At 41.5% G+C, this 57,671-nt stretch carries 34 protein-coding genes (1 of these 34 running past the window's edge); 19 read left to right on the top strand and 15 right to left on the bottom strand.

What is annotated here, in order from left to right; all coding sequences use genetic code 11:
• The 3 genes from QZT69_RS09115 to QZT69_RS09105 all read left to right on the top strand — a co-directional run.
• A protein-coding gene (locus QZT69_RS09115) for a TonB-dependent receptor (RefSeq protein WP_294673306.1) crosses the window boundary here: on the top strand, positions 1-2,209 show its 3' portion. The gene continues 134 nt to the left of window position 1, outside the view; only the last 2,209 of its 2,343 coding nucleotides appear in the window; the start codon falls outside the window, past its left edge; the stop codon is at positions 2,207-2,209.
• A 108-nt stretch (positions 2,210-2,317) separates the two neighbouring features.
• Complete coding sequence (locus QZT69_RS09110) at positions 2,318-2,752, top strand: hypothetical protein (protein WP_294673304.1); 435 nt, start codon at positions 2,318-2,320, stop codon at positions 2,750-2,752.
• Positions 2,739-5,855 (top strand): PKD domain-containing protein, encoded by a 3,117-nt coding sequence (locus QZT69_RS09105; RefSeq protein ID WP_294673302.1) that lies wholly within the window; start codon positions 2,739-2,741, stop codon positions 5,853-5,855. Before QZT69_RS09110 ends, QZT69_RS09105 begins: the two co-directional genes overlap by 14 nt.
• Before the next feature lie 69 nt (positions 5,856-5,924).
• On the opposite strand, the gene QZT69_RS09100 is transcribed toward QZT69_RS09105, so the two are convergent.
• The gene (locus QZT69_RS09100; RefSeq protein WP_294673301.1) at positions 5,925-6,884 is read right to left on the bottom strand and encodes a hypothetical protein; all 960 of its coding nucleotides are present in this window, start codon (positions 6,882-6,884) and stop codon (positions 5,925-5,927) included.
• Positions 6,885-7,068: 184 nt separating this feature from the next.
• Positions 7,069-8,778 (bottom strand): M61 family metallopeptidase, encoded by a 1,710-nt coding sequence (locus tag QZT69_RS09095; RefSeq protein WP_294673299.1) that lies wholly within the window; start codon positions 8,776-8,778, stop codon positions 7,069-7,071.
• Positions 8,779-9,041: 263 nt separating this feature from the next.
• On the opposite strand from QZT69_RS09095, the gene lpdA reads away from it, so the two are divergent.
• From lpdA to QZT69_RS09070, 5 genes are all read left to right on the top strand, one after another.
• A complete protein-coding gene (lpdA, locus tag QZT69_RS09090; RefSeq protein ID WP_294673297.1) occupies positions 9,042-10,433 on the top strand; it encodes a dihydrolipoyl dehydrogenase in 1,392 nt (463 codons plus the stop codon).
• A 375-nt stretch (positions 10,434-10,808) separates the two neighbouring features.
• Entirely contained in the window at positions 10,809-12,446 is a 1,638-nt protein-coding gene (locus QZT69_RS09085; RefSeq protein ID WP_294673295.1) for a DUF1800 family protein, read from the top strand.
• Between the two features lie 12 nt (positions 12,447-12,458).
• The gene (locus QZT69_RS09080; RefSeq protein WP_294673294.1) at positions 12,459-14,105 is read left to right on the top strand and encodes a DUF1501 domain-containing protein; all 1,647 of its coding nucleotides are present in this window, start codon (positions 12,459-12,461) and stop codon (positions 14,103-14,105) included.
• Between the two features lie 56 nt (positions 14,106-14,161).
• On the top strand, positions 14,162-14,971 hold the full coding sequence (locus tag QZT69_RS09075; protein ID WP_294673292.1) for a hypothetical protein: 810 nt from the start codon (positions 14,162-14,164) through the stop codon (positions 14,969-14,971).
• 11 nt (positions 14,972-14,982) lie between these two features.
• Entirely contained in the window at positions 14,983-16,164 is a 1,182-nt protein-coding gene (locus tag QZT69_RS09070; protein ID WP_294673290.1) for a hypothetical protein, read from the top strand.
• A 54-nt stretch (positions 16,165-16,218) separates the two neighbouring features.
• Here QZT69_RS09070 and QZT69_RS09065 read toward each other — a convergent pair whose 3' ends face one another.
• From QZT69_RS09065 to QZT69_RS09045, 5 genes are read right to left on the bottom strand one after another with little or no spacing between them, the layout of a single operon-like run.
• A complete protein-coding gene (locus QZT69_RS09065; RefSeq protein WP_294673288.1) occupies positions 16,219-17,136 on the bottom strand; it encodes a bifunctional UDP-sugar hydrolase/5'-nucleotidase in 918 nt (305 codons plus the stop codon).
• 1 nt (position 17,137) lies between these two features.
• The gene (locus QZT69_RS09060; protein ID WP_294673287.1) at positions 17,138-17,848 is read right to left on the bottom strand and encodes a 5'-nucleotidase C-terminal domain-containing protein; all 711 of its coding nucleotides are present in this window, start codon (positions 17,846-17,848) and stop codon (positions 17,138-17,140) included.
• Position 17,849: 1 nt separating this feature from the next.
• The gene (locus tag QZT69_RS09055; protein ID WP_294673284.1) at positions 17,850-20,135 is read right to left on the bottom strand and encodes an endonuclease; all 2,286 of its coding nucleotides are present in this window, start codon (positions 20,133-20,135) and stop codon (positions 17,850-17,852) included.
• A gap of 18 nt (positions 20,136-20,153) precedes the next feature.
• On the bottom strand, positions 20,154-22,871 hold the full coding sequence (locus tag QZT69_RS09050) for a TonB-dependent receptor plug domain-containing protein (RefSeq protein WP_294673282.1): 2,718 nt from the start codon (positions 22,869-22,871) through the stop codon (positions 20,154-20,156).
• 51 nt (positions 22,872-22,922) lie between these two features.
• Positions 22,923-23,969 (bottom strand): T9SS type A sorting domain-containing protein, encoded by a 1,047-nt coding sequence (locus QZT69_RS09045; protein ID WP_294673280.1) that lies wholly within the window; start codon positions 23,967-23,969, stop codon positions 22,923-22,925.
• A 403-nt stretch (positions 23,970-24,372) separates the two neighbouring features.
• On the opposite strand from QZT69_RS09045, the gene QZT69_RS09040 reads away from it, so the two are divergent.
• From QZT69_RS09040 to QZT69_RS09025, 4 genes are all read left to right on the top strand, one after another.
• Positions 24,373-26,535 carry a S9 family peptidase gene (locus QZT69_RS09040; protein ID WP_294673278.1) on the top strand — a complete coding sequence of 721 codons (2,163 nt, stop codon included), beginning with the start codon at positions 24,373-24,375 and terminating at the stop codon, positions 26,533-26,535.
• A 3-nt stretch (positions 26,536-26,538) separates the two neighbouring features.
• Positions 26,539-26,823 (top strand): hypothetical protein, encoded by a 285-nt coding sequence (locus QZT69_RS09035; protein ID WP_294673276.1) that lies wholly within the window; start codon positions 26,539-26,541, stop codon positions 26,821-26,823.
• A gap of 173 nt (positions 26,824-26,996) precedes the next feature.
• Entirely contained in the window at positions 26,997-28,286 is a 1,290-nt protein-coding gene (locus tag QZT69_RS09030; RefSeq protein WP_294673274.1) for a citrate synthase, read from the top strand.
• Between the two features lie 285 nt (positions 28,287-28,571).
• Complete coding sequence (locus QZT69_RS09025) at positions 28,572-29,624, top strand: T9SS type A sorting domain-containing protein (protein WP_294673272.1); 1,053 nt, start codon at positions 28,572-28,574, stop codon at positions 29,622-29,624.
• Here the strand turns inward: QZT69_RS09025 and QZT69_RS09020 are convergent.
• Entirely contained in the window at positions 29,621-30,766 is a 1,146-nt protein-coding gene (locus QZT69_RS09020; RefSeq protein WP_294673270.1) for a THUMP domain-containing protein, read from the bottom strand. The genes QZT69_RS09025 and QZT69_RS09020 overlap by 4 nt on opposite strands.
• 123 nt (positions 30,767-30,889) lie before the next feature.
• On the opposite strand from QZT69_RS09020, the gene QZT69_RS09015 reads away from it, so the two are divergent.
• The 4 genes from QZT69_RS09015 to priA all read left to right on the top strand — a co-directional run bounded on the left by QZT69_RS09015 (position 30,890) and on the right by priA (position 38,290).
• Complete coding sequence (locus QZT69_RS09015) at positions 30,890-33,178, top strand: patatin-like phospholipase family protein (protein ID WP_294673269.1); 2,289 nt, start codon at positions 30,890-30,892, stop codon at positions 33,176-33,178.
• Positions 33,179-33,362: 184 nt separating this feature from the next.
• Positions 33,363-34,430, top strand: coding sequence for a VOC family protein (locus QZT69_RS09010; protein ID WP_294673267.1), 1,068 nt, complete (start codon positions 33,363-33,365; stop codon positions 34,428-34,430).
• Positions 34,431-34,509: 79 nt separating this feature from the next.
• The gene (locus QZT69_RS09005; protein ID WP_294673265.1) at positions 34,510-35,643 is read left to right on the top strand and encodes a hypothetical protein; all 1,134 of its coding nucleotides are present in this window, start codon (positions 34,510-34,512) and stop codon (positions 35,641-35,643) included.
• 163 nt (positions 35,644-35,806) lie between these two features.
• A complete protein-coding gene (gene priA, locus QZT69_RS09000; protein ID WP_294673263.1) occupies positions 35,807-38,290 on the top strand; it encodes a primosomal protein N' in 2,484 nt (827 codons plus the stop codon).
• Here the strand turns inward: priA and QZT69_RS08995 are convergent.
• Positions 38,287-39,156 carry a sigma-70 family RNA polymerase sigma factor gene (locus QZT69_RS08995; RefSeq protein WP_294673261.1) on the bottom strand — a complete coding sequence of 290 codons (870 nt, stop codon included), beginning with the start codon at positions 39,154-39,156 and terminating at the stop codon, positions 38,287-38,289. The two genes, priA and QZT69_RS08995, sit on opposite strands and share 4 nt — an antisense overlap.
• Positions 39,157-39,369: 213 nt before the next feature.
• Between QZT69_RS08995 and QZT69_RS08990 the strand changes: the two genes are divergently transcribed.
• Both QZT69_RS08990 and QZT69_RS08985 read left to right on the top strand, forming a co-directional pair.
• Positions 39,370-39,837, top strand: a complete 468-nt coding sequence (locus QZT69_RS08990) for a low molecular weight protein-tyrosine-phosphatase (RefSeq protein ID WP_294673258.1) — start codon at positions 39,370-39,372, stop codon at positions 39,835-39,837.
• Complete coding sequence (locus QZT69_RS08985) at positions 39,837-40,547, top strand: SAM-dependent methyltransferase (protein ID WP_294673256.1); 711 nt, start codon at positions 39,837-39,839, stop codon at positions 40,545-40,547. Before QZT69_RS08990 ends, QZT69_RS08985 begins: the two co-directional genes overlap by 1 nt.
• Positions 40,548-40,639: 92 nt before the next feature.
• On the opposite strand, the gene QZT69_RS08980 is transcribed toward QZT69_RS08985, so the two are convergent.
• The 3 genes from QZT69_RS08980 to htpG all read right to left on the bottom strand — a co-directional run bounded on the left by QZT69_RS08980 (position 40,640) and on the right by htpG (position 48,168).
• A complete protein-coding gene (locus QZT69_RS08980) occupies positions 40,640-45,307 on the bottom strand; it encodes a PKD domain-containing protein (protein ID WP_294673254.1) in 4,668 nt (1,555 codons plus the stop codon).
• Between the two features lie 140 nt (positions 45,308-45,447).
• Positions 45,448-46,224, bottom strand: a complete 777-nt coding sequence (locus QZT69_RS08975; protein ID WP_294673252.1) for a TerB family tellurite resistance protein — start codon at positions 46,222-46,224, stop codon at positions 45,448-45,450.
• Positions 46,225-46,278: 54 nt separating this feature from the next.
• Entirely contained in the window at positions 46,279-48,168 is a 1,890-nt protein-coding gene (gene htpG / locus QZT69_RS08970) for a molecular chaperone HtpG (protein WP_294673250.1), read from the bottom strand.
• A 121-nt stretch (positions 48,169-48,289) separates the two neighbouring features.
• Here htpG and QZT69_RS08965 point away from each other — a divergent pair, with 121 nt between their 5' ends.
• Entirely contained in the window at positions 48,290-52,126 is a 3,837-nt protein-coding gene (locus QZT69_RS08965) for an FG-GAP-like repeat-containing protein (protein ID WP_294673248.1), read from the top strand.
• 239 nt (positions 52,127-52,365) lie between these two features.
• On the opposite strand, the gene QZT69_RS08960 is transcribed toward QZT69_RS08965, so the two are convergent.
• The 3 genes from QZT69_RS08960 to QZT69_RS08950 all read right to left on the bottom strand — a co-directional run bounded on the left by QZT69_RS08960 (position 52,366) and on the right by QZT69_RS08950 (position 57,378).
• Entirely contained in the window at positions 52,366-53,259 is an 894-nt protein-coding gene (locus QZT69_RS08960) for an FkbM family methyltransferase (RefSeq protein WP_294673247.1), read from the bottom strand.
• Positions 53,260-53,421: 162 nt separating this feature from the next.
• Positions 53,422-55,044 carry an ABC-F family ATP-binding cassette domain-containing protein gene (locus QZT69_RS08955; protein ID WP_294673245.1) on the bottom strand — a complete coding sequence of 541 codons (1,623 nt, stop codon included), beginning with the start codon at positions 55,042-55,044 and terminating at the stop codon, positions 53,422-53,424.
• A gap of 141 nt (positions 55,045-55,185) precedes the next feature.
• Complete coding sequence (locus QZT69_RS08950) at positions 55,186-57,378, bottom strand: M43 family zinc metalloprotease (protein ID WP_294673244.1); 2,193 nt, start codon at positions 57,376-57,378, stop codon at positions 55,186-55,188.
• Positions 57,379-57,671: the final 293 nt, after the last annotated feature.

Here is a 57,671-nt window from a genome sequence, read left to right as displayed (position 1 = left end):
CCCTACTGAAAAGACACAGTCTATCCTGGGGGCGGCCGCTGATGTAAATGGTTTCTTCAGTATTCCTAAAGTTCCGATCGGTACTTATCTTTTAAAAGTACAATCGGCAGACTTTAAAGAATACAATAAAGAGATTGTCGTAAGCACCAAAGGAGGTATTACCGAGTTAAGAATTGAATTATTGGAAGAAGATGCGACAGATATCGGTGAGGTTGAAATCTCTGCCGAAACAAAAGCAAAAACCACAGAAGTCCTGATGTCTGTAATCAAATTAGACAAGAAAGGATTGGAAAGAATCCCGTCTGTAGGGGCTGAAAATGATATTACGGCTGCTTTCTCTGTAACTCCCGGAGTTGTTACAACAGGTGACCAGGGAGGACAATTATACGTTCGGGGTGGAACGCCTATCCAAAACAAAATATTACTGGATGGTATGACTATTTACAATCCTTTCCACTCCATTGGTTTCTTCTCTATTTTTGAGACAGAACTCGTTAAGAACGTAGACATTTATACCGGAGGATTCGATTCAAAATACGGTGGAAGAATTTCATCTGTTATGGATATTACTTACCGTGACGGAAATAAAAAGAATTTCGGTGGAAAAGTTTCCGTATCTCCATTCCTTGCAAAACTGGTTGTAGAAGGGCCAATGTACCGCGCCAAAGAAGGAAGACCGGGAGCCGGATCTTTTATTTTCTCTGCAAAACATTCCTTGCTGGATTATACTTCCAAAGATTTATACCGTGGAGTAAATAGCGGAAACGGATTGCCATACAACTTTACAGACTTATACGGAAAACTGACTTTCGCAACAGGCCAGGGATCTAAAGTTTCTGTGTTCGGATTCAGCAATACAGACAAAGTAAATTACAACGAATCTGCTGCTTTGGATTTCCAGCAGGCCGGAGGAGGATTATCATGGATTCTATTACCGGGAGGTGGTAAAACTTTTATCAAAGGACATTTAACAGCATCAAGCTACAAAACCAACTTTAATGAAGTAGGTACACAACCTCGTACCAGCTCCATTTTCGGAACAGATCTTGGGTTTGATTTCTCTTACTTCCTGAAAAACGAAGGCCAGATCGATTATGGTATCGGGATCAATATCTTCAAAACGGATTACTTAACTTATAATGAAATCGCTTCTAAAATCCAGGATGAAAACAACACTGTGGAGATCGGAGCTTATGCAAACTATAAGTTTGTTACCAAACGCTTTGTTGTTCAACCGGGATTACGAGTTCAGGCTTATGCGAGTCTGAGCACCATTTCCTTAGAACCGCGTTTGGGTATTAAATACAACGCAACTGATTTCTTCCGCGTGAAATTATCCGGAGGACGTTACTCACAAAACTTTACAACAGCTTCTTCAGACAGGGATATCGTGAACTTGTTTAACGGTCTCTTAAGTGCTCCGTCTAACGTTCAGCAAAACTTCATTACAGAAAGCGGAAAAGAGAAAAATCCTAAAAACGGAATCCAATATTCCTGGCATGCTATTGCAGGAACGGAATTTGACCTGGCTAAAAACCTGATGCTGAACATCGAAGGGTATTTTAAATATTTCCCTCAGTTAAGTAACATCAATGTGAATAAACTGTACGAAGACATTTCTGATTTCTCGAAAGAAGACGATGTTTACAAAAAGGACTTCCTGATTGAAAGCGGAAAATCATACGGTGTTGATGTATTACTGAAATACACATTGAACAGATTGTTCTTGTGGGGAGTTTATTCCTACGGTAAATCAACCAGATGGGATGGATTCGTTACTTATGCACCGGTATTTGACAGAAGACACAACGTAAACCTTGTTGCATCTTATGCTTTCGGCAAGAAAAAAGACCTGGAATTGAATGTACGCTGGAATTTTGGTTCCGGACTTCCATTCACTCCAACTTCAGGGTATTACCAAACAGAATCTTTCACAGATGGAGTAACAACGGATTTCACAACAAGCAACTCAAACAGTGTTGGAGTATTATTAGGAGAATTCAACTCCAAAAGGCTTCCAACTTATCACCGATTAGATATCACCGTGAAAAAGCAGTTTAAGTTCAAAAACAAAACAGAGCTTGAAATCATTGCCGCAGTAACCAATGCATACAACAGAAAGAATATTTTCTATGTAAACCGTGTTACCAATTCAAAGATCTATCAATTCCCTTTCCTTCCGAGTTTAGGGGTCAGTTATAAATTCTAACCTTATTTTCGAAAAGCGTGTTAACAATAACACGCTTTTTTAATTAACAATTTAGGCAACCACTAATCAATTGTTTCGTTCTATATTCGAACACGAAACTAATTTATAATGTATTACTACACTAAAGCAGAGCTGCTGCGCTATGTTCTTTCCGTTTCGCTTATGGTTTTTTCAACTATAACATTCGGTCAAACTCAATCCGTCGTTGATTCTTTGAACTCGGTTCGTTCCCAATTGATCTCCAATGGTCAGTCTACTTCTGAAGTTGACATGCTGCTTCATCAATCGGGAAATAACCCTTCATGTATCATACATCAACCGGACAATTTTACTTTCACTTTTGTTTCTTACCGTCCGTTAGGTGATTCTCAAAGAGAAGAAAAGGTAAATCTTCGTTTAAAATCGCACTACTCCTATGTAAATGTCATTGATTTCAGTGATGACTTCACTTCCGTGCGCATCAACTGCAATGAGCAGCTTACACCTGTAATCATCAACGAATTAGTTTCACATTTTGGATACAACGGCTATGAAATACATTAAATCACTACTCGTTACTCTCCTCTTCCCTTTTTCCTTTTTTATTTTTTTCCTTCTAACAACCGGAACTCAATCCGCAAATGCACAGTGTAACACCAATACATCTATTTGTGCTTCGGGAACCGCAGGTCCATTTACCTTTGTTAATCCGGGACCGGTTGTGAGTTCCTGTCTCGATTTCTTCGGACCGAATATGGGATACATCATTCTGCACATTACAACATCCGGTCCTTTAAACATGCTTATTGACGGAAACTCCAATTCAGGTTTCCTGGATGTGGCTGTTTTCAATATTCCAAACGGACAATCTCCTTGTACAGCCATTCAAAACCCAATCAATGAGATAGGCTGTAATTATGCCAGTTCATCAAGCGGCTGTAACCAATTCGGAACTTCTTTTCCGTGCAGTGCATCTGTACCGGCACCGATGGTTACTGCCGGTCAGGAAATCATGATCCTTGTTGAGAACTGGAGCGGAAGTTCCAGCAATTTCACACTATCACTGAGTCCAACCGGTGCTCAATCAGGCCCGCCAAACCCTGCAATTACACCTGCAGGACCGTTTTGTGTGACTTCCGGAACAACCCAGTTAATTGCCGCAGATATGGGAGGAACCTGGTCAGGACCGGGAGTTTCTTCCAGCGGAGTATTTAACCCTGCTTCAGCCGGAATCGGAACACATACCATTAACTATTCCGTAGGAGTTGCTCCTTGTAATGCATCATCCTCTACAACTATTACCGTAAATAGCGCTACAGTTACTCCACCTGCCGCCCAAACCATTTGTACCGGAGGAAGTGCAACCCTTACTGCAAGCGGTGCAGGAACTTACACCTGGTCACCGTCAACAGGTTTGTCTTCAACTACCGGTGCCACAGTAACGGCAAGTCCGGCAACAACTACAACTTATACTGTAACAGGAACAACTGCTGGCTGTACGAGTAATGCTACAGTTACAGTTACGGTTGCTCCGTTAACTGTGGGCGTAACCCCAAGTACTACGATTTGTTCGGGAGCTTCCACGACTTTAACGGCCAGCGGCGCAACGAATTATACCTGGTCGCCCACAACCGGTTTGTCTGCTGCAACAGGTGCAACGGTTACGGCAAATCCGACAACAACGACCACTTATACCGTAACCGGAACTAACGGTTCCTGTTCAGCAACTGCAACAACAACTGTTACCGTTACTCCTTTGAACCTTACTGTTTCTCCCAACGCAAGTATTTGCAACGGTGCGTCCACCACACTCACTGCGAGTGGTGCAACAAATTATTCCTGGTCACCTGCAACCGGGTTATCGGCTTCAACAGGAGCAAGTGTAACTGCGAGCCCGGCTACGACAACAACTTATACCGTTACAGGAACGAATGGAAGTTGTTCTTCGACACAAACCGTTACCGTTACTGTGACCCCGCTTGCATTAACCGTATCTCCGAATGCAAGTATCTGTAATGGTGGTTCAACCATTTTGACGGCAGGTGGGGCAACGAATTATTCCTGGTCACCGTCCACAGGTTTATCCTCAACAACCGGTGCATCTGTTACTGCAAACCCCACAACGACTACCACTTACACGGTTTCCGGAACCAGTGGAAGCTGTACGGCATCTTTACCTGTAACCGTTACAGTTACTCCCGTTGTCGTTTCAGTATCTCCTAACACTAGTATCTGCAACGGTGCGTCCACAACCTTAACTGCTTCCGGAGCGACGAATTACAGTTGGAGTCCGTCTGCAGGGTTATCATCAACCACAGGAACAACTGTCACCGCAAATCCAACGGTTACAACAACCTATACCGTTACAGGAACCACAGGATCTTGTTCTGCAAACGCAAGTATGACTTTAACCGTCAACCCGGTACCAACAGTTACGGCTACGAATAACGGTCCTTTATGTGAAGGAAGTACGATGCAGTTGCAGGCAACAAGCCTTCCGGGAACAAGCTACAGCTGGTCAGGTCCGAACGGATTCAGTGCCAACACACAAAATGTTTCTAATACAGCCACCATTAGTGCGGGCGGAACCTATACCGTTACAACAACATTAAACGGTTGTACCTCATCCGCAACAACCAACGTGATTGTGAATTCCGGTCAAGTACCTGTTATAACAGCTGCCGGCCCTTTCTGTGAAGCTGGAACAAATGAGATTCTTTACGCAAGTATTGCCGGAGGAACATGGGCTGGTAATGGAATTGTGAATGCAGGCACGGGTGAATTCTCACCTTCGCAAGCGGGAGCTGGTTCTCACACGATCAGTTATACTGTTAGCGGAGGATGTGCCACCCCCGGAACAACAACCATTGTAGTAAATCCAATGCCTGTAGTCCAGATTTCTACGCAGCAATCCACCGGCTGTGCACCTTTTACTGCTTCTATTATTGATGAAAGCATACCATCAGGTTCAGTGACATGGAATTTTGGTGACGGTTCTTCGAATTCAAATCAGCCGGATAGTGTCACTCACACATTCAATGGTGCAGGATGCTATGATATCACTGTTACTTCTACCAGCCAGTCAGGATGCTCGACTACAACATCTTTTCCAGGTTTCATTTGTGCCTTACCGAATGCTGATGCCCAGTTTTCAGTCAATAATCCGGTTCATGGTTTGATGAATCCTGAATTCCACACATTCAACACTTCCTCTAACGCTTCGGCTTATTCATGGGATTTTGGCGACGGAGCTACCAGCAATTTGTTCAACCCAAGCCACACTTATACCGAAGAAGCCGGAAATTATGTGATTACACTTGTTGCAAACAATGCCGGAAACTGTCCGGATACAGCCAGACTTTCCGTAACAATCCAGGAAGAGCTGGTTTACTATGTTCCGAACACATTTACACCTGACGGAGATGAATTCAACAACGTATTCGCACCGGTATTTACTTCAGGGTTTGATCCGTATAATTACACCCTGACTATTTACAACCGCTGGGGAGAAACTTTATTTGAATCCAACGATACACAGTATGGCTGGGACGGAACCTATAACGGTGAACTATGCACTGCCGGAATTTATACCTGGACTGTTCGCTTCAAATCATCCGGAAATGACAAGAAAAACACGAAAACCGGACATATTCATTTATTGAGATAGAGTATCTATTATAAAAAACAGGAAGGGACGCGAAGCTTCGCGTCCCTGCACATTTTTTGATATCATTAACTATTTATTCGTCTGGAGATAATCCCACTTTTCCTGGGTTGTTTTCTTCGTCTTAATTTCTTTATTCAAAGTCTTTAGGATATTTTTATCCTTGGAAGCGATTGTCTGCAGCAATTCATAGTCTTTATCTAATTCTGCAACCGCGGCAATGTATTTATCTGCATTCTCAGGAGATTTAATAGCTTCGGTTGCTTTTACCTTCCAATCCCAAACTTCTGTCAAACCATCTGCCAATGCCCCGTAAATCGGAGTTGCGACAACCGGAGCTAAGTATTGATTCACATTTTCCAATACATTTCTTTTGAAATTGTATTGCAAATTTTGAACGTGCCTTTCTGCATCTGCATACTCCTGACCCTTTTTCTTAGCGTTGTAATCGTCAATTTGTTTCTTGTTGTAAATAGTATTCAACTCAATAAAACCGAGAAGTTCTCCTTCGGAATACTTATTTCTGAACTGGTACATGTCATTTGCATCAAAATATCCTTCTTCACCCGTGATAAAACTACCATATACAGCAATTTTTCGTGAAACAGGTGTTGGACCTTCGTATTCGATCAAATCCTTTGCAAGTGTTCTGTAATCTGTTTCTTTGAATTTTTTATTGTCGTACGCATAAACAGGTACTATCCCCTTTCCCGCATATTTTTTCGTGTTAAGTACCGACTCCAGTTCATGGATGTATGAAAAGTTAGCCTTGTCATTACGCAAATAAGAAACGATTATCACATCATACTTATATGCTTTCTTAAATGCTGCAAGATCCAAATCAACTACGAAGTTTTGCTCAACATTACCTGCCGGACTGATACGCAGATCAACTTTATCGCCCGATTTTACTACCGTTTTAACACCGTCAGCTACATTGACTCTTGAAAATTTGAATTGTGCGCTTACTGAATTCGAAAAAATAAGAACAGCACCTATTAGTGCTATTTTAAAGCCATTTTGATTGATCATTTTGTAAAATTTTTGACAAAACTAATCAATAGAAATCCCTTAATCGGGCGGAATTTATATTCGCCGGCAACTAATTGGTAAGCGTTTTAATCGCGGAAAAATTCAGAAAACACGAAGCTCAGCAACTTTGCGAGATTACCTTTCAGACAGAAAATTTATTCACCTGATTTTGAAAACTTCGCTCTTAAGCTTTCCAATGTTCAAATGCTTTTTTCTGAGCATTATTCGGATTTTCAATAACACTCACACCATATTCCAAATAGAAGCTTCGCTGAACTTCCGGTAACGGCAATTCGAGTATTTTTCCCTGACGTATCACTGTTAACCGTTTGTTCTGATCATCCAGGTACTGCAGCCAATTGTCGATATCACCATTTACTTTGAATTCATTCACACCGATGATCTCATCATTGATCATGAGTCCCGCCAAGTCAGCAGGCGATCCCGGATATATTGCCGCTACCAGGAAATGTGCTCCGTGAGACACTGCTTTAAACCCAACTCTTCCGGCGGAGTATTTCTGGTTTGGTTGATGAGTCAGTTCCAACCCGATAGATTCAAGCGCTTCAGTCAAAATGGCTTCAAACGGTCTTGTCCCATAGAAATAATCTTTAATCAGTTCTTCCGTTCCGTCACCAGCCAGTTCTTTCAATAAGCCTAAATAATCTTCTTCACTGACTCCTTTTCCATTTAGCGCGAAATTGAAATACAAGCGCTTCATCAATTCGTCCAAACCATGTTTGTTTGCAGAGTATTCGCGGATTTTTACATCACATACAAATGCCAGCAAACAACCCTCCGTATAAATGGAAACTTTACGGCCCGGTGCACCCGGTACATAACCATCCAGCCAGGTATCATAAGATGAATCTGCAACGGAATAATGGAAACGGCCGAAATTATCGAAATGCTTTTGAAGCTGTCCGGTGAATTCATGCAAATATTGATTCAAAGTGAATACACCTGATTTGTAAAGCATCAAATCTCCCATGTATGTTGTTACACCTTCACACAGATACCCCAATTTGGATAAATTCTCTTTTTGATAATCGTAAGGGAACATTTCAATCGGGCGGATGGCTTTCACATTCCAGGTATGGTACAATTCATGGGAAGAAACTCCCAATAGCTCCGTATAAAGTGCTCCAAAGACGTCATATGTTGGTCCGAGAGCAATCACCGTTGATTTCTGGTGTTCCACTCCATGATACGCTTTGTATGGCAGGATGTGGAACAGGAAATGGTAATGCGGAACCGGGAATTCTATGAATTTCTCGATCTGCTTATCCGTAAATGCTTTGAAATCTTTGATCAAACGTGACCAATCTACTGCGCAGTCACCCTGGAACCACAAATGGAAGATCGTTCCATGTGATTCGTATTGATTGTATTGCAAAGTTGCCGAACAAATGAACGGTGAATCGGCAAGCTCGTCAAAATCCGCTGCTCTCAAAACAGTTCCTTCTCTTTCCATCGAGCCCGCAACATTCCAATCTGAAGGAATGTTGAGTATCACTTCACAAGCTTCGTCTTTTTTTCCTTCCTGGTAAATAAAACAGTTCACCGGGTTGACATACAACATCTGCTTATTGAGGTATGTTGATCCTGCATTTAATTCGGAGGCATAATAACTGTACTCTACTCGAATGGTTGTTGGCTCAGAAACACCAATTTCCCAGGAAGAAAGATCAATTTTTCGAAAATCAACCGCTTTTCCTTCCGCGTTGAAAACTTTAAAACCTCTGACATTCTTAGCAAAATTGCCTAGTTCATACCTTCCGGGTCTCCATTTCGGCAAATGAATAACCGTATTCGGTGCTACATTTTCAAAAATTACTTTGAATTGAATGTATTGCTGGTTTGCTTGTTCGATAGCGATATGATACTGAGCCATTGGATGAATTTTCGTCAAAATTAGAAAATCCACAAAGAAAACCGTGTATTTGATAGAATAAAGAAATCTCCCACAGATCTAGCTGATTAAGCCGACAGACTGCTGGAACAACTACATAAAATCAGCGTAATCGGCGCTATCTGCGGGAGAAACAGGTTCATATCTTAGCGATAAGTATTATCTGTGTGAATTCGCAGGTAGATTCGTTCACAATTCCTGAGAATTGATTAATTTCGTCCCATTACATTTTATTGAAAAAAGAAATGAATTACGATATCATAGTTATTGGGAGTGGTCCCGGCGGATATGTTGCCGCTATTCGCGCATCGCAATTAGGTTTGAAAACTGCAGTTGTAGAGCGTGATTCATTGGGTGGAATCTGTTTGAACTGGGGATGTATTCCAACAAAAGCATTATTAAAAAGTGCGAATGTGTTCGAATACATTCAACATGCGTCTGATTACGGAATTACCGTGAAGGATTCAAAAGCAGATTTCGGAGGAATGGTTGATCGTTCCAGAGGTGTTGCCAACGGAATGAGCCAGGGAATCCAATTCCTGATGAAGAAGAACAAGATTGATGTGATTAAGGGAACCGGCGTTCTGAAAGCAGGAAAAAAAGTAGCTGTTACCGGAGAAGACGGGAAAGTAACTGAATATACTGCGGATAAAGGAATCATCATTGCAACCGGAGCCCGTTCCCGCCAATTACCGAACTTACCGCAAGACGGATCTAAGATCATCGGTTACCGCGAAGCAATGAGCATGAAAACGCAACCTAAGAAAATGGTTGTTGTTGGTTCGGGAGCTATCGGTGTGGAATTTGCTTATTTCTACAATGCAATCGGAACAGAAGTTACTATCGTAGAATATTTACCGAATGTAGTTCCTATCGAAGACGAAGAAGTATCCAAGCAATTGGAGAAATCCTTCAAAAAAGCAGGAATCAACATTATGACAAATGCATCTGTTGAATCAGTAGACACTTCCGGAAAAGGATGTGTGGTTACTGTGAAAACAGCTAAAGGAGAAGAAAAGATCGAATGTGATGTAGTTCTTTCTGCAGTTGGTATCCAGGCAAATATTGAAAACATCGGATTGGAAGAATTGGGAATCGTTGTTGACAAAGGAAGAATCCTTGTAAACGATTTCTACCAGACAAATATCCCTGGTTACTTCGCAATCGGAGATGTTATTCCTACAGCTGCGTTGGCACATGTTGCTTCTGCGGAAGGAATTATCTGTGTGGAGAAAATTGCAGGCCACCATCCGGAGCCATTGGATTACGGAAATATCCCGGGATGTACCTACTGCTCTCCTGAAGTTGCATCTGTTGGTATAACAGAAAAAGCAGCAAAAGAAGCTGGAATGGAAATCAAAGTGGGTAAATTCCCGTTCTCTGCATCCGGTAAAGCATCTGCTGCAGGCGCGAAAGACGGTTTCGTAAAATTGATCTTCGATGCGAAATACGGTGAATTATTAGGAGCTCACATGATCGGAGCTAACGTGACCGAAATGATCGCTGAGATCGTTGCTATCCGTAAACTGGAAGTAACCGGTGAAGAATTGATCAAAACGGTTCACCCGCATCCAACCATGTCTGAAGCAGTGATGGAAGCTGCTGCTGCGGCATACGGTGAAGTGATCCATTTGTAAAAAATAAACCAAAAACAGGTAGGGCCGCGATTAACCGCGGCCCTACCTGTTTTATACCTCTATCAAATTCCGTCAAAAAATATTCAGCCGAACCCTTTATTTATTCATTCCATGAAAAAATAATACCAACTAGCGAATTCGTTCAACAGCTTCTTTTCCCTTACTACAAAAAACAACCAAGCCGGAAAGAACTAAGTTCGTTGGTGATAAAATTGAACCTGATCTTTGAATTTTATTGAAAATGTAAAACAAAAATTCTACCTTGGTTTCTCTAAAACACACAGAACTGATTCTCTCTTCTCTCCTGATAAGTCTAACTGAAGTTATTGACTTAGTACTTTTGATTTTATAAATAACGAACACAACTAGTTACTTATGGCTTCACTCAATCCGATTGCAGGAGCTTTAGGCACTCAAAGAGCCGCGCATTTACTGCGTCGTGCTACTATGGGACCAAAACTGCAGGATATTACCAGTTTTGCAGGGATGACGGCACAAGCTGCTGTCAACGCGCTTATCCAAACTCAGCCTGTCCCTCCCTTTCCCGTTGATCCTTCAAGCGGAACCGACTGGATTTTCCCCAATACGGTAAGTCCAACCAGTACAAACCTGGCGGATTATACCCGCAGCTGGTGGATGGAAAACATGCGGGCCGGCGGGGCAAATCTCACCGAAAGGATGATTTGGTTCTACCATACACATTTCCCGATGATCATGACCCGGATTGAGAATAATCCGCAGTTTGCGATTGATTACCTGCGTTTACTACGCTACTATGCTTTGGGGAATTACAAAGACCTTACGAAAGCACTTGTAATCGATAACGCCATGCTCCTTCACCTGGATGGGAACCTGAATATCAAAGGTGTTCCGCAGGAAAATTTCGCACGTGAGTTCCTGGAGCTATATACCGTAGGCAAAGGTGAAGAATTAAGCCTGGGGAATTATACCAACTTCACCGAGCAGGATGTTCAGGCATTGACCAAAGCATTGACAGGATGGGGAATTGATCCTTCTTTTCAAACCATCGACCCGGTGACGAATATTCCAACCGGAAAAGTAAAGGGTTCGGCAACGACTTCCTCCCAGCACGATGTTACATCCAAGCAGTTCTCAAGTGCATTCAATAATCAGGTCATCCAAACAGGAAGTGTTACCGGAACGAATGCGGCCGTAGCTGCAGTTTATACCGAATTAGACGATATCGTTAATATGGTTTTCGATTCTCCGCATACCGCAAAACACATTTGCAGAAGGATTTACCGGGAATTCGTTTACTACGATATAACAGCAGAAATCGAAACGGATATTATTGAACCACTGGCAGCAACTTTGGTCAGCAACAACTATACTATTACCTCCGTACTTGAAGTTTTGTTCCAAAGCGAACATTTTTACGACCTGGATACGCCGATCACGGAAGACAACAATATCGGTGCGATCATTAAATCACCGATGGATCTGATTATCGGAACGATGCGTTTGTTCAATTTAACGGTCCCGGACAAAACAACCCAATTGACAGCACATTATGAAATGTATGGTCAGCTTATCGGACAATTGGACCTCCAGGGACTTCAGTTTTTTGAACCTTACGACGTAGCAGGCTACGAACCATATTACCAATTCCCGGGATATCACCGGTTTTGGATCTCATCCAATTACCTGGCAAACCGCTACAAATTCTCCGAGTTATTAATCACCGGATTTACCGGTATGGGTGGAAATCTATTGAAACTCGATGTGGTGGAATTTGTTGAAACAAATTGTTCCAATCCGGGGGATGCAACTATTCTTGTCCAGGAATTGGTTGACTGGCTTTTCCCCATCACCATTGATACAACCCGCTTTAATTATTTCAGAGATACTGTTTTACTCGATCAGCTTCCGGCCGCAAACTGGACAGCCGAATGGAATAATTATGTGAATACGAGCAGCGATGTCAACGTGCGTTTGCAGTTGGAATCCCTTTTCATGGCAATGATGCAGACACCGGAATACCAATTATTTTAAAAACTACGCCCTATGGATAGAAGAGACTTCGTACGCATTTCATCTCTGCTGGGAACAGGAATGCTCTTAAAATTTAATGGTATTGCATTGAATTTAGTCCAGCCGGACGGTATTTTGGAGAACATGGCTAAATCCAGTCTGAACGACAAAATCCTGGTGCTGATCCAAATGCACGGTGGAAATGACGGGTTGAACATGGTCATTCCGATCAACCAATACGGCAATTATTACAATTTGAGACCGAATATTGCCATTCCTCAAAGCGGAACACGTCATTACATCACTCTGGACCCCAATTTACCTGCCAATAAACAGGTGGGGCTTCACCCGGATATGGTTGGTTCGAAAGCCATGTATGATGCCGGGAATATGGCAATCGTTCAAAATGTTTCTTATGAAAACATGAATGGTTCACATTTCCGAAGCAGAGATGTCTGGTATATGGGTGGAAATTACGACGACTACTTCAACTCCGGCTGGATGGGTCGTTATTTTGAGCATTATTATCCGGATTATCCGACAGGTTATCCGAATACCACTGTTCCGGATCCGCTGGCACTTGAAATGGGAACCGGGGTTTCTCTGGCATTCCACAGGAACCAGGGAATTCCGGCCGGGCTTTCCATTCAAAACCCGGATGCGTTCTACAACCTGATAAACAGCGTTGGGGCCGAAGAACCTACCAACTTCCCTCCTACGCATGCGGGTGATGAGATTGAATACATCATGCAGATCGAAAGACAGTCTAACAACTATGCAGAGCGTTTGAGAGATGTTTACGATGCCGGAACGAACTCCGGAACAGTTTACCCGGATTTATATCCGTATATCGCTCCGAGCGGTTCGTTAAACAACCCTTTGGCTCCACAATTGAAAATTATTTCCCGTTTGATCAGCGGAGGAATCGGAACGAAGATATTCCTTTGCAGGATCGGTGGATTCGACACACATGCCAACCAGGTTGTCACTAATAACACGACCATGGGCTCACACGCGGCTTTGATGTACCATATTTCATCGGCTGTAAAAGCATTTTACGATGATTTGACAAACTTAGGACTTGCTGACCGGGTTCTGACCATGACTTTCTCCGAATTCGGGCGCCGCGTAGCTTCCAATGCAAGTTATGGAACCGACCACGGAAATGCAGCTCCGATGCTTATTTACGGTACTTGCCTGAATCCGGGTGTCTATGGAGACAATCCCGATTTATCAAACCTGCAAAACGGAAACATTCCTTTGCAGCATGATTACAGGCAGGTTTTCACCTCTGTGGTCAAAGATTGGTTCGGTGCTCCTGATGCGGCTATCGAGCACATTAAATTCGAGAATTTCGTTTCCAGTCGTGTGGATTATGTTCGCTGTAAGGAACTCAGTGTTACTGAGCTTTTCAAAGAAAATTTGTGGCTCAAATGCTATCCGAACCCCTCCAATTCAAGTATCAGTATCTCATATGTTCTGAAAAAGGAAACCAAGGTCCACATTGAGGTCAAGGATATTTCCGGCAGATCCATCGGACACATTACTGATGCACCTACCGTTCCCGGAGAACACGCGGTTGATTTTAACTTATCCCGCTATGCCGACGGAACTTACTTTGTGACTTTAATTGCAAATGACAGTGTTGTCCTAACTGAAAAAGTAATCCTTTCCAAATAATGATGTTAAACAGAATTTTATTTCTTTCACTAACCATCCTGCTTACTTTTCAGGGGATGGCACAAACAAAATACACTGTTCACCGAAACAACCGGATTTATCTCGGCATTACCGGTGGAATGAATTTCAGCGCTGCTAAAGTAGTAAAGGATTACAGCCTCCTGGTAACAACTCCGCAATCTTCCCAGGAAAACGCGAATTCGGAAAAAGACTACCAGGGATTATTTAAGAACAAAGGTTCCCAATTCGGTCTGTATTTCTCCTATTCCTTCAAAAAGAAGCTGGCAATTGTTTTTCAGCCGGCTTACCAAAACAGCAGCTACAATTACCGCACGGCCTATTCCTGGTCGGATACGGTAAACGGAGCGGATTTCGCACTGGAAATGATGCATCAGCAAAAAGTTTCGGCTGTGAACCTCCCCTTACTGGTACGCTGGGATTTTACCGTTTCACAATTCTCGCCTTACATCCAGGGAGGAATCTATGCCAATTTCAGGCACCAGGCAAAAAAAACAATCTTCTACGATTATACCATCAATGAAGAAGTAGATAAAAAAACAGCTGACAGAACCGGTGAAACGGATTTTACAGAACATTTACTTAAAGCTAATTTCGGACTGACAGCTGGAGTCGGGTTCACCTATTTCGCCAATTACTTCGCCATCAGCCTGGAAAGCAACTTCCGCTACGGCTTCCGTTCCATGGTCAGCGACCAAAACCGGTACGCTGATTTTACCGGTTTAAGCATGCAGTACCTGGACGTTCCGGACCAGCTGAAGTTTATGAACCTCGACATTCAATTAAGCGTAATGTTCCCGATAGACAACTCCATTTCACTGGGAATTCTTAGAAAAAGCAGACATTAATCCGAATTCGTATGAAACTAATTATTTATTCAATGATCTTTTTAGGGCTGGGAATCGGATTTTCAAGCTGTAAAAAGAAAGTGAAAGAAGAAGAAGTCCCTTTTATCAAGATCTACGATGATCAGAACGGGAATAAACATTTCCATCCTTTGAGCATGACCACTTCTGCTGCAAATGACGGATACTTAGTAATGAGTGCCTACGACGGCTGGCGAATTCATTTGATGAAAGTGGATGCTAAAGGAGAGTTTGTATGGAATTACGAATTACCGGAAAACTATGTCAATGCAGTTCCGAGCCTGATCAAAAGTAACGGAGTGAACTATTTGGTTTGCATGGATGCTGTCGGATTGTTTACCTACGTCCTGAAAATTGATGAAAATACTCAGTCCACAACCGAAGTAGCTGCTTTTACGGATATTCTCTATCCGACTTACGCCTACAATTCCGGGCAAAATATTTATATTCAAAATTACAACCGCCTGAGTATGCAGACTGGAATCCATCAATTGACTTTGGATTTGAGTTCAATCGTTCAATCAGCAGACCTGGATATTTTCACGGATGTTGAAGACCGTATCGTAGATCACATTACATTTAACGGGAAACGCATGCCATTTTTCGTAAGTTCTACTCCGGAGAACAATTACATAGTCATGAACGGTTTTTACAACTACAGTTTTTCCCTGATCTTCCTGGACCAGAACCTCAACTTTGCAGGAGTTTACAACGGGGCTGGTTTTAACGGTGGTCTGGCTGCTATTTCGCCTTCAGGCGGAAACCAATTCTCACTGGCGCGCTTTTCTTACGATAACATTTACTACAATGCCAACGCAGCTCTGAATCCGGCAACAATCGATATTACCGAATCGATTTCTGCTCAGGGACATTCCGAACTGGATGCACAAAAGCCGGTACTTATTAAAGAACTTTCAATTGGCGGTACATCTTATAAAGCATTTTTGTCCTCTACCAGAAGCAATCAGTTGTTATTGAGTCTTTATGATAAGTCGAGCGGAGCTTTAGCCGGGAAAAAGTACCTTGGAAAAAACATTCCGGTTACTGCTTGTGATTTCATTCAAACCGAAGCCGGAGAACTGAATATTCTGATTCAGGCAAAAATTATGGGAAGTTTTGATCGAATTGCACTAATGAAGTTATCCAAGGATCAATTGGAAGAGATTCCGGAATAACTAGTAAAACGTGGGCGCGCGATTAATCGCGCGCCCACACATTATCCTTTTATTTTAAACGATATCCTGGTCCAGCAACTGATTGATCGATGCAATGGTGAATTTGCCCGAATCCGGGCATAATTCGATATCGATCCGGCCAAGCTTTAAACCACCGTAACCAACCTGATTTACAAAAACCGCTTTTCCTTCTTTATTTTTGAATTCCTGCATATCTTCCAGGAATGTATGTGTATGACCGCCAATAATGACATTGATGCCGTGGGTAGATGCTGCCAATACTTTGTCCGAAACCTGGTTTGTTTTGTATTCGTATCCCAAATGAGACAAGCAAATCACTACATCACAACCCTCTTTACGCAAAGCATCTGCTTGCTTTTGAGCTGCAGCAATGGGGTCCTGGTAAGTTAATCCTTTCCAGTTCTCATTGGGCACCAATCCCTGGAGATCTACCCCAACTCCAAAAACACCGATCTTAAATCCGGCTTTTCGGATGATGGTATATGGTTTTACAACTTCTTCCAATGGAGTTGAGCTCAATTCGTAATTAGCGTTTACTACCTGGAAAGAAGCATGCGACAAAGCACTTTTATAAGCTTCCATCCCAATATCAAAATCGTGATTACCTAGCGTCACAATGTCATAATTCATCGCTGCCATGGTTTTCATTTCCAATACTCCTTTAAACTTGTTGAAGTAAGGTGTACCCTGGAAAATATCCCCCGCATCGAGCAGCAGTACATTTTCTTCCTGGTTGCGAATGGATTGGATCAGGCTGGCTCTTCTGGAAACTCCACCCATGTTCGGAAATTTCGGATGATTAACCGGGAAAGGATCAATATTGGAATGGGTATCGTTAGTATGGAGGATCACTAATTTGTTGGGCTTTTTCTTTGCGCTGATCAGTGAAGGAGCAACCATCGCAGCACCTGCAACCACCCCTGTTTGCTGTAAAAATAATCTTCTTTCCATCTTACCAATTTATTCTTTCTTCGGGATAAAATACAATTTTTTGCTCTTTTTTAACAGCTTCGATAATGAAGTCCCTGAAGAGGGTGTTCGTATCAAACCGCTGCAAAGGTTTGTTAAAGAAGAACATATTATCGCCGCCGTTCGCCAAAAAATCTGAAGTAACGACCCAGAAATAATTTTTCTCTTTCGCCAGGTTATCCGGAAACACCAATTTCCCTTTCTCCAGTTTGAATCCGCCGATCGGTTCCCCGCCTTTTTCCTTCAAATAAGCTTCCATTTCGGGGATCTTATCCAATGAAAGCTTTAAAAACACCATGCGGTTATCAAAAGGCATAACTTTGTAAATATCTCCTACTGTGATTTTTCCTTTCGGAAGATCAGCTCTCAAACCTCCGATATTGATAAATGCCACGACAGGTTCATTTCGAAAAAACGAACTGTCTTTTGCGTGCTGGATCAATTTGTCACACAACCAAAAACCCAGCGTAGAATTCGGCCTCCCGGTAACCAGGTCTGTTTCAGCTTCACCGATCACCTGACCGAATTCTTTCATCATTTCCCTTCTGTAGGGCGCAATTAAAGAATCCATTTCGACAGATGACTTACCTGAATCGTCTACATTCTGTTTTGATCCTGTTACCTGTAAATGATAAGAGCAGGCCGTAAGACCTGCTCCTATTATTAGAAAAAAAAGAAAAACTTGTTTCTTCATATTATTCAATAATGAATGATTTCGTAGCTTTTCCGAACGGAGTCTCTACTTCAATCAAATAAGTTCCTGCTTTGTATTCAGTTGTATTCAATTTCAATACATCAGCTGTTAAGTTAGACTTATTTTCGATTAACTGACCTGAGATTGAAACAATTTTATAATCTGTGATTTGTGTTCCGTTTACTTGTACGAACATTTCTGTTTGAGCAGGTACCGGGAACACCACTAAGTTTTGTTGCAATAATTGCTCGTTGATTCCCAAATCACCACATCCTGCAGCGATATAAGACATATTGGAGAAGTTTACATAACAAGTGAAATGAACGCTGTCTACATAAGGGTTTCTGTTCCCCTGCTGCGAGAAGATGTACTCGTTACGAGCAATTTCATAATTATCCGGCAAATCGGCATTGTGCCATGTTTTCAAAATTTGCTGATCCTGGTTGGTTGGCAATTGCCAGTTGTTTCCGGAAATTCCGTTATAAGCAGTTGCCATGTAAAACATCGCTCTGGCCGCGTTTCCTTTTTGCTCGTCTCTTGGTTCGTAAACCAATTGTGAACCATTGTAACCAACGCTTCCGTTCATGTAATTGAATACTACGCTTCCGGTAATTTCATTCATCGGTAAATTACTTCTTGGAGAGTTTGCCTGATTTTGGTTTACAGGATACAAATTGTGCTGATCAGAATATTCAGGCTTAGCAGGATTTCCGTCTGCCGGGTAAGTTGGCATCCAGGAATGAGAATACGTGTGCTCACGGGAATATCCAACAGCGGTCCAATCGAACGGATCGTCAAAAACCTTGCGCTCACCCGTATATGAACAAACCACATAGGATCTTCCAAGTGTTGTATCTCTCACTTCAAACTGAGCCATCACTGTTGATTTGTAGTTCGTATATGAAATAACAGTATGCGGATTGATCAAAGAAGTCAAAGAAGTCAGGAATGTTGGGCTTGAGTGATCGATTGTATTGTAGTAATTACCAATTTGCTCTCCCTGGGAAGTAATCGTTCCTGTAAGCGGAGCAGTTGTCTTGTAGTTTTCAAATGTTGCAGGACCGTTGAATGAGAAAACAGCAATGTTATAAGTTTCATTAGCGATCACGTGGCGTGGTGAGAAATTCACTGCAGGTCCTACGTAAGCAACTTGTCCGTTTCCAACAACATCTCCTCTTTTATATGTTGTTCCGTCAACCGGAGCTCCGGAAACCGGTGTACCATTCTTTGTATAAACAACCAGGTAGTTTTCAGTATTTGCACTCGGTGTAAAAGAGCCGCTGAATGTATACGGCTTATTTGTAGGGAATGTAAGGTTGGTTGGATTTGCTGCAGGCTCAGTAGCCAGGTTATCCGTACCGATACCATATAAGTTAATTACATAAGCACTTTCATCCGAATCATCCGAAGCAATAGTTAAAGCTCCCAAACGAGATCCTGTTCCACCGGCAGTGAAGTTCACAGTAAGTGTACTTGAAGTTCCGCCTGCAATGACTGCGTTAGTGAAAGTTGTAGAATAATCTGCTGCATTAGCTCCTGAAAAGGATGCACCGGAAACCGTTAAGTTACCCGCACCTGTATTCTCAATTGTTACAGTAGTTGAAGCTGTTGTACCAACAGCAAACTGGCTTCCTGTAAGGTAAGTTGTTCCGCCGATTGTCACATTGATTTCTTTAGCAGGAGGTACGTAAGCAAAAATATCATTCAATGCTCTTGGAACCAACTGGTAGTTTGCGTTGAACTGACCAACCAAAGCGATGATTGAAACAGGTCCTGTAGGAATAGCAGTACCATCAATATTAGTAGTTCCGTTGATACGAACATCCATAGTTGTTGTTCCGTCCGAAATCTGTACCGTACTGTTACCGGATGCAAAAGACCCTGTAGTTGTAAATGTTACGTTATCCACACGAACCAATTGGGATTCGATCATTTCGTTGATTGCTGAAAGCGGAACCGGCAATGGGTTCGGCAATGTTACCGCTCCGTGATTCGTAAAGCTGGTCGTAGGAGAAATTTCCAATAACCCGCTGTAATCATACAATGTTCCGGTTACGGTGATGGAATCTCCGCGAAGAACGCTGTTTAAAGTTGTACCATAAGCAGGAAGTGCTGCCGTACCATCCTGCACGTAGCGAATCGGTCCCAACTCACTACCGTTTGTTACAACTCCTTTAATTGTAACTGTTTGTCCGATTGCAAAATTACGTGCATCTGCAATCGTCGCCTGAGCATTCACAGAAAGTGAAGCCAAACATACACAAGCTAACATCCAAAATTTATTCATTGCTGTTGTTTTTCCGTATTAAAAATTAACTCCCAAAGTCAGGTTAAATCTCAACCCCTGTCCAAATACGACTGAAGCGGACTGAGCATCTGAATTGTTTGGAGCATAATAACTATCTGTTGCATCCGCCATGAATTTCGAGTTCAAAATATTCGAGACCATTGCATTGAAGAAAACATTCACTTTTTTGATATTCACAGAATATCCTGCAAATCCATTCATTAAACCATAAGAAGGTAATTTCCATGCTTCTCTTCTAGCATCTGCTCCCTGCAAAAAGAACGGATTAAATGCTGCGTAATAGCGGTCAAACCATTGGTATTGAATCTTGAAGTACAATTTTTTGATCGGTTCATATCTCAAACTGAAATTCATCATTGTCTGGGCTGCATCACCTACATGTACTCCTTTTGCATCAAATGTAAAGGAATAATCCAATTCCGGCACATAAAAAGTCTCAGAAGAGTTCCATGTCCAATCACCCAGAGATATCATTGCCTCGGCAGTTAGGTTTTTGAAGATGTTGTAAGCAACATCCAACTCACCCCCGTAATGAATAGCATCCATTCCGTTAATGTTCAAATAAATACTTGCAGTTGGGTCATTCGGATCAGGGATAGCAATACCATAAGGGAACGGTTTATTTTTCCAATTGGTAAAGTACCCGTTTACATTTACTCCGAAATACTTATTAGAGAAACTATAACCCAATTCAACCGCCTGGATGATTTCATTCTTGATCTCACGGAAGAAAGTATTTGTGTTATTATCAATAACATTGCTGAACTGCGGTGTACGGGACAAATAACCCAAATTGGCAAACAGTTTTGAATTTTCATTCAGAATATAGCTCACACCACCTTTGATTGTTCCTCCGGGAATTGTTTTCCAATCAGTAGCATAGTCTTCCAGACCCGGAGAAGATGCCGTATAAGTATTTCCATTGTAATTAATCGTATCGTTCGCACCGATTCTAAGAACCGTATCTCCCAAATCCAATACTTTACGCTGGAAATAATCAACTCCTTTGTAAGCATTCACTACTCCGGAAAGATTTAAAAAGGCTGTCCATCTGTTCCCGCTGTATTCCACGGAACCAAAAACTCCACCCCACTGTACCAATCCATCACGATCATTGTTGTAAGTGTTCAGTGCAATTTTATCTCCTTTGCGCTTCATCGGGTTCGGATCATTGAAATTACTTGTATTTACATAATAATCCCCACCTAAAAGATCCGTAATTTCCTGGTAATGGCTTCCTTTGTAATAGCGGTAATCAATTCCTCCGGAAACGGACCATTTTGTATTCAATTCGTACTGGAACTGACCCAAGTAGCCTAACCAGAAATGATTATTTACCGATGCGATCTGAACTTGAGTAGACTTTAACTCCGTAGGTGAATAAGCAAGGTCCACATTTGGTCCGCCAAATAATTGATCTACCCGGTTAGCCTGAACAATTGCATCCCAATCTACATGTCCGTCCTGGGTGTAAAGTGTTCCGGCAGAGTTTGCCAAACGTGTTCCTCCGCCTCTACCGATAGACATATAGCCGATATTGGAGATAGACAATTTTTTATTCACCTGCCAAAAATCCTTTAAAGTGATTTGCGGTTTATGGTAGTAATTTAAACGCTCATTTTTACGTTCTTTCTCCCCATCAGCATTTGTAATATACCCCCAATGTTGATTAAAACGAATACCTCTGTCGATAATTGCGTTTTGGTTGATCGGAACACCTAAATCGGCTGCTGTTTGTGAATCCCAATACTGGATCGGTTGGTAGAATGAACGCTGTCCGTGTTTTTGCGGAGCACCGAAAGCTGATAAACTTACCAAATGTTTCTTGATTAACTTTTGAATTTTCCCGTAATAGAAAGCACCCTGCGTATTGGTTCCTTCCACCCAGCCATCTCCTTGTTTGTAAGATCCTGAGAAGTTGAATCCCCATCCTTTTTTGGTTCTTCCGGAGTTGTAAGAAAGTGACGTACGCAAAAAGTTTCCGGTTCCGTATTCTTGTTTGAATGAGAAACCTTTGCGATTGTGCATTCCGTTCGTTACAATATTCATGGATCCACCCACTGAAGGCATTGAAAGCTTAGTAGCTCCCAATCCACGCTGGATTTGTACCTGGTTGGTAATGGCATCCAATCCGAACCAATTTGACCAGTATACAGCTCCGTTCTCCATATCATTCACCGGAACACCGTCAATCAAAACACCGACATTTCGCTGATCAAATCCACGAACAGTAATCCTTGAATCACCGTCACCACCACCTGTTTGAGTCGCATAGACTCCGGGTGTAGCATTTAAAAGCATAGGAAGGTCACGGGAACCCAATTCTTCGGCTATTTGTTCGGCAGATATTTTGGTAATAGCAATCGGTGTTTTACGGTCCATTGAAATATTTGCAATGACACGAATTTCTTCAATTTCCGTGCTTCCGCCCAATTCAGGATTAATGACTGTTTCCTCCGATTTAATAACGACTGTTAACTGAAGGGTATCAAAATCAAATGCTCCAACGGTCAATTTATAAGATCCGTAAGGCACGTTTTTGAATTCATAATTTCCGTTATCGTCAGAAATAGCTTTGAAAGTCCCCAGGCTGACATAAGCTCCGGGAATATACTCTTCTGATACTTTATCTTTTACGGTTCCTCTTACCACCGATGTTTGAGCAAAGCAAACTATCGGGAATAGTATGACCAATGTTGTAATAAATCGCAACATATTTTTCAAATAAATAAGGTCGGATAAAAATCCGACCTTGTTATAAAATAATTATTTAAAAATTACCCTCTTCGTTGAAACTGAACCGTTCTCGTGAACGATACGAAGTAAATAAACTCCTTTATCAGATCCTAAATTTACGGACATAACTGCAGAAGCATTGTTTGAGAAACGATTAACGTGCTGCCCCAATGTGTTTACAACTGTTACCTCTTTCACTCCTTGTGCATTCTTAATGAAAGTCACCCCTTCGTTAGTTGGATTCGGGTAAACCAATACATCCTCGATCGTTTGATCACCAACAGATAACGGATTACAACCGCAATCATGTGATCCCAAAGAGAACCAGTTACCAAACAAAATAGGTCCATTTGCACCTGAGATAGGGTTCCCGTTCTCATCGTATACATAAGTTACTGCAGGAATAGAATCCCATTCACCTAGTGGGTTGAAGAATGTAGGGTTCGTTGTTACTCCTTTTAGAACTGTTGATTTACGAATCAAAGAATGATCACTTGTCAATTGAACACCAACTCCTGTATTGTAAGGAAATCCTGAAGACCAGGCTCCGTCATTATTTGCAGAAGATCCTGTTTCATTCGCAGGGTTCTCACCGATTTTTCCAAATACATCAACAATCTGGAAGCCAGTTGCTGTTGTAATCGAATTGGTAGAAGGTCCTGTCAATGTTCCTTTCGCTAACAAAACAGCATCGTTCCCATTCCAATAAAATGCATTACTGGTATTGTATACCGGGCTAAAGAAACCATCTCCGCGCACTTCCAAAGAATCCCAGATTGGTGCTTCCTGACCTGTTCCGTTAGGATCTCTTTTATCCAATACCGCAACAAAAACACCATATGGCGCAATATTGCCGCTCAACTGAACTGCGTTTGCATTTGTAGCTGATGAAGATCCGTTAGAATAACGCGCCACAAAATACTGGCTTAAGTCAACACTTTGGTTCGTTGGATTGTAAATCTCCAATGCTTTATTATTTGACCAACCTTCAACGTACTCTGAAATGAAGATTTTCGAGCAATCCTGTGCATACGCAACAGAAGATAACATCCCTAAAAATAGTAATGCTTTTTTCATAACTTACTGATTATTTGAATTATAGATAAAGTACGGTATCCAGGTATAACAAATCCACCCGGCCTGTCAGCCGGAAAATAACACCAAGTACTTCGGGAGAAGTCTTTGCTATTATGGAAGCGTTTCATTTCTATTTCATTATACCAAATATTGTATTTCCAGATGGTTTCAGTCTGCATTAAATCACAGCATCAAGGAGAACACCCGGAAATTTCCGACGCAAAGTTAAGGCAAATAATTCATTCTTACATTACATAATTGTTAACAATCAACTAAGGTTATACACTTAGTCAACCATCAATCAAACCCATATTAAACAAGCTGTTAACTATTTTACACCACTCATCAATAATTCACTCCCTTAGGAACAGTTTTTGGTTATTTTTGCCAAAACACAATTTGTATGAAACTTAAATTATTCTTTTCCTTTATCTGCATCCTCTCATTCGGCTATGCTCAAAACCTATCGGTAGAAAGTATTTGGAAATCGGGTGAGTTCTATCCGAACCGCGTGGAAGGTTTCACTGCTTTAAGCGATGGACAGTCATTCACCAAAATCGTTGAAGAAAACGGTCAGCTTTTATTAAAAAAATACCAGTTCAAGGATTACAAAGGTGCCGGAACGGTTCTCGTTAACCTTTCCGGAATCCAATTCGACGGGAAAGCATTGGAATTCGATGATGTTAAGTTAAGTAAAAGCGGAAAATGGTTATTGTTTCAGTCGAATACAGCTTCTATCTACCGACACAGTTATGCTACCACTTACTATGTCTACAACATTCAAACAAAAGAAACTCATAAGGTAAGCAATACAGAAACTCCTCAAACTTTAGGAACTTTCTCTCCGGACGAAACAAAACTCGGTTATGTAGCAGGAAACAACCTGTTTGTTTATGACCTTGTTAATAAGACGAACAAACAGATAACTTCCGACGGAAAACAAAACAGTATTATCAACGGTACAACAGACTGGGTTTACGAAGAAGAATTTGCCATTACACAAGGCTTCGAATGGTCTCCGGATTCAAAATACCTCGCTTTTATGCGTTTTGATGAAACAAACGTGAAACAATTTCAAATGGCGATGTACGGAAAACTATACCCGGATGAATATACTTTCAAATACCCGAAAGCAGGTGAAGACAATTCAAAAGTAACTTTCCATATTGCTAACGCAGAAACCGCTGCGATAAAAAATGTCAATTTAGGAACGTATGAATATTTGCCGCGTTTCCAGTGGTCACCTATTAAGAATGAAGTATTTGTTTCTACTTTAAATCGCCATCAGAGCCAGGTGAAATACCATCTGGTTACGAACCCTGAAAACCCGGCAGACCACGTTTTCTATGAAGAACAATCCGACACGTACCTGGACGCCGATAACGTGATCCTTTTAAAAGACGGCAATTCTATGCTCCGCACTTCTGAAAAGGACGGTTACAACCACATTTATCATTTGACTTTCGACGGAAAATTAAGCCAGGTTACTTCCGGAAACTGGGATGTAATAGACTTATACGGGATCGATGAAAAGAAAGGAACGGTTTTCTATTCCTCTTCTGAAAACGGGGCAATCAATAAAACCCTGTATTCCATTAACCAGAAAGGAACAGATAAGAAAATGCTTTCAAAAGCAACCGGTTACCATGATGCTGAGTACGCTCCGGGATTCAACTATTTCATCCGCACAAGTTCCAGTGCAAATACTGTACCTACTTACGCGTTGTGTGACCACACCGGAAAAGAAATCCAGGTACTTGAAGCAAATATGGAACTTCAGAACAAATTGAACGGAATGAATCTAAGTCAGAAGGAATTTATCCAGGTAGATGGTGCTGACGGAAAACTAAACGCCTGGATTATGAAGCCCGCAAACTTCGATCCGAATAAAAAATACCCGGTTTATTTCAATGTATACTGTGGGCCCGGAAGTAATATGGTTACCAACGATTATGACGGAGCAAATTACCTTTACCACGAATTATTAACACGCAAAGGATACATCGTATTTTGTGTCGATACGCGTGGAACACAGTTCCGTGGAGCCAAGTTCAAAAAGTCGACTTATCTGCAGCTTGGAAAACTGGAAACAGAAGACCTGATTGCCGTTGCTAAGAACCTTCAGAAAGAATCTTATGTAGATCCGAACAGGATCGGGATTATGGGCTGGAGCTACGGGGGATTCATGACTTCACTTGCCATGACAAAAGGAGCGGATGTCTTCAAGATGGGAATTGCAGTAGCGCCTGTTACGAACTGGAGAAATTACGACAATATATACACGGAACGCTTCATGAGGACTCCGCAGGAAAATGCAGCGGGATATGATGACAACTCCCCGGTAAATCATGCCGATAAATTAAAAGGGAAGTTCTTACTGATTCACGGTTCTGCAGATGATAACGTCCATTACCAAAACACCATGGAATTCATAACTGCCCTGGTGAAGGCCAACAAGCAGTTTGATCTTTTCATTTATCCGAATAAAAATCACGGAATTTACGGTGGGAATACAAGAAACCACTTGTATACGATGATGCTGGATTATACATTGAAAAATTTATAACTCTTGCGGATTGCGATTATTCGATCCGTTAGCTGGACACTCCTGAATATCGGAGCTATTCAAGTAGTCAAATACGGGGATAGCTCCAATTGGAGTGAATGGTCTTTGGGGCTGCTTACCATTCCTGTCGGAACAATCAATTGTGCCGTTTTGATACACTCTGTTTACCGTTTACAAAAACCATCCCGCATCCGAATAACCTACTCCCTGGCAGGTTTTCTAAATACCGCTTATTTTTTCATCAGTTGGAATAAATTGACTGTTCTTTCGGGTGCAATGACCAATTGAATTATTTTTGGCACGCACACATATTCAAGCTGTTAATCCCTGCTTTTTTCAGTATTCGGATAACCTATAGTTATTTTGCAAAAAAAGATTGTAAAGGGAGGATTGTTGTATTTAATTCTTTATTAATTTAGTGCGGCTATTAAAATTGTTAGATAATACTCTTATAGATCATCATGAGCAAAATTGCGAAAATCGAATTAGACGGAAAAGTATATGAATTTCCGATTGTACAAGGTACTGAAAATGAATTGGCTATTGACATTTCAAAACTTCGCCAGGAAACAGGCTACGTAACTTTAGACGTAGGTTACAAAAATACGGGTGCTACTACCAGCGCCATTACTTTCTTAGACGGTGAAGAAGGAATCCTTCATTACCGTGGTTATCCGATCGAGCAATTAGCAGAAAAAGCAAGTTTTATTGAAGTTGCTTACTTATTGATTTATGGAGATTTGCCAACTAAGGCTCAATTAGACGATTTCATTTCAAGCATTACAAAGCATACTTTGGTGCATGAAGATATGAAGCAATTCTTTGAAGCTTATCCGGCACAAGCACACCCAATGGGAGTTTTATCTGCAATGGTTTGTTCTCTTTCTACGTTCTATCCGGAATCATTGGATCCGAACAGAAGTGCTGAGAAAAAGAATAGAACGATCTTACGTTTGTTAGCTAAATTGCCAACATTGGCTGCGTGGTCTTACAAAAATTCGATGCGCCACCCGTTCATGTACCCTAAGAACGAATACGATTACGTAAAGAACTTCCTTTACATGATGTTCGCAATGCCTACTGAAGATTACAAAGTGGATCCGGTAGTTGTTGACGCGTTGAACAAATTATTGATCCTTCATGCTGACCACGAACAAAACTGTTCTACATCTACAGTTCGTATCGTTGGTTCATCACAGGCAAACTTGTACGCATCTATTTCCGCAGGTATTTCTGCACTTTGGGGACCACTTCACGGTGGAGCTAACCAGGCAGTTATTGAGATGTTGGAGAAAATCCACAATGATGGCGGTGATGTTGACAAATGGGTGTTAAAAGCAAAAGACAAAGATGATCCGTTCCGCTTAATGGGATTCGGACACCGTGTTTACAAAAACTTCGATCCGCGAGCTACTATCATCAAGAAAGCAGCAGATGATGTCTTGGAGAAATTGAAAATCAATGACCCGTTACTGGATATTGCTAAGAAATTGGAAAAAGTTGCTTTGGAAGACGAATACTTCAAATCAAGAAGTTTGTACCCGAACGTAGACTTCTACTCCGGAATTATCTACAAAGCCCTTGGAATCCCTTCTGAAATGTTCACTGTAATGTTCGCATTAGGACGTCTTCCGGGATGGATTGCACAATGGAAAGAAATGTCTGAAGGTGGCGAACCGATCGGTCGTCCAAGACAAATCTATACAGGTAAAGTCTCAAGAGATTACGTGGAAATCGATAAAAGAGGATAATTTAATCAAACATATCAAAAGGAATAGGGGTGCGATCAATCGTGCCCCTATTTTTTTTGCACCCGGTACTTTTTTAGACTCAGTACTTCTGATGAAAGAATGAAAAAGCAATCAGGAACGATCAGCATCGTAAGCTATAACATTCTCTTCAAATTGAATTAAACAAAATCAATTTAGTAAAATTCATAACTTATCCGAACCATAACTTACTCATAAACAAATTACTAAACACCTGGAATAAATTTGTCCTGTTCCAATGGAATGAATTTACTTTTCCCAGGTACTATGAAAAAAACTACAACAACACTTCAAAAACTAACAGGAATTACCTTTCTTTTTCTTGCGTATTCATTAAACTCATTTGCACAATGTCCATCCGGGGCGATTGGTGTTACCGGAGCAGGATGCGGATGCATCGCCGGATGCAACTTAACCAGTTTAGGCGGTCCCAATTGCGGTTCAGGAACTACCGGAAATTGCAGCTCCGGGTATCTTCCCATGCAGGTTGATATTACCGTTCCTGCCGGGTGTACCTATACAGTCAGCGCTACCATGAGAGACAGACCTGGTTGCAGCACATCTCAGGGAGCAGATGGAAATTGCCAGACTTGTGATGTCGTTAAAGTGGATATTCCGGGTGGTTCCAAACTTTTTCAGCAAGGTGGTGCCAATTCAACGCTGAATGACAGTTATACCCTGGCTGGTCCCGGTACAATAAGAGTTTCCGGAAGAGCGAACAGAGCTGATGAAATTATCACTTACACTACTTCTTTCAGCGGATCTGCCTGCGTAAACTGTATGAGTGCTCTTCCGGTAGAGCTAACCGCTTTCCAGGTTTCATTGGAGAACAGAGCCGTTGCATGCGAATGGTGGACAGAAACAGAATTAAACAATGATTTCTTCACCGTTGAACGCAGTCTGGACGGAATTCATTTCGAACCGATCTCTTACATGAAGGGAGCAGGAACCAGTACGGAACCTTTACGCTATAAAATCTATGATTACGATGCATATTTGGATGTTACGAGCTATTACCGCTTATCACAGACAGATTTTAACGGAACTACGCGTTTTCATGATATCCGTTCCATAAAACCGAAAAGCACTAATGAGCTGACCATTTTCCCAAATCCTTCAAATGGGACGATCCGGATCACCGGAGATTATAAAACGCTGCTTGAATCCAAATTATATGATACTTCAGGAAGAGAGATTAACCTAAGTGATTTTGTTAAGAATAACGAGATCATCGTTTCTTCACTACCAATCGGAGTCTACACATTCGTATACTTTGATAATGAAGAAACGATCTCTGAACGTATTATCGTTACACCTTAAGCTTCGGTCTTTTCGCTCTTTTTGGAACCTTCGTAAATCGAATACTTTCTGAAAGAACATTCCAGGTCCCCGTTGAAGAGTTTGTATTTTTTATTCGGTCTTAAAGCCAGGTATTTGAACCCTGCTTCGCTGGAAGAGATCACAAAACAGGAATATCCCATCAAACGGTGTTTCATGATACTTCCCAAAGTTCCGTAAAGATCTTCCACATCCGTTTCCAAACGTTCTCCATAAGGCGGATTGGTGATCATAACGGCTGGTCCCTCCGGAAAAGGAAACTCATCTACAGAAGCATTGTGGACTTCGATAAACCTTCCAAAAGAAAATCCACGCAGGTTCCTTCTGGTTTTCATCACCATTTGTGAATCAATATCTCCTCCGATGAGTGTACATGGCAGTTCTTTTACCAATTTATTGGCACCGGAATGGATTTCCTCCCACAAGTCAGCGTCAAAATTGGCCATATTCTTAAATGCGTAATGAGTTCTTTCAATATTTGAAGGAATTCCTGCCGCCAATAAAGCGGCTTCGATCAAAATAGTCCCTGACCCGCAAAACGGATCAATCAAAGTTGTTTTCTTATCCCACTCGCTCATGCGCAAAAGTGCAGCAGCAACTACTTCATTGAGCGGCGCATCTCCCGTTGACTGGCGATAACCTCTTTGAAACAAAGGCAGACCGCTTGTGTTTATGGAAATCACCCCCTCATTCTCACGTACGTATAAATCCACTACAATTTGCGGTGATTTCACATTGATATCGGGTCTTTCACCTTTCACATCCCTGAAATGGTCTACAATTGCATCCTTAATAAGCAAAAAAGGGAATTGAGAATGGTTAAAAATAGTTGAATGAACGGCCCCTTTTACCGCAAATGTTTTTCGGACATCAAACAAAGATGACCAATTGATTTTTTTCGCCTCATTATAAAGATCTTTCTCTGTTTTAACCGGAAACTTGCGCAGTTCGACCAATACCGAAATGGCACAACGCACATGCAGGTTCAAAAAATAAACATCTTTCCATTCTCCCTCAATCTGAACAGCCCTATTCAGTTTTGTACTATCCGGAAAACCAAGTTCCTTTAACTCATCAGCGAGTACATCTTCCAAACCATAAAATGTTTTCAGGACAATATTCATAAAGCAAGTTCAATTATTGATACGCCGGCAAAAGTACTACAAAACCAACGAGATTTTCTAAATAGTAGAGAAATAAAGCAAAAGAAGAGGCGTTTAGGTAAAAAAAAATTACTTTTGACTTTAATGCAATTAGCAAGACAACTAACTATAATCTTATTTCTAAGCTTCACCCCTTTATTCGTTCAATCTCAAGGGGTTGGAATCGTATTGAGTGGTGGTGGCGCATCTGGTTTTGCTCACATTGGTGTACTGAAAGCATTGGAAGAAAACAATATCCCGATCAACTATATTACGGGAACTTCTTCGGGAGCATTAGTCGGTGCTATGTATGCCAGCGGGTATTCTCCCCAGGAAATTGAAGACTATGTCTTAAGCAACAAGTTTCAGCTGATGTCAAAGGGAGCAATCGAACAACGCTATGAATTCCTGCTGCGTGAAGACAATGAAAATGCATCAGGTATCAGTTTTCCTTTTTCCCTCGACAGTATTTTCAGCAAATCACTTCCTACAAACTTTATTCGTCCGGAATTACTCGATTTTGAAATGCTTCGCCTCTTTGGAGCCAGCGGTGCTTCTTCCCAATACAATTTTGACAGCCTTTTTGTTCCTTTCCGCTGCGTTGCCAGTGACATTGTCGCTAAAAAAGGTGTTGTATTTTCGAACGGGCAGCTGAATGAGGCCGTAAGAGCATCCATGACCTTTCCTTTTTATGTAAATCCTATTCGCATCAATGGTGTACTTTACTTTGACGGCGGACTTTACAATAACTTCCCGTCTGATGTCATGTACAACAATTTCCCGGTTGATTTCATCATCGGAAGTAACGTGTCGTATAATGCGGCTCCACCGCGGGAAGATGATTTGATCAGTCAGCTGACAAACATGCTCGTAACACATACTTCGTTCAAAATCCCCTGTGAATCAGGAATCATTATTGAACCGAAATCGGAAATCAGCACCTTTGACTTTGATGATGTAGACGAAGCCATCAATGCAGGTTACAAATCGACACTTGCCATGATGGACAGCATCAAGAGTATGCTTGATTTGCGTGTTTCAACGGAAGAATTAAACAAAAGAAGATCCGATTTCAAAGCCAGTGTCCATCCGCTTGTTATATCTGAAGTAAATACAACGAATAAATACGGACTGGATGAAAGCTATGTGAGAAAATCCATTCTTAAAAACAAGAAAAGTGAAACCTTATCAGGAATACGTTTTAAGCGTCGTTATTTCAGAACTTACGCTACCCCGCAAATCAAGTATTTGTTCCCTACACTTGATGTAAAAAAAGATTCGACCTATGCTTTGAACATCAAAGTCACCGAAGCCAAACCATTCCGCATAGATCTGGGAGGAATTATCAGTACGCGTGCCATCAACACCGGTTTCATACAATTAAACTACATGCGTTTGGACCGTTTTGCCAGTACCATCCAGGCAGGAGGTTATTTCGGAAAATTCTATAATTCGGGAAGAGCAAATGTGGACCTGCATTTTCCTTCCTACTATCCGATTTCGGCAAGTTTCTATGGAGTTATTAACCGTTGGGATTATTTCAAAAGCTTCACCACTTTCTTCGATGATGAAAAACCATCCTTCCTGGTCCAAAATGAGGCCTACGTGGGAGGAGGAATCAAATTACCCCTATTCAACAACTCCAAATTCGGATTCGATTACAGGCATTTCGAAACACAGGACCGCTACTATCAAAGTTCCGAATTTACCAATAAAGACACTACAGACAAAACCATTTTATATGGAAATTCCCTGGTAATGATTTTGGAACACAATTCCCTGAACAGGAAACAGTGGGCATCATCCGGAACGCTTGCTCAATTTAAAGCCATTTACAGTGCTGCCAAGGAACACAGTGTTGCAGGATCCACTTCATTGGAAAATTACGATTACAGGAACGGACACCACTGGTTCAATATTCGCGGGGAAATTCAAAGCTTTCCTTTGAGCACCAGGTATTTTTCATTTGGTATTCATGGACTGGCAAGTATCACGAACCTTTCTCTGCTCAAGAATTACACGGCAACTCTTCTAAACATGAACGCATTTCAGCCGCTGCCGGATCTACAAACCTATTTCTTTGCCGAATACCGGTCTCCCCAGTATATTGGAGGTGGGTTGAATGTAATTTTCTCTCTTCGGAAGAACATTGATATACGCGTGGATGGTTATTGGTACCAGCCGTTCATTTCCATTACCCAAAACGATGATGGCACATTCGGCTACTCGAAACCGTTTAAAGGAGAATCTCAGGTTGCCTCTTTGTCTGCTATATACCATTCACCATTAGGACCAATCAGGGCTTCGTTGAATTATTTCCCGAAGCAAAAGACACCATTGGCATTCCAGTTCACCTACGGCTTTATTATTTTCCACGAACGAGCTTTCCGTTAGAAACAAGTTCAAAAGATTCAAGCGGTAAAAAGTTCAAAAGTTGCTTAAGTGAAAACTATTTGAATATTTGAACTTTCGAGATTCCTAGTATCTTTGTCCCGGCGCAGAAGCTATGGCACAGGCGCCGCACCAAATTCAATTTCTGGTCTGGCAAGTAACGGATCAGGATGCAAAAAAGTAAAAAATGGCAAAAATCATCTGTGGTATTCAGCAAATGGGAATTGGTGTTCCCAACGTTCAATCAATCTGGAAATGGTATAGAGAACACTTTGGTGTAGACGTACGAATTTTTGAAGAGGCGGCTGAAGCTCCGTTGATGACGAGATACACCGGAGGTGTCATTCATTCAAGAACCGCAACACTTGCACTTTCTATGGAAAGTGGCGGTGGATTCGAGATCTGGCAGTTTACTTCCCGTCCAACTGAAAAAAGCAAGGAGCCGGTCATTTTGGGTGATTTTGGACTATATGCCTGCCGCATCAAATCAAAAGATGTAAAAGCTACGCACGCATTTTTGACTAAAAAAGGAGCAAAAGTATTATCTGAGCCACAGCAATTACCTAATGGCAGTTATCACTTTTTGGTAGAAGACCCGAATGGTAATCTATTTGATATCGTTGAAGGTTCCGGATGGTTCATGGATACCAAATTCGAGGGTAAAACCGGTGGAGTTGCAGGTTCAATGATCGGTGTAAGCTCTATAGAAAAGGCTTTACCGCTTTACCAGACTATTTTGGGATACGACAAGATTGTTTACGATGTAACAGACACTTTTGATGCTTTTAATAACATTCCCAACGGAAATCATCAAGTAAGGAGAGTATTGCTTCAGCATACCGAGGACCGCAAAGGGCCTTTTGCTAAATTATTGGGACCAACTCAAATAGAACTGGTCCAGGCTGTTGACCGAACAGATTCAAAATCGATTTTTAAGGACCGTTTCTGGGGAGATTGGGGATTCATTCATTTGTGCTTCGATGTTCAGGGAATGGATGATTTGCAAAAAGAATGTGAAGCATTGGGCTTTCCGTTTACCGTTGATTCAGGAAAAACATTTGACATGGGTGAAGCGGGTGGTCGATTCAGCTATATTGAAGATCCCGACGGCACCTGGATTGAATTTGTGGAAACTCACAAAGTTCCTGTCATGAAAAAATTGGGATGGTACATTCATCTGAAAAATAAAAAACCGGGAGCCTTTCTTCCCAACTGGATGCTTCGGGCAATGAGATTTAATCGCGTAAAGGATTGATTTAACAGTAGCTTCTGTTGATTTTAATCACTTTCATCCTATGAATTAAAATTGTATTTTTGAGACAAATTGTATACATATGAAATTTCTCCAATTTTCACTTTGCTCCATTATTTTAGCCTCTTTGGTATTGATCGCTTCCTGTGAAGACGATATTGATTTTGCCGGAGAACATGTGGAAACTCCTGTTCTATTCGGATTATTGGACAAAAGTGACTCTTTACATTATGTAAAGCTTACCCGTACTTTTGGAGGTTCAAACAATGCATTGGAAGTTGCTCAGATTGAAGATTCGAACTATTTTCAGGAGGCTGAAATTAAAATTGAAGAATGGACATCAACCAAAATCAGATCCTGGGTATTGAGAGATACGGTTTTGACGAATAAAGTCCCGGGGGCTTTTTATAGTCCGAACCAAAAGGTATATTATTTCAAGACAGAACCTTTCAACATCAACAATCAGCCTTCTACAAATGACCCAAATCCAATGACGGCGTTAAAAGATGATGTAACTTACCGATTAATTGCAACCATCAACGGGGGAGAAATTGTAGTAAATGCCCAAACCAAACTGGTTTCGGCAATGTCTATCGCTCAGCCTTCTGCTGCCGGGAGTTATTCCTTTGTTAAAATGGTTAATAACGTAAAAGAATACAATTCGGTGACCTTAAAATCAAATAATGGAAATGCCAAAGTAGTGGATACGCGTATGCAGGTGTTTTTTGATGAGTATTTCAATGGGGTTCCGGTTAGAAAATCATTTATCTGGAAAGTGGGAGAATACAACGGGGATCAGCTTACATCTTCAACCTCTACTTTTCCTGCTAACGGAGAAACGTTCTATACGTTGCTCAAAAACAATTGTACGAACGATCCGACCATTACCAGAAGAAAGTTGATTTCCATCCGATTACTCATGACAGGAGGATCTTCCGAATTAAGCAAATACATATTGGTGAACCAACCAAGCTCTTCATTAGCACAAAACAAGCCTACATTTACGAATTTGACGCGTCCTGACGGTGGTCCGGTAATTGGTATTTTCACCTCAAGAATGACCAACAAACTCGAAAAATTCAGTACAGCAAGTACCAGAGCTCTTGATCTTTTGTCGACAAGAGAATTGTGCATCGGACCAATAACAGGACTTTTAATGTTCTGCAGTGATTTCCAGTCCGACATCAATAATGGAGAATCCTGGGCTTGTCAATAAGCTATTAAAACTGAAACTTAAGAAGTCCCGTTTATCATTAGATAGACGGGATTTTTTCATTTTAGGATAAGGTATAAGATTATCCACCATTTACCGGAAAAAACTATTTTTTTATAGTTGAAACAAACACCTTTATTTGTTTTTAGTTCACTAAATTTGTTTCATGAGCGAGCGTGTTACTCTTTTCGTTGATATCATCTTACCCATTCCTTTAAGCCAGGAGTTTACTTATAGAGTTCCATTCGAAATGAATGACCAAATCCAAGAATACCTGCGGGTAATCGTTCCTTTTGGAAAAGGGAAGCTCTATACCGGAATTATCACGAAAATACACCAGGACGCCCCTCGCCTGTACCAGGCAAAATACATCGAGCACATCCTGGATGAAACACCCATCATTACCAAAAAACAATACGCATTTTGGAAATGGATGTCCGAGTATTACATGGCTCCGATTGGTGACGTGATGAACGCAGCGCTTCCGGCTAATTTCAAATTGGCAAGCGAAACAAAAATTGTCATTCATCCGGATTTTAACGGAGAAAGTTCCCACTTATCCGATCGTGAATACCTGGTTGTTGAAGCACTTCAGATCAAAGAAACACTCGATCTGAGGGAAATTTCCGAAATCATCGGAATTAAAACAATACAACCGCTGATCAAAATACTTCTTGAAAAGAACGTTGTCCTGACTCTGGAAGAAGTTTCCAATAAGTTCACACCAAAAACCGGATTATTTGTTGTACTCCAGGAAGAGTACCGTTCGGATGCTGTTTTAAACGAATTATTCGAACAACTTGCCCTAAAAAAAACAACCCAAAAACAAGAACAGGTCCTTTTAAAAATACTCCAGCTGGGTGGTTTTCACGCAGGGGAAGTCACTCCTATCCTTCGGAGATCATTGGAAGAACAAGGTTGTTCCCTGTCGGCAATAAATACCTTGGAAAAACAGGGCATTCTACGCACAGAGCGTCTTGAAATATCACGGATAAATTCAATTGATCAAAGCAAATTCGCATTCCCGGACTTGAGCGCCGCTCAATCCAAAGCACTGCATGAGATAGAGACAAGTTTTCACCAGAAAGATACGATCCTGCTTCAGGGAATTACCGGATCAGGGAAAACCGAGATTTACATCGAATTGATCCGGAAAGTATTGGACCAGGGAAAACAAGTCTTATTCCTGGTTCCTGAAATTGCACTGACAACCCAATTAATCCAGCGGCTATCGGCCTATTTTGGTGAGAAGATCGGAGTTTATCACTCAAAATTCAACTCCAATGAACGTGTCGAGATTTGGAATAAGGTACTTCAAAACGATCCGAAACAATTCCGGTTGGTAGTTGGAGCACGTTCTTCTATCTTCCTTCCTTTCCGGGATCTGGGCTTGGTAATTGTGGATGAAGAACACGAATCTTCCTACAAGCAACAAGATCCTTCTCCGCGCTACAATGCAAGAGACATGGCAATCGTATTGGCCCATTTCTTCAAAACAAAAACCCTGCTGGGATCTGCGACTCCTTCCATTGAGAGCTATCAAAATACACGAGATGGAAAATACGGACATGTGCTCCTTACGGAACGCTTTTCACAAGTTCAGCTTCCTGAAATTTTGTGTGCAGATATGAAAGAGGAACGCCGGCAAAAAAGCTTAAACGGACATTTTTCAAAATTCCTGCTCGAAAACATTATTGAAACATTAAAGAACAAGGAACAAGTTATTCTTTTTCAAAACCGGAGAGGTTACACTCCGATATGGACTTGCGAAATTTGTGGTTTCAGCCCGAGTTGCATCAACTGCGATACGACCTTAAATTACCACAAACATTCCAACCTGCTCAAGTGCCATCACTGCAGCTACACTACCAATCCCATCGGGACTTGCCCTGCCTGCGGAAGCAATCGCCTAAAAATGCTGGGATTCGGGACCGAAAAAATTGAAGATGATCTGTCATTGATCCTTCCCGATGTAAGAATCGGCAGAATGGATCTGGATACTACCCGTAATAAAAACAGTCACCTGGAATTGATACAAGGCTTTGAAAACCGGGAAATCGATGTGTTAATCGGTACGCAAATGGTGGCAAAAGGCCTGGATTTTGATCACGTAGGACTGGTTGGGATACTGGACGCCGATCTAATGCTCAACAAAACCGATTTCAGGGCATTTGAGCGTGCTTTTCAATTAATGACACAGGTTGCAGGCAGATCCGGCCGTAGAAACAAACGTGGGAAGGTAATTATCCAAACCGGGAATCCGGATCACTGGGTAATCCAAAAAGTAATGGAACACGATTACGATTCATTTGCTGTTAATGAAGTAGTTGAACGCAGGAATTACCATTATCCACCGTTCTATAAATTGATTCGCTTTACCCTAAAGCACCGGGACAGAGACTTGGTGGAGACAGGTGCACAGCATTTAGCAAAACTATTGAAAGAACAGTTCCACGAGCGCGTTTTAGGTCCTGAATCCCCGGTTATTGCGAGGATCCAGAACTTTTATTTGAAAGAAATTGTTTTAAAAATTGAGCAGGATGCTCCACAAAAGAAAGTAAAGGAACGCTTACATGAGCTGACGGATCAATTTTTCAGCGTTCCCCATTTCAAACCTATTCGACTAATTACTGACGTAGATCCCGCTTAACCAAGGTATGATTTAAGCATCCGGCTTCGGGATGTATGCTTCAGGCGTCGAATTGCCTTTTCTTTTATTTGTCTTACACGCTCTCTGGTCAGATCGAATAAATCTCCGATCTCTTCCAAAGTAAGCGGATGTTTTCCGTTTAGTCCGTAATAAAGTCTTACAACATCTCCTTCTCTACCTGAGAGGGAAGAAAGCGAACGTTCGATCTCTCTGCGCAATGACTCTTTGGTCAATTCATTTTCCGGGCTTGGAAGAGAATCATTCGGCAACACATCGTACATGCTTGACGAGCTCTCATCTCCGTCTACCAATGGGGCATCCATCGACAAATGTCTTGCGGTATTTGCCAGTGACTGACGTACATCTTCTACAGAACACTCCAGGTACTCAGCCAATTCATCTGCTGAAGGCGGGCGCTCATAGAGTTGTTCCAATTCGCTGTATGCTCTGTTGATCTTATTAATTGTTCCTATTTTGTTTAATGGAAGCCGCACAATACGAGCCTGCTCGGCAAGAGCCTGCAAAATCGACTGACGAATCCACCAAACCGCATAAGAGATGAATTTAAATCCTCTGGTTTCATCAAAACGTTCGGCTGCTTTGATCAAACCTAAATTTCCTTCATTGATTAAATCGGGAAGTGACAATCCTTGATTTTGGTACTGTTTGGAAACAGATACTACGAATCTTAAATTAGCTTTTGTTAAACGTTCCAACGCTCTTTTGTCCCCTGCCTTTATTCGTTTAGCTAATTCTACCTCTTCGTCGGCAGTAATTAATTCAACGCGACCAATTTCCTGAAGGTATTTATCGAGAGAGGCGGTCTCCCGATTTGTAACTTGCTTTACAATCTTTAACTGTCTCATGGTCTTTACTATTGATTTACATGAATATAACGATTATAAGATACACATAGTTGTGTTCGTTGGAATCAAAAAATGTTAAATGAATAAACGGTTTGTTTAAACTAACAAATTGTGTGAATCAATGAAGATTTCGCAGAATGAAGTTAAAAAAGTAACTTTGTGCCTTCGCTGAAGCTTCTGCACAAGCGTTACACCTCAAAAAAGATTGAATTTATGCGGATTTTAATGGTTTGTTTGGGAAATATATGCCGTTCTCCGATGGCAGACGGATGGCTTCGCCACAAGGTGAAACAATACAATTTATCCATGGAGGTTGATTCTGCAGGAACAGCAAACTACCACGTGGGAGAAAAGCCGGATCATCGGATGAGAAGACTTTCACTCGAATATGGAGTTTCAATCGATGAATTACGGGCACGTCAGTTTACCGTTGCTGATTTTGACAAATATGACATTATCTTTGCAATGGATAAAAGTAACGAGAAAAACATCTTACGCCTGGCCAGAAATGAGCAGGATAAAGAGAAGGTGAGACTTTTTTTGAATGAATTATATCCAAACCAGGACATGGAGGTTCCGGACCCATATTATGGGAACGACCTGAATTTCAAAGAAGTCATTGAATTATTGGACCAGGCAACAAACGCATTTTTAAAGAACAACCGTTTAATACAAAATTAATGAGCGCAGGCAATTTATACCTTATTCCCAATACACTTGGAGGAGAATCAACAGAAGACATTATTCCTCAAAAAGTAGCTGAAATTGCCAGTGAACTTCGGGTATTTGCTGTTGAAGATGTTAAGTCTGCACGTCGGTTACTGCGTAAAATAGACCGCAGCTTCCCGATAGACGAATCAGAATTCTTTGTATTGAATAAAGCAACTGCTGCAACAGAGGTTTACCATTTGATCAAAACCCTAAAAGCAGGTAAAAGTGTTGGGATTATCAGCGAAGCAGGTTGTGCAGGAATTGCAGATCCGGGAGCTGTATTGGTTGCCCTTGCTCACGAGAATGAAATCCATGTCTGCCCTACTGTTGGACCAAGCTCTATTCTTTTGACACTGATCGGAAGCGGCTTTAACGGACAACAATTCTCATTCCACGGGTACCTGCCGAAAGAACAAAAGGAACGCATCCGTAAATTGAAAGACCTGGAACAACGTGTTAAGAGAAGCGGTGAAACACAATTATTCATGGACACTCCGTTCAGAACCATGCACGTATTTGAAGATCTATTGAACATACTGGCAGATGACACGCTGCTTTGTGTAGCATCAAACCTGACCTTATTTAATGAACGTGTCCAAACAAGAACGATCAAAGACTGGAGAGAAAACGCTTACGACTTAAGTAAACAACCTACGATGTTCGCCCTGGGGAAATTATAAATTACCCCAAGTTCAACTGCTGAAAAAGTAAAAGGTTCAAGAAAATCACCCGCATTTAATTTTTGAACCTTTTGAACAATTGAACGCTTAATCTATTTTATAAGTGTCATGTGGCCGTTTTCCGTATACTTTTTATCTGTATTCGGGTCTTTGAATGTCACTGTCCAGACGTACATTCCTTCCGGAACCATTACTCCGTTGTAAGTACCATCCCACCCTACTTTGGCATCTTTTGATTCAAAGATGGTTTCTCCCCATTTATTAAAGATCAATAATCTGAAACTATAGGGGTCAAATCCGGAAGTAAATACAGGCTGGAAAGTATTGTTATGCTCATCTCCATTCGGAGTAAATGAATTTGGAATGTAATAAATCACCTCATCCAATACTCGTACAATGGCATAAGCTGTATCCGGACATCCGAATGCATTCGTTGCAATCAGTCTCACGGAATAATTACTTGCAACCTCATCGTACTCATGAGTCGGAGAAACAGCAGCCGAATTTCCTCCATCACCAAAACTCCAGCTATACCCCGTAGCATTGGATGAAGTATTGATAAAATGGATTTCAGGATGTGTAACCGTCGTTTCGTAAGGAGAAGCTGTAAAAGATGCATCTGCACTTGGGTTGATGCATATAAAATCGGCCTTCGTTGAAGTTGCAGAACACCCGTTCAAATCCGTTACTGTTAATGACACCGTAAAACATCCCGGAGAATTATATGCAGTGGAGGCGTTTAAAACAGATGCAGATGTCTGACCATTTCCAAAAACCCATTGAGCACTGGCTGTCGATGGAGTTTGATTGGTAAAAGTAACCTGCAAATCCGCACAGCCAGATAAATTATCTGCGGTAAAATTGGTTGCCGGAGCAGGATCTACAACAATGGTTGCGTTTGATGCTCCTGAACATCCCCCCGGGATATCATATGTAATAACAAACGAGCCCGGTCCGGAAACACCCGGATCAAATAAGCCGGTTGATGCATTTACAATTCCTGTTCCCGACCAGTTTCCTCCCGGACTTACCGAAGAAAGAGTGACAGCCATATCATTCGCACAGAAAGGTCCGGCAGGCAAAATAGCTGTGGAAACTCCGGTATTCGAAGCTACATTCGTGGTGGCGGTAGCTGTACATGAATTAAGGGTAATTGTTACGGTGTAAACACCAAAGTCAGCATTGGTTATCGATGCAATTCCCGGATTTTGAGCAGTTGAAGCAAATGAATTCGGTCCGGTCCAGGAATAAGTTCCACCCGGTGTTCCGTTTGCTGTCAAATTCAATGGTTGATTTACACACAAAGGCCCATTATTCGATGCTGTAACGGTTGGTAAAGGATTTACGGTAACAGAAATAGGCGCAGATGTTGAAGTACATCCTAACTCAGAAACAGTAACCGTATAAGTTCCTCCGGTGCTGACAGTAACCGACTGTGAGTACGCTCCGACCCACCAGGTATTTCCTGTTGCCGCTGAAGATGTTAATGTAACGGAACCACCTGCACAGAATGTCGTTGGTCCACTGGCAGTGATTGTTGGTACCGGTGGAAGCGGATTAACCGTAACAATCTCAGATAATGAAGTCGATGAACAAGTACCGTTTGAGACTGTTACTGAATAGGACCCTGCTGTTGAAACCGTAATGGATTGAGTCGTTGCTCCTGTAGACCAGGTATTACCAGTTACGGAAGAAGAAGTCAAAGTAACAGAACTCCCTGCACAAAATGTCGTTGGTCCGCTGGCTGTGATTGCTGGAACAGGTGGAAGCGGATTAACAGTAATCACAAAAGGTGAAGAAGTTGAAGTACATGATCCGCTGGAAACTGTGACAGTATATGAACCACTTGCAGAAACTGTGATTGACGGGGTTGTTGCCCCTGTCGACCAGGTATTTCCGGTTGGTGATGAAGAAGTTAAAGTAATGGATCCTCCTGCACAAAATGAACTCGGTCCGCTTCCTGCAATTGTTGGAACCGTCGGTGTTGGATTTACCGTAACTGTTGTTGCAGCAGATGTAGAGGAACAGGAGCCGTTGGAAACAGCAACTGTATAGGAACCGCTGGTTGTAACCATGATTGACTGGGTTGTAGCTCCGGTTGACCAGGTATTTCCGGTTGCAGAAGATGAAGTTAAAGTTACCGAGCTACCTGAACAGAAAGTCGTGGGACCGCTAGCTGTAATTGTGGGTACCGGCGGAAGTGGATTTACTGTAACCGTTGTTGCAGCAGATACCGAAGAACATGATCCACTGGAAACTGTCACCGTGTAAGAACCGCTTGCTGTAACTGTAATGGATTGTGTGGTTGCTCCGGTCGACCAGGTATTTCCAGTCGAAGCAGAAGACGTCAAAACTACAGAACCGCCTGCACAAAAAGAAGTCGGACCACCGGCTGTTATCGTTGGTATTGCCGGAGTTGGATTAACTGTAACAGCGGTGGAAGCGGATGTCGCAGAACAACCATTTGCATCCATAAATGTAACGGTATACGAACCACTGGAAGTAACCGTAATTGATTGGGTCGCTGCTCCGTTTGACCAGGTATTTCCTGTTGCAGCAGATGACGTCAACACTACGGATCCTCCCGAACAAAAAGTTGTCGGACCACCTGCTGTAATTGTCGGTACTACCGGAAGCGGGTTCACTGTTACTGTTGAAGAAGCTGAAGCTGAAGTACAACCGCTTGCTGAAACTGTCAAAGTATAAGTACCGCTTGTGGAAACTGTTACAGATTGAGTTGTCGCACCTGTAGACCAGGTATTACCCGTTGCGGAAGAAGAAGTTAATGTAACCGAACCTCCGGTACAAAAAGTAGTTGGGCCATTTGCTGTAATTGTCGGTGTTGCGGGAGTCGGATTCACAGTAACTATTGTTGCAGCAGAAGTTGCGGAACAAGAACCACTTAAAACAGTTACGGTATAAGAACCTGCAGTTGTAACCGTAATGGATGGTGTTGTTGCCCCGGTTGACCAGGTATTTCCAGTCGCTGATGAAGATGTCAAAACTACAGATCCGCCTGCACAAAAAGCTGTAGGGCCGCCAGCAGTAATTGTAGGCGGTGTTCCTGCTGTTACTGTTACCGTTCTGCTGTTCGTAACCTGGTTTCCGCAGGCATCCGTTACAATAGAATAAAGCGTAATTGTTCCTGCAGTAGGGAATGTAATGCTGGCACTTGCACCACTTCCAACGCTTGGAGTGCCTGAAGGGCTAAAACTCCAGTTGTAGGTATATCCCGGAACACCTCCGGATCCGGATGTAGAAGCAGTAATTGATCCTCCCTGGCAAACGGTTGTTGCCGAAAGCGTGATCGGAGTTGTCGGATTTGCATATTCCAGCGTTCTACCGATCACATTTACCGTAAATGGCGAAGCGGCGCCAATGCACGTATTGGAACACCCCGATGCTCCCCAGCAAGAACGATAAAACTTCAAAACAAAAGTCATACTCTGAGGAGTGCAGCTTGGTGCAGGCAAACAAGCAGAAATATCCGAAAAGATTGTTTGGTTTGTTGCCGTACAGGTTCCGCCTCCAATACCGTTGCAAAACCAATAATAACCGGCTGCAGACGGGCTGTTACAACCTCCCAGACCTATTCTTGTGGCTCCATCCTGAAGCCAGCATGTTGTTCCGTTCGCAGAATAAACAAAGGAGAAATTCACATCTGAAATCGTTGCATTTGCAGGACTTGAAAATGTGAGGTTGTAATCACAGGAATTGGTAAAGTTGCACGATGCGTTGTATCTTGATCCGGTGATCGAAACCTGGCCCAAAAGACCACTTGCTCCCACTGTTGGATCTACAACCAATTCGTATGAAGCAATGTTATCATTAATCCAGTCGTAATCAACAATCAAATCAACCAAATTGGAATGAATGACATATTCTGCTGAACGGGCAAGGCTCTTCGGTCCGCCCTTTGCAAATAATTTAGCCTCATCCATAATAGCAACCTCTGTTGTTCCGTCCATTAATTTCAAACTTCCGATACCGCGGGTATGTGTTCCATTCGAGAATTCAGCATGAATCGGCGATGTGCTCTCTAATTCTTCGCGAAAAACCAAATGGTCAAATGCTCCGAATTCATTCGATTTAACGATGAAGCTGGTTTTAATTGCTCCTCTTTGAACGATCATTTCCGCATCGATTCCCGGGAAAACATGATGTATCATTGCGCCATCTTCCCCAACCGTGTAATCAGACCAATTGGCACTGTACTGATTGACTTCCATTCCATTTTGGACAACAATTAATTTCCAATTATTAAAACGAAGTGTACCGTTAGCATTTTTCAATTCTGTTCGCCCGGCAGCAAAATCAATTGCGGGCTGATCCGGTAAATAAGCTGATTCATATCTTGTAGCCGAAACCGGGTGCAATGAAGGATCAATGGTGACCCATTCTCCGTTTACCGAATAATGAAGGTCTCCCAAAGCCCTTTGCATGAAAAACTCTTTCGTATCATTGAGATTGATGAAATAACGCTCATCGACTGTCCGTTTTTCAAGTACTTCTACACAATTCTCACACGGAGTATTTTTAGGAAGTCTTCCGAAATCAGGGTGGGAATAGTATTTGGGATCATTGTATTTTCTCCATTCATCCAGGCTCTTTAATTCTGAAGCAGGAAAAGATGTCAGATTATTTGCTGTAGCAATCATCCCTGCCTTTGCGTATTTTTCCTGACCAAATAAAGGAGTTGTTCCTATAAAAAATAAGAACAGGATGAAAACGAGGTTTCGAGAGTAGTTTGTTGTCGGCATAGGCCTGAGTTATTTAACGCTATCAGCAAATAGACGTAAATAATCTCACATGGTGGTGTCGGTTTTTATTTTTTTTAACCTTCGATTAATATATCGCTAACCTGGAAAAAACTACAACGTTATAGCCGGATCATTTTGATTTAGAGACCTCTGGCTTTTTTAATATTGTCGTAAGCTTCCTGGATGCGTTGGAATTTCTCCTTCGCCCCCTTCTGGTATTCTTCACCCAAAGAAGCTACTTTATCCGGGTGATAGCGCACTGCCATTTGACGATAGGCTTTCTTCACTTCTTCATCTGATGCGGACTCTTCTATCCCTAAAATTTCGTAATCGGCATTCAGGTTTTGCCTAAACATTCCCTGAACGGACCTGAAATCCATCGGTGGTACCTGCAGCAGGTTTGCCAGGTATTGAAGGGTTTTGATTTCCTGGTCGGAGACTTGTCCGTCAGACTGGGCAATCCCGAACAAGTAATGCAGAAGCTGGATACGGATCTCAACCTGTGCACGCATCCGGATATCCGAACAGATTTGGTCAATCGGAATGCTTGGTGCATCCAAAAAGTGTTTGAGCGTTTGTAAATGAGAGGTATTGAACTGATCCCCGAATTGCTGTGCCAAAAAGGATTTTACGAAGTTCAATTCCGATTTCACCACTTTTCCGTCACTTTTCATCATGTAAGCGGAAAGCGCCAGCAATTGGGTCGGAAAATCGTAGCGTTGCGTTTGCTGCGTGTAATAGTCAAAAATATCCTGGAATGATTGACGAGATCCTCCGCCATTCTGGCCGCCTTGTCCGTTCGGATTGGGTTTTACAAAAAATTGCTGTACAATCCCCCCGATGACGAAACCGGCAATCGCTCCGAAAAAACTCCTGGTTAAAACAAATCCTAAAATGGCAAAAATGATACTATACACGCTACAAAAATAAAATCCCCGTCCAGAAATCAAACTCCCGACGGGGATTGTTCATTATACGAATGAGATGCTTCTCTCAATAAATTTATTTAATTCTTCTCCTTTCAGCATACCCTGCGCAAGCAAAGCAAGATCTGTAAGCTGTTTTACCTTGGTCGATTTCTCGGTGTCGTCCGAAAGATTCAAAAGTGATTCTACTTTCTGATGGTTCGCGTTCACAACCAGGTTGTATGTTTCAGGGAAAGCTCCGAAGAAACCTCCGCCTCCGTATTTTTGCTGTTCCATCATTCTTCGAATAAATTCCGGCTGTGTAACAATAATCGGAGCGTCGGATTCGCTCATAGACTTGAATTCCACTTTGAATTTTTGTTGGTCTACAGCCGATTCAAACAATGGTTTCAACACCGACTGCTGTTCTTCTGTCAATTTTGCAGGCAGTTCACCTTCTTTTTGGATCAATTGGTCCAAAGTGTCCGCATCTACACGTGCAAAACTGAAATTCTCAACGGTTTGTTCGATTTTTGAAATCCAGTGAGGAGCTAACGGTCCATCGATGACTGCAACCTGGTAGCCACGATCTTTAGCTTGTTTCACAAAGGAAAAATGTTCCTCAGAGCTATGTGTATAAAGCGCGATTACTTTTTCGTTCTTATCTGTTTGAAGCGGTGCTATCTGCTCTTTAAACTCATCAATTGTGAAGTACTTCCCATCTGTATTTTTGATCAGGGCAAAGCTTTTTGCTTTTTCCGCAAACTTTTCATCAGACAGCATTCCATATTCCACAAAGATCTTCAAATCGTCCCATTTTGCTTCAAAATCCGCACGGTCTTTCTTGAACATCTCTGCCAGCTTATCAGCTACTTTTTTGGTGATGTGTGCTGAGATTTTCTTCACGTTCCCGTCACTTTGAAGGTATGAACGGGAAACGTTCAAAGGAATATCCGGTGAATCGATGACACCATGAAGCAGGGTCAGAAATTCAGGAACAATCTCCGCAACCGAATCAGTAATGAACACCTGGTTGGAGTACAAATTGATCTTATTTCGCTGAACCTCTACATTTTCCTTAATCTTAGGGAAGTATAGAATTCCCGTTAAATTGAACGGATAATCAACATTCAGGTGAATGTGGAACAATGGATCCTCGAAAGACATCGGGTATAATTCCCGGTAGAAAGCGTTGTAATCTTCCTCTTTCAAATCGACCGGAGCTGAAGTCCATGCCGGTTTCGGATTATTGACCTGGTTCGGAACGTCTACAGAAACGCGTTTTACTTTTCCGTCTTCGTCTTTTTCCCCTTCCGGCGAGTCGATGTATTCTACTTTTGTACCGAAGAAAACCGGGATCGGAAGGAATTTACAGTATTTATCCAAAATTCCCTGGATGCGCGATTTCTCCAAAAACTCAACGGATTCTTCATTGATAAACAATACGATATCTGTTCCGCGTGTATCTTTTTCGATCTCAGACAGAGTAAATTCCGGAGAACCGTTACTTTCCCATTGAACTGCTTGTGAGCCTTCATGACGGGACAAGGTGCGGATCTGTACTTTTTCAGCAACCATAAATGCCGAATAGAATCCTAAACCGAAGTGCCCGATGATGCTTTCAGCCCCGTCTTTTCCTTCGTATTGTTTTACAAACTCTTCCGCACCGGAAAATGCAATTTGGTTGATGTATTTATCAATTTCATCGGCTGTCATCCCGATTCCGTTATCACGGATTGTTAGTGTTTTGGCTTCTTTATCCAAAAGTACTTCCACTTTCAGGTCACCCAACTCTCCTTTATATTCACCTGTTGAAGCAAGCACTTTCAATTTCTGACTTGCATCTACGGCATTTGAAACCAACTCACGTAAGAAAATCTCATGGTCGGAATACAAGAATTTTTTAATGATCGGAAAGATATTTTCCGTTGAAACATGTATTTGTCCTGTTTTCATACTTTTTGAAATTTGGGTTTGTATTGTCAAGGTTTGTGCCAAGTGAGATTTTATGACAAAATGACAGCTGTTCACAAGACCATTAAAAATATTTTTTAACTTTACCCAAAACAACGCCACCATGAAAATCAAATTGTTCCTACTAGTTCAAATCCTGTTCACTTTCTATACTTCTGCCCAATTTGGAGTAGAAAAAGACATCACTCATTCTACCCTGGGAATATCTTCAGTTGTAAGTGTGGATTTGGATAATGATGGCGATGTGGATATCGCTTCTGCATCATTCATATCCGATGAAATCGTATTATTTGAAAATTTTGGCAACTCCACTTTTTTACCATCCGGAAGACATTTAATTACAGCTGGAGTGGATGGACCAGTTTCCCTTAAATATGATGATTTGGATAATGATGGGGATATGGATCTGGTTTCTGCATCGAGTAATGATAACAAAATTGCCTATTATGAAAATCTGGGATCTTGCGATTTCGGACCACAACAAATAATAAATACAGGTATATCCAATCTGAATGAAATATACCTGACAGATTTGGATAACAATGGCTTTTCCGATATCGTTATCTCATCCGTTGGTCTGGTTAAAGTGATATTAAACCAAGGCAGTCTGGTATTCGATAGTCCAACAAACTTATTCACAACAAGCAGCAGTCTTGCTGCTAAATTGCATATCGTTGATATTGATGGAGATTTAGATTTGGATATCATTTATGGCTTTGGTAATAACACGAACCTAACCAAAGTGGTTAATCAAGGAGGAATCACTTTTTCTACTCCACAACTTATCTCAAATCAGGCATATGCTACACGCTACATCAACTCTTTCGATATTGACAGTGATTCGGACCCGGATCTGTTGATTGCATGTGGTGATGGTATAAAACAATTCATCAATACTGGTTCCGGTACCTTCTCAGCCCCAACAATCATAGAGAACAGCTTTACAGGCTGTGTTTACGTTGCATTCAGGGACATGGATTCAGACGGTGATCAGGATTTGATCTGGTCTCAGGCTATCAATACTTTCGGAGCAACGGGATATGTAGGCTCCTATTGGACAAGAAAGGATTCACTCGGTAATTTTACAGATATATTTACTATCACAACCTCGACCCAAGGTAATTTATCTCTGAATTTTGCCGATCTGGACAATGATGGTGATACTGATTTTGTTTCGGGAAGCAGTCTGGACCACAAACTTGCTTACTATAAAAACATTGCAGACACGACCTTTGAACCTCAAAAGTTAATTTCCGGTTCGCTGGCTTCTGTTGGAGGTCTGTGCGAAGTTGATGTAAATAATGACGGTTTACCTGATTTAATAAGTGGTTCAAGCGATGGCAGAATATCCTATTTCAAGAACACAGGAGACAGAACTTTTGATTTTCAGAAAATACTTTACAGCCAATTTGCTTATTCTAACGAAGGTGGTACTCCTATTGTAAGAGCGGGTGATATCGATAATGATGGTGATACGGATATTCTGGCTTATTCAACCTATCATTCCTATACGAATGGTAACAACCTGGTTGTTATCTACTGGTTGGAAAATAATGGCAATGAAACATTTACTGTACATGGGCTTTCTCAACCTACATCTGCAAGCCTGATAGACAACCAACTATTTGATGCAGAACTAGTTGATTCGGACAATGACGGTGATTTGGATATTATTACTTCTCATGAACACGAAGGCTGGATCCGAAAATTTGTAAACCAAGGCGGCGGCGTATTCGGCTCATCCCAATTGGTAAATTATGTAACAAATGTAAAAACCATTGCAATTTCAGATATGGACAACGATGGGCTCAAAGACATCGTGGTTGGTTCAAACCAAATATCCTGGCTGCGCAATCTTGGGAGCAATCAATTCGCTCAAAGTGTAGATCTTGTTACTCTAAATGGTCAAATCCCATGCATGGAAGTAGCGGACCTGGATGGAGATGCAGACTTGGATATTTTGATTGGAAACAGCTTCACTTCTCAAATTAACTGGTTGGAAAATCTGGGGAATCTGACCTTTAGTTCCCCTCATGTTATCAGTCTTCAACCTACTTCTATCATAAGATCTATCACTCCTGTTGATTTAGATTTGGATGGTGATTTGGATATTCTATATTCTGCCTACAATGGATCGACGCTTACGGTTTGGTCTGAAAATACGGGCTCCGGAAACTTCGGACCGTTACAAGCCATTGGCGGGAATCACCTCCAATCCATTACTTATCCTATGGATATAGATAATGACGGAGATAAAGATGTCTTTGTCGTTGTTAATGACTTAGGATCTAAAATCATCTTCTACGAGAATAATTTTATCAATCAATCCAATTCATCCGGACGAATCTTTGCAGATTTGAATCAGAACGGATTATTTGATTCAACAGATGTTGGGATCAATGATGTATTCGTTTTCTCAAATCCTCAAAGTGATTTCACTTTTTCCTATGCCAACGGAAATTATATCCTTCACTTAACTGACTCAGCAGGAATTTATCTCATACAACCAAACACTATTCCTCACTGGAGTTTATCCACAGATTCTGCTCAATACCACCTTTACTTGGATTCACTCAATCTAAACTACTCAAATCTGGATTTCGGTTTTTCACAGAACGATACCGTGCATGAAATCAGTGCCTCATTAAATGGCGGACTTGCGGAATGCAACACTGTTTCAAATTATTGGATAAAGGTCAAAAATGTCGGGACCACCGTCCCATCCGGAATTATTGAATTGGAATTACCTACTCCTGTAAACTATATGGCTTCCAATGTCATTCCTGATTCGATTATAGGTCAACATCTTTACTGGCATTACGATAGTCTTCTTTATTTTAACTCCCACGTAATCCATGTCCAGGCGTTAATGCCTGATTATAGTTTCCAGGGTGATACAATGACCTCTCGATTAACAGTATCAATTATAGATCCTATTGCCGGAATTGAATTATTAACTACCCGAGATTCTGTTCAGCCGATTCATACGTGCGCTTTTGATCCAAATATCAAGACAGTTACTCCAACAGGAATTGAATCTCCCGGATATATTCCGCTAGATTCAGATTGGATGGAATACACGATTTATTTTCAAAATACAGGAACTGATACTGCGAGTAAAATAGAAATCATAGACCAATTAGATCAACATTTAGATTGGTCGACATTAACCCCTTTAAGCAACAGCCATCCAGTTGTAATCAACGGGAACCAAAATGGACGAATTAGCTTTCTGTTTGACAACATTCATTTACCGGATAGTACAACAGACGAACCTGGAAGTCATGGATTCATCAATTATCGCATTAAATTAAACGAAGGTTTGCCATATGGTACTCAAATTCTGAACAAGGCCGACATTTTTTTTGATTTCAACCCTGAAATCACGACAAACCAAACTATCAATACTCTATTTGAATGTCCTACTGAAATAGAGTATACCCTTTCACCCAACCCTTCCTGTGTTGGGAGTGTAATAGTTGGTTCAGTAAACAATGAATTATTCAGCACAAATCATTATTGGAATTTATCAAATTTCGAAACACAGGATTCTTCCAATTTCAATTGGATTTCAGATACAACAGGTTCGTTTTTACTTACGTTAGTTGTAAACAACCCTATTTGTGCCCAACTTGACACAATCATTACAATCAACATCGAGGAATGTTTAGGATTAGATGAGTTTCAAGAACTGGTTCAGTTGGATATCTATCCAAATCCAGCCAATGACTTTACACGAGTTCATTTATTCTCTAAAGAGAAGCAATACTATAAAATCACCCTCGTTCAATTAAACGGGCAAATTATTCAAACAATGGAAATCAATGAAAATGAGACTTATGAGATGGATCTTTCTCTCATTGAAAGCGGGTATTATTTTATAAACTTATTGGATCATTCTAATCAATTAATACTAACTAAAACAATCGTTAAATATTAACTAATACTTAATCGAATACTTACCTACAGTTATGCCCGATCGTAAAATTTCCGAGGTAAAAGAAGATTGAAATAGAAGAAACGCTGTTTTTTAATGAGTTCTATCCGGTGAAACCAGCAGAAAATTTATCATCTTTTCTTACAACTGTTTGACATGAGTTTTTTAGGAATGCTTTCCAAACTGATTGCCCATTCAAAATGGGCAACCCATTTCAGCGTTATTCAAAAATTTTTAATCAATCACTTGATGCGTTTCAGCGGAACACAAATAATATTATCGTGTTTTGGAAGTTCTTCCTCTGTTTTGATCTCTACCAATTTCCCTCTTCGCTCCTTGGTACCCTTTTGCTTATAAAATCGGTAATCCCCGATGGTTTGGACCAGTTTCCATATTTCAGCCGGACTCGGACCGATTTCTTTTTCGCGTTTTTCGGAAACTTCAATGATAAAAACCGGCAATTGCTTTTTGAACCAATTCATTCCTCCGCGAATTACCTGGGGTTCAAATCCTTCTACATCAATCTTTACCAGGTCGATTTTCATCTGTTCGTCAAAAAGATCATCTAAGCGTTCCATTTTGACCTCCACCCCTTTTTGATTGTCGCTTTGAGAAATCAAGGATGCCCCGCCACGGTTTACTTCCCAATTTTCAAACAGCAATGCTGTCCCCTGAGTATCCGAAAGTGCAATCGGAAGCAATTCGATATTTTTGCACTTGTTCAAATCGATATTGGTCTGCAGGATCTCAACAGTGCCCGGATTCGCTTCTACCGCATAAACGATTCCTCCTTCTCTTACCATTTTAGAAGCGATAACGGACATCAAACCGATATTTGCACCGATGTCTAAAAATGAAGCTCCCGGTTTTAAATATTTTTCCAGTAACTGAATGGTTCCTTTTTCATAGGTCCCCGTCTCAAAAAGTGAAAGTTCGACACCTGTATCCAAAGATGGATCAATCATCATTTTAACTCCGTGAATGGTTTTCAGCACATGTTTTCCTACAGATTTAGGATCTGGAAGCAAGAGTTTAGGTAATGACACGGAGAGCCGGCGAATTCCTTTTACATCCCAATCGCGCAATGCGGAAATGAGCTTATGACGAGCGAAAAAAGATTTTTCAGGAATTGACATATTCTGATTTGGTTCGAAGTTACGTTTATTCAGTCAAAATCCTCCCCCCTTTATCCCCTCCGAAGGGGGAGTTTTAAACATTTCTCCAAAAAACTACCAATTTGAAAGGAATAAAAAACGCCGATCTGGAATAGACCGGCGTTCCCATTATCACTATTTTAATTAAGCATAAAGCTCTTCCTGCAGGGTTGCAATTTTTGCATCTGCCAGGTAATCATCGTAAGGCATCATTTTATCAATGAAACCGTTCGGTGTCAATTCGATAATTCTATTTGCAACCGTAGAAACCAACTCGTGGTCATGAGAAGTGAACAACATCGTTCCCTCAAATGCCGACATTCCGTTGTTCAGTGCCGTAATAGACTCTAAGTCCAAGTGGTTTGTCGGTTCGTCCATCATCAGGAAGTTTGCTTTTGCAAGCATCATTCGCGACAACATACAACGTACTTTTTCACCTCCTGAAAGCACAGTTGCACTTTTCAATGCTTCTTCCCCGGAGAATAACATACGACCTAAGAATCCGCGGATACTTACCTCTTCTCTTTCCTCATCTGTTTGTGCATACTGACGCAGCCAGTCGATCAATGACAATTTATCCTGGAAAAAGGAAGAGTTATCGTTTGGCAGGTAAGCCGTTGTGATCGTTGTACCGTAGGTAAATTCTCCTTTATCAGCCTGCATATTTCCGTTCAAAACTTCAAAGAATTGCGTTATTGCAATGGAATTTTTAGAAACGATGGCAACCTTGTCTCCTTTATTTAAAGTGAATGACAAGTCCTTGAATAGGTATTCTCCTTCGTGCATTTTCGTTAATCCGCTTACAGTCAAAATCTGGTTTCCGGCATCGCGCTCCTGGTGGAATGTGATTCCAGGATAACGACGGGAAGACGGCTGAATTTCTTCCAAATCTAATTTTTCGATCAATTTACGACGGCTGGTTGCCTGTTTGGATTTGGAAGCATTTGCAGAGAAGCGCGAAATAAAGTCCTGTAGTTCTTTCTTCTTATCTTCCGCTTTCTTATTCTTATCTGCACGCTGACGAGCTGCCAACTGAGATGACTGGTACCAGAACGTATAGTTACCTGTAAATACATTGATCTTGCTAAAGTCAATATCACAGATATGCGTACAAACCGTATCTAAGAAGTGACGGTCGTGAGATACCACAATTACTGTGTTTCTAAAATCCAATAAGAAATCTTCCAACCAACCGATTGTTTTCAGATCCAGGTCATTGGTAGGCTCATCGAGTACCAACACATCCGGGTTTCCGAAAAGGGCCTGTGCAAGCAAAATACGTACTTTGTATTCGGAAGGAACATCTTCCATTTTCATGTAATGCTTACTTTCATCAATTCCCAGGTTACTCAACAAAGTAGCTGCATCTGTTTCAGCATTCCATCCTTCCAAATCAGCAAATTCAGCTTCCAGTTCCGAAGCGCGCATTCCGTCTTCATCTGAAAAATCCGGCTTCGCATACAAAGCATCTTTTTCGGTCATGATCTCAAACAAACGCTTGTGCCCCATGATTACGGTCTGCAATACTTCAAATTCGTCAAAAGCAAAGTGGTTCTGACTCAATACAGCCATACGTTTTCCGGGTTCCAATTCCACACGTCCGGAAGTTGGGTCCTGCTCACCTGTTAAGATTTTTAAGAATGTCGATTTACCGGCACCATTAGCACCAATAACACCGTAGCAGTTTCCTGAACCGAATTTGAGATTTACATCATCAAAAAGGACACGTTTACCGAATTGAAGAGATAGATTATTTACTGAAATCATGAGAAATACTTGGAATTTTGGTGCAAAGATAGCACATATTCCCCCGTTAAAAAAAAGAATCTCAGAAATTATCAATTATTAATGATTTAATTATCAAGGGCAATCTAAGCAGATCCACCCTTGATAATTTATAATTGCTAATTACTGAACGATTACCCGGTGTGTCGATTTCGCACTTCCCTGAACTGCATTCAGGATATAACATCCTTTTGCAACATTCATCGGAATATGAACTGTTTGAACACCTGAAGACGCCGGAACATCTGTTGTTGAAATAAGTGCACCTTTTAAGTCCATCAATACTAATTTCATTCCTGCCTCGGTATTTGCAATCTCAACGGAAAGATCAGATCCGCTGGAAACCGGGTTCGGAGCCAGTGAGATCGCTGATAATAATCCGTTGTCTTCAATTCCTAAAGTTCCTGAAATATTGAAATTATCAAAATAGAAGTTGGAAGAGAAATCAGAAGCGACGAACTCGAATTTGAACTTTGTCTTGTTATCCGAAGCATTCGGTGTGTAAGTGAAGCTTGCCGTTTTCCAGTCAAGTTCATTATCCGGAGTGAAATCTGTATTCCCGACATATCCTGCAGTTACCAAATTGTTACCGGTAAGTGTTTGACGCTGTATCCATGTTTTTCCACAATCACGGGAAGAATACACGATCAATTTTTCCGTAATATCAGCTGTAGCCGTAGCTTTTGTTCCGTAAGCGTAATCAAAAGAAATCGTAATATTGGAAGTGCTTCTCAAATCGATTGCAGGTGAAATCAAGTAATCCTTTGAATTTCCCAGACGATCATTGTAATACCAATCTTCCGTAAATTGTTGCGCAGCGGAGATATCTTTGAAATTATTCAGCTTGAAACATGCTGTATTTGATTTACCGCCTGAAGTAACGCGGTTAAAGGAAGCGTAATTACCTTCCGGGTTGTGTGTAATCCAGAAATTCCCGTTCTGATTGAAATCTTCCATACGCGGACCTGTGTATTCTGCCCAGTCGCCCTGGATATAGATCATGTTATTCATCGTTTTTGTGTCCGACCCGGCATTGTTTGCAACGGTTAAAGTTACATTGTACCAACCCGGAGAAGCGTAGGTAACCGTTGGATTCTGATCCGTGGAAGATGAAGGTGTTGCTCCCGGAAAACTCCATGACCAGGAAGTAACTCCTGCTTTCCAGGAAGCATCTTTAAATGCAATCGGATCTCCGGCACAAGCAGTCATGGCATTAGCACCTGATCCCACATTCGGACTTATTCCATTCACGTCCACATAAAAGTCAGCGGCAGGAATACAAGTTGCAGGTGTTAGTGAGGATGTACCGGTAAACTGCAAATTCTCTGTCGTATACATGTTACTGCGCCCACTTGTTGTCTGGTCCAGCACATTGTTCATGAAATTGGACTGACCGTTGGTAAACATGGCTGAGCAATAGGAATAATCCATATAATTTTGGGTGTTATCGATCACATCAAACGACCAGTAATTTCCCGGATTCGTTGATTCGGCGCAGGTATTGGCTGCTAAATCACAGTGGTCCAAACCTATGCAGTTCGGTGTATCACCAATAGCATCGTCCAGATCACAATTGGCAGCAAGTCCCGGATCGTTGTTATTTCCCCAGGTATGTGACAACCCCAAATAGTGGCCAACTTCATGTGTCAATGCCCGCGAGCGGTATGGAATGCTCGTTCCGACGCTTCCGGTTGAACTGTGCACCATTACCACTCCGTCAAGCCAGAATCCTGTTCCGGTTACATCTGTCGGGTAATGTGCAAAACCTGCCACATCCGGATCATCCATGGTACCAATCACCCAAATGTTCAGGTATCTCTCACGGTCCCATTGGTTCAGCTTCGAATAGCTGTCTGCCGCAACGGTCTGGTGATTGTAAATGTGTTCGATCCCGTTCGTACAATTTCCCCAGGGATCCAGGGTTGCCAACCTAAATTCCAGCTGTGTATTCCCGATAATAGTATCAAAAGGGGAAACAACAGCAATGGTATCCTGGTTCTTTTTTCCGAAATCCTCATTCAGGATACGAACGGCATCCTGCACCTGCTGGTCTGAAATGTTCTCTACCCCATATTCGTGAACAACATGGAATACAATTGGTATAATACGGACGGTTGTTGACTTCCCGTTGATAACACGGTTCTCTGTGTAGCGGTGAAGCAGTTTTTCATAATCTTCCTTTATCTGCGGATTTTTGGCAATCAGTTTTTGACGCTGTTTATCAATTCCACAACTAAAGTGCTCCTGTGCAAGGACTTTTCCTGTTGTAAGGATCCCTGTGAAAGCAAGAGCTCCTAAAAGTAAATTTTTGCGCATGTTTAATAGCTTTAATAGATTGGACATCATTTATTTATGATGTGTATCTTTCAAATCCGAGGGCCCATTCGCATTTTAAAAATCACACGAAACAAATGTATATGAAGTAATTATACGTTTTGTTAAATGTTCATTTGTTTAGTTAAATGTCATTGAGGCGATTTAAAAGTCCATCTATTAAGAATGAACGGTAGCCAATTTCTGTTAAAATACCTCCGATTAGTACTTTAGGGATACCACAAAATATTCTTTTTAGATTTGAAACGTAAAAAAACCTGGCAAAAAAGTAGGGG

It is taken from the genome of uncultured Fluviicola sp., assembly GCF_902168135.1.
Classification (GTDB): domain Bacteria; phylum Bacteroidota; class Bacteroidia; order Flavobacteriales_D; family Crocinitomicaceae; genus Fluviicola.
This window is presented reverse-complemented; position numbering and strand designations above follow the sequence as displayed.

Excerpts from the sequence above, each read along its gene's own strand:
- QZT69_RS09075 (WP_294673292.1), top strand. The coding sequence starts at position 14,162 with ATGGCACAAACAAAATACACTGTTCACCGAAACAACCGGATTTATCTC.
- QZT69_RS09080 (WP_294673294.1), top strand. The coding sequence starts at position 12,459 with ATGGATAGAAGAGACTTCGTACGCATTTCATCTCTGCTGGGAACAGGA.
- QZT69_RS08960 (WP_294673247.1), bottom strand. The coding sequence starts at position 53,259 with ATGTCAATTCCTGAAAAATCTTTTTTCGCTCGTCATAAGCTCATTTCC.
- QZT69_RS09060 (WP_294673287.1), bottom strand. The coding sequence starts at position 17,848 with ATGAAGAAACAAGTTTTTCTTTTTTTTCTAATAATAGGAGCAGGTCTT.
- htpG (WP_294673250.1), bottom strand. The coding sequence starts at position 48,168 with ATGAAAACAGGACAAATACATGTTTCAACGGAAAATATCTTTCCGATC.
- QZT69_RS08985 (WP_294673256.1), top strand. The coding sequence starts at position 39,837 with ATGAGCGCAGGCAATTTATACCTTATTCCCAATACACTTGGAGGAGAA.
- QZT69_RS08965 (WP_294673248.1), top strand. The coding sequence starts at position 48,290 with ATGAAAATCAAATTGTTCCTACTAGTTCAAATCCTGTTCACTTTCTAT.
- QZT69_RS08990 (WP_294673258.1), top strand. The coding sequence starts at position 39,370 with ATGCGGATTTTAATGGTTTGTTTGGGAAATATATGCCGTTCTCCGATG.
- QZT69_RS09065 (WP_294673288.1), bottom strand. The coding sequence starts at position 17,136 with ATGGAAAGAAGATTATTTTTACAGCAAACAGGGGTGGTTGCAGGTGCT.
- QZT69_RS08995 (WP_294673261.1), bottom strand. The coding sequence starts at position 39,156 with ATGAGACAGTTAAAGATTGTAAAGCAAGTTACAAATCGGGAGACCGCC.
- QZT69_RS09055 (WP_294673284.1), bottom strand. The coding sequence starts at position 20,135 with ATGAATAAATTTTGGATGTTAGCTTGTGTATGTTTGGCTTCACTTTCT.
- QZT69_RS09105 (WP_294673302.1), top strand. The coding sequence starts at position 2,739 with ATGAAATACATTAAATCACTACTCGTTACTCTCCTCTTCCCTTTTTCC.
- QZT69_RS09050 (WP_294673282.1), bottom strand. The coding sequence starts at position 22,871 with ATGTTGCGATTTATTACAACATTGGTCATACTATTCCCGATAGTTTGC.
- QZT69_RS09095 (WP_294673299.1), bottom strand. The coding sequence starts at position 8,778 with ATGGCTCAGTATCATATCGCTATCGAACAAGCAAACCAGCAATACATT.
- QZT69_RS09100 (WP_294673301.1), bottom strand. The coding sequence starts at position 6,884 with ATGATCAATCAAAATGGCTTTAAAATAGCACTAATAGGTGCTGTTCTT.
- QZT69_RS09085 (WP_294673295.1), top strand. The coding sequence starts at position 10,809 with ATGGCTTCACTCAATCCGATTGCAGGAGCTTTAGGCACTCAAAGAGCC.
- QZT69_RS09020 (WP_294673270.1), bottom strand. The coding sequence starts at position 30,766 with ATGAATATTGTCCTGAAAACATTTTATGGTTTGGAAGATGTACTCGCT.
- QZT69_RS09030 (WP_294673274.1), top strand. The coding sequence starts at position 26,997 with ATGAGCAAAATTGCGAAAATCGAATTAGACGGAAAAGTATATGAATTT.
- lpdA (WP_294673297.1), top strand. The coding sequence starts at position 9,042 with ATGAATTACGATATCATAGTTATTGGGAGTGGTCCCGGCGGATATGTT.
- QZT69_RS09025 (WP_294673272.1), top strand. The coding sequence starts at position 28,572 with ATGAAAAAAACTACAACAACACTTCAAAAACTAACAGGAATTACCTTT.
- QZT69_RS09070 (WP_294673290.1), top strand. The coding sequence starts at position 14,983 with ATGAAACTAATTATTTATTCAATGATCTTTTTAGGGCTGGGAATCGGA.
- QZT69_RS09040 (WP_294673278.1), top strand. The coding sequence starts at position 24,373 with ATGAAACTTAAATTATTCTTTTCCTTTATCTGCATCCTCTCATTCGGC.
- QZT69_RS08950 (WP_294673244.1), bottom strand. The coding sequence starts at position 57,378 with ATGCGCAAAAATTTACTTTTAGGAGCTCTTGCTTTCACAGGGATCCTT.
- QZT69_RS09110 (WP_294673304.1), top strand. The coding sequence starts at position 2,318 with ATGTATTACTACACTAAAGCAGAGCTGCTGCGCTATGTTCTTTCCGTT.
- QZT69_RS09005 (WP_294673265.1), top strand. The coding sequence starts at position 34,510 with ATGAAATTTCTCCAATTTTCACTTTGCTCCATTATTTTAGCCTCTTTG.
- QZT69_RS08980 (WP_294673254.1), bottom strand. The coding sequence starts at position 45,307 with ATGCCGACAACAAACTACTCTCGAAACCTCGTTTTCATCCTGTTCTTA.
- QZT69_RS08955 (WP_294673245.1), bottom strand. The coding sequence starts at position 55,044 with ATGATTTCAGTAAATAATCTATCTCTTCAATTCGGTAAACGTGTCCTT.
- priA (WP_294673263.1), top strand. The coding sequence starts at position 35,807 with ATGAGCGAGCGTGTTACTCTTTTCGTTGATATCATCTTACCCATTCCT.
- QZT69_RS09045 (WP_294673280.1), bottom strand. The coding sequence starts at position 23,969 with ATGAAAAAAGCATTACTATTTTTAGGGATGTTATCTTCTGTTGCGTAT.
- QZT69_RS09015 (WP_294673269.1), top strand. The coding sequence starts at position 30,890 with ATGCAATTAGCAAGACAACTAACTATAATCTTATTTCTAAGCTTCACC.
- QZT69_RS09010 (WP_294673267.1), top strand. The coding sequence starts at position 33,363 with ATGGCAAAAATCATCTGTGGTATTCAGCAAATGGGAATTGGTGTTCCC.